We start from the raw sequence: 57,671 nt of genomic DNA, 5'->3' as shown, positions 1-57,671 counted from the left end.
TCAATATTCGCTAATGTGCTAACAGGGGCAGTAAAATCGACAATCACATCAAACTCTTCGATGGCTTTAGACAAGTCATCCACTAACGCGACATCAAAACGACCTTCACCACATAACTCGCCAACATCAACACCGACCAAAGATGACTCTGGACGCTCTGAGCCAGCACCAACACTTGCTTCTGAATTATGATGAGCGGCTTTCACCAAGTTGCGACCCATACGGCCCGCTGCTCCTGCAATTGCAATTCTTACCACTGCGAATATCTCCATTGTTTTGGTTACCGTTGCCACTTCTCTCTTGCAGCAACGTTCATTCGATTAATCTCTTTAAACTAACAACAATCTCAAACTCAGGCTAGCAATTACGAAAACTCTTTTACCACTCGCTCTAAAATTGGCACATTTGCTTCAGGGAAGGCGTATTGATTCAATGATTCAAGACTTACCCATTCACCTTGCTGACCTTCTTTGCCATAAGGTTGCTGTTCAAAGTCGGTCACAAGGATGAAGTCAAACTTAAGTGACTTGTCCGTGTAATCAAACTCAAGGTGCTCAAACAAAGACTGCTCAGTCACTTTAATGCCGATCTCTTCATCCAACTCACGAGTCATTGCTTGTTCAATGGTTTCGCCCGCTTCTACCTTGCCACCAGGGAACTCCCAAAAACCGCCCTTGTGTTTGTCGTCTGGGCGCTTAGTGATAAATACTTGTGACTTATCTTGGTTAAAGATAATGCCCGCTACAATATGGATTCTTTTCATGTGTTGGTGTTCCTTAATAAGACGCTTAACTCACATAGTCCCTGAATGCGTCATCCTCAAGAAGGAGGAACGACTGAGTTGGGGATCTAAAACAACGTGAGTCTAACTAAACGAGATTCCCTATTACGCTAGTTCCTCGCTATAGGGAATGACGACTTCCTTGTATAACAAAGTAAGCCATGAAATTTACATACAAAAAGAGCCGCCTAAGCGACTCTTTATATTCTATTTATCAGTTTTATGAAGCTAAGTTGTAGTACTTGAGAGCAAGGCGGTGGCACAGAGCTTACGACTGTAAGTGAGTACCACCAACGCAGCTATCATGCGCTACAACAACGATTCACTAAACTTACGCGATTTTACCGTGACACTGCTTGTACTTCTTGCCACTTCCACATGGACATGGCTCGTTACGACCCACTTTACGCTCATCACGTACTACCGTTTGTGGAGATGCTGGTTCAGCTTCATCGTCACCTAACTGGTTTTCAGCAGTTGCATGTTGTGCTTGTGCACGACGCGCCGCTTCTTCAGCTTGAGCTTGACGTTGAGCTTCCATCTTTTCTACTTCTTCTTGTTGCTGAACGCGAACTTTAGAAAGGATGGTAATAACATCTGATTTCAGAACTTCTAGTAGACCTTCAAACAGTTCAAACGACTCGCGCTTGTACTCTTGTTTCGGGTTCTTCTGAGCGTAACCACGCAGGTGGATACCTTGACGAAGGTGATCCATCGCAGCCAAGTGTTCTTTCCAAAGGCCATCTAGCGTTTGCAGCATTACAGATTTCTCGAAGTTACGTAGTACTTGAGCACCAACCACTTCTTCTTTCTGTTTGTACGAATCAACCGCCATACCTAGGATACGTTCACGCAGTGCTTCTTCGTAAAGCTTGTCGTCTTCGTCTAACCAACCTTGAATATCGAACTCTAGATCGAAGTCGTTCTTCAGGCGATCTTGCAGACCTGCGATATCCCACATATCTTCAAGCGATTGAGGAGCAATGTACTCATCGATAACCGAAGTAAACACGTCTTCACGGTTGTGTTCAATCATTTCGCTGATGTCGTCAGAACTCATTAGTTCGTCACGAAGCTCATAAACCACTTTACGTTGGTCATTGGCTACATCATCGTACTCAAGAAGCTGCTTACGAATATCGAAGTTACGACCTTCAACTTTACGTTGTGCTTTTTCAATTGAGCGAGAAAGCATCTTAGATTCGATCGCTTCGCCTTCGTCCATACCACTTTGGATAAGACCTGCCATACGATCCGATGTGAAGATACGTAGCAGTGAGTCTTCCATTGAAAGATAGAAACGAGAAGAACCTGCATCACCTTGACGACCAGAACGACCACGTAGCTGGTTATCGATACGGCGAGATTCATGACGCTCAGTACCAATGATGTGCAGACCACCTGACTCAAGTACTTTATCGTGGATTACTCTCCAGTCAGCTTTGATCTTATCGATCTGCTCTTGAGTTGGGTTATCCAGCTTTTCAACTTGTGCCTGCCAGCTGCCACCTAACACGATATCGGTACCACGACCGGCCATGTTAGTTGCGATAGTTACCGCGCTTGGCGTACCTGCTTGTGCAACGATCTCAGCTTCCATTTCGTGGAACTTGGCGTTTAGAACGTTGTGCTTAATTTTTGCTTTTTTCAGTGCGTTAGACAGTAGCTCAGACTTCTCGATAGAAACTGTACCAACCAGTGATGGCTGACCTGCAGCTACACGGTCTTTAATGTCTTCAATGATCGCATTGAACTTGTCTTCTTCAGTACGATAAACCACATCTGGCATATCGTTACGAACCATAGGCTTGTTGGTTGGGATAACCACAGTTTCTAGGCCGTAGATAGACTGGAATTCGAAAGCTTCTGTGTCGGCTGTACCTGTCATACCTGACAGTTTTTCGTATAGACGGAAGAAGTTTTGGAAAGTAATCGATGCTAGCGTCTGGTTTTCATTCTGAATCTTCACACCTTCTTTCGCTTCAACAGCTTGGTGTAAACCTTCAGACCAACGACGACCTGGCATTGTACGACCGGTATGTTCATCAACGATAACCACTTCGCCATCTTCAGTAACGATGTAGTCTACGTTCTTCTCAAACAATACGTGTGCACGAAGCGCTGCATTAACATGGTGCAATAGGCTGATGTTTGTTGGAGAGTAAAGCGTGTCGCCCTCTTCCATCAGACCGTTTTTCACCATCAGTTCTTCTACAAATTCTTGACCGTTTTCAGTCAGGTGAACCTGCTTCGATTTCTCGTCCATGGTGTAGTGACCTTCACCACGGTACTCTTCAGAATCTTCTTTATCTTGGCGCTCAAGGTTAGGAATTAACGTGTTAATACGCGTGTAAAGATCTGAGCTATCTTCAGCAGGGCCAGAGATAATAAGTGGAGTACGAGCTTCATCAATTAAGATTGAGTCAACTTCATCGACAACAGCGAAGAAGCGTTCGCGTTGGACACGATCTTCAGCACGGAAAGCCATGTTGTCACGTAGGTAATCGAAACCAAACTCGTTGTTTGTTCCGTATAGGATGTCAGCTTGGTACGCTTCTTTTTTCTCTGGCGGAGCCATGTTTGGCACGTTCACGCCAACCGTCATACCAAGGAATTCAAATAATGGGCGGTTTGTTTCCGCATCACGCTTCGCTAGGTAGTCGTTCACCGTTACTACGTGAACACCTTTGCTAGGTAGGGCGTTAAGATAAGCTGGTAAGGTTGCTGTAAGAGTCTTACCTTCACCAGTACGCATTTCTGCAATTTGGCCAGCATTTAGAACCATGCCACCAATCATTTGCACGTCAAAGTGACGCATGCCGTAAACACGCTTAGACGCTTCACGTACCGTAGCAAATGCTTCCGGTAGAAGTTGGTCTAGCGATTCACCTTTATCTAAGCGCTCACGAAACTCAACCGTTTTTGCTTTTAGCTCTTCGTCTGAAAGTGCTTCAAACGTTGGTTCGTAGTTATTAATTTCTTTTACAATTTTTCTAAGGCGGCGCAGTGTTCTGTCATTGCGACTGCCAATTACCTTTGTCAGCAGCTTAGTAATCATGTGCTTGGAATCTCTTCGTTCTCAGATCGTCCGCGATCTATTTTAAATGCCGTCAGTCTCTACTAGCTATGAACTAGTCTTCAGTTACTAACCAAGGATACTGAGATAAATCTAGTATCTTTGATATTGTACTTGAGAGTAGAGTTTTCAAGGCTTGAGTTAAAATTAATGCCCTTTAGTGTAAGTAATTTTCACACCAACGACCATTTATAACCCCATTTGTTTGATGTGCTTGGAACTTTTCTTTCTAATTGCTGACGGATTAGCCAGACTGTAGCCCATTGGTAGTCAACTTTCGGATGTTGACGACACTGTATCTGGAAAATAGATACAAAAAAACCAGGTCAATGACCTGGTTTTCGAAATCTTATATTGTTGTAAACAACAATTACGCTAGAACCATTCCTGGTTCAGCAAATGCAACAGGAGAGCCTACTTCTTCTTCGAATGTTGCCCATTCCCAAGCTTCTGCGTCAGCAAGTACTGCACGTAGTAGTTGGTTGTTTAGGCCGTGACCTGATTTGTATGCACGGAACTCACCAATAATAGCGTGTCCACACATGTAAAGGTCACCAATCGCATCCAGTACTTTGTGAGTTACGAACTCATTGTCAAAACGCAGACCTTCTTCATTAAGAATTCGGTATTCGTCTAGAACGATAGCGTTATCGAAGCTACCGCCAAGTACTAGGTTTTGAGATTGTAGGTACTCAATATCGCGCATGAAGCCGAAAGTACGAGCGCGAGAGATTTCTTTCACAAAGCCTTGTGAAGAGAAATCAAACAACAAACGTTGCTCATCTGATTCAATTGCTGGGTGGTTAAAGTCGATCTCAAAGTCCATACGGAAGCCGTTAAATGGAACAAACTCTGCCCACTTATCGCCATCTTCAAAACGGATAGGCTTTTTGATACGAATAAAACGCTTCGCTGCATTCAGTGTTTCCACACCCGCTTGCTGTAGCAAGTATACGAATGGGCTTGCGCTACCATCCATAATTGGGATCTCTGGTGCATCTACTTCAACAATAATGTTGTCGATGCCCATGCCCGCTAGAGCTGCGTTAAGGTGTTCCACTGTAGAGATACGTACGCCTTCGTCATTAACAAGAGCAGTACATAACATAGTGTCACGAACTGATGCTGGATCAGCTGGGAAATCTACAGGTGGATTTACATCTGTACGACGATAAACAATGCCTGTATTTGCAGCTGCCGGGCGAAGAGTAAGTGTGACTTTACGACCAGAGTGGAGACCCACACCAGTTGTTTTCACAATTTCTTTCAGAGTACGTTGTCTGATCATCTGCTTGCCTCGTTATCAGTGCTACAAATCACGGTCAGTATTTACCGACCGCGAATTTTACCATTAATTCGACTATAGTCAAATTTTGGGTGTTTGTTAATCAGCCTGACGTCGTAAGAATGCTGGAATATCTAAATATCCACTCTCTTTCTCAGCTTTAGGTGCAGCACTTTGGCTAGCGCCTGTACCTGAAGAAACAGGTGACGTTGTTGGCTGTGGCTTAACTTGAGGTTTAACCTCAGTTTTTTCTTGCAATGGCTGTGCCACTTTCTCTTCCACTTTTGGTGCAGTTTGAGCCGCTATCTGTGGTTGAGGAGTTGGTGCAACCTTAGCTTTACCACCAGCAACTAAAGTAATGTCTGGTTTTTTCTCTGTACCGATACCTGTTGCAACAACAGTTACGCGGATTTCATCCGTCATATCAGGGTCTAGAGAAGTACCAATCACAACTGTTGCGTTATCAGATGCGAATGCCTTAACTGTGTTACCTACTGTTTCGAATTCATCTAGACGCATATCTAGGCCTGCTGTGATGTTCACAAGAACGCCACGTGCACCAGCTAGGTCGATGTCTTCTAGTAGTGGGCTAGAAATTGCCGTTTCAGCAGCTTCTTCAGCACGGTCTTCACCTTTTGCGATACCGCTACCCATCATTGCATGACCCATCTCAGACATTACGGTGCGAACATCCGCGAAATCGACGTTAATCATACCAGGGCGAGTAATTAGCTCAGCGATACCTTGTACAGCGTTTTTAAGTACATCATTTGCACTTGCGAAAGCTTCAAGCAGTGTTACGCCACGGCCAAGTACTTTAAGTAGCTTTTCATTTGGAATCGTAATTAAAGAATCCACATGCTTAGAAAGCTCTTCGATACCTTGCTCAGCAAACGCTAAACGCTTTTTGCCTTCAAAGCTGAATGGCTTAGTTACAACAGCAACCGTTAGCACACCCAACTCTTTCGCAACTTCAGCAATAACTGGAGCAGCACCTGTACCAGTACCACCGCCCATACCAGCTGCGATAAATACCATATCGGCGCCAGTTAGAACTTCTTTAATTCTTTCTCGATCTTCGAGAGCTGCATCACGGCCTACTTGTGGGTTTGCACCAGCGCCCAAACCTTTAGTGATATCACCACCAATTTGGATCACGCTGCTCACGCTTGTTTTACGAAGTGCTTGAGCATCAGTGTTAACACTGATGAATTCTACGCCTTCGATTGATTCACGTACCATGTGCTCAACAGCGTTACCGCCACCGCCACCAACTCCAACGACTTTAATTACTGCATCGTCAGACATTTCCATCATCGGTTCAAACATGTGTTATCTCCGTTTTTTCCTGCAACTCAGGTTAAAACTCTTTTTGTATCCAATTACGCAATTTGCCAAACAAACCAGACATAGAAGGTGCTGAACGCTTAGGTTCGCTGTAATCACCTTCATCACTGATCTGACAATCTCTTGCGTAATGAAGTAAACCAACCGCCGTAGAATGATACGGCTCTTTAACATAGTCAGTTAAGCCACTAACTTCTAATGGCTTACCAACTCGAACTTGATTGCGGAAAACACGTTCCGCACACTCTACCAATCCGTCAATTTGTGCCGCTCCACCAGTGAGAACGACGCCAGCTGCAAGGTGGTGTTTAATACCTTCATCTCGTAGCTGTAATTGAACCGTATCAATAGTTTGGTTAACGAGACCCATAAGTTCAGTGTAACGTGGTTCAATCACTTCCGACAAAGTTTGTCGTTGCAAACTTCTCGATGGGCGACCACCAACACTTGGGACGTTAACAGAGTCATCCTTGCTTACGAGTTCACTCAGAGCGCAACCATGGTTTACTTTTATCTCTTCAGCATCGCTCACTGGCGTGCCGAAAGCGAAGGCAATATCACTGGTTACTGCATTTCCTGCGTAGGAAAAGACTTCTGTGTGTCGCAGTGCGCCGCCAGTCCAAATGGAAATATCCATCGTACCCGCGCCGATATCCACCACACATACTCCAAGCTCTCTCTCGTCTTCAGTAATTACCGCATTACTTGAGGCAAGTCCTGAAAACACGATGTGTTCTACTGTGAGACCACATCGTTCAACAGCTTTAATAATGTTTCTCGCCATGTCGCTATGGCAAGAAATTAGGTGAACGCTGACTTCCATTCGAACACCAGATAAACCAAGTGGGTTCTTAATCCCTTCTTGATAATCAATGGTAAATTCTTGTGGGATCACGTGCAGAATTCTCTGCTCATCACCTATTTTAATTGATTTCGCGGTATGGATCGCTCGATCCATATCGTCTTGAGACACCTCTTCATCAGAGATTGTGCCCATGCCTTTTTCAATTCGGCTTGCGATATGTTTGCCCGATAGCGAGATAAACACGTTGCTGATTTGGCATTCCGCCATCAGCTCTGCTTGATCAATAGCTCGCTGAACCGACTTAACTACCGACTCTAGGTCGTTTACACCACCTTTATCCATACCTCTGGATGGGCTTTGCCCAGAACCAATGATATTGATTTGACCATCAGGCAATATTTCACCAACCAGAGCTGATATGGTCGCAGTGCCTATATCAAGACCAACGATTATGTTGTCATCTGCGGTCTTAGTCATCTGTGCTCTCTTCTAACTCTTGCTCTGGAAACCAGCCTACAGCGGCTCCCGTATCATACCTGAGGTCGATGTAGCTCACTTGATTCGCCTTACTACCTAACTCGTTGTAAAGCGAAATGAAGCGTTCAACACGCTCATCTAAAGAATCTTTACCTAGTTCTAAACGGATACCGTTATCTAGGATTATTTGCCAAGCGCGACGCTCATTGAGAACGAGCGAGGTAACGGTTAACCCTAGACTGTTAATCAAAGGAGTTATGTGTCGCCACTTTTCTATCACTTCTTGGCTGGTGCCGTCTGGGCCGTAAAGCTTAACTCTATCGCCCTTTAATAGGCCGATATCACCATTGAACACCTGACCATCGTCATTCAGCAGCATGTTGCCGTTCCAGATTGCTGCCGCATGGTACTCAGTCAAAAATACTTTTATTGTGTCTGGCCACTGCTTACGAATAGAGACAACAGATACCCAAGGTAACGCTTCTAAACTGTCTTGCAACACGCCGATGTCTTGCGACATAAATGTTCCAATGTGTTCAAGCTCGCCAAAGGCATGTTGAACATCACCAGCGGTTACGTAAGTTAAGTCGCCTTGAAGTACTATTTTGGAGAGAGGCAATCGCTGATCGTCCCACATCCAAGTCAGTGTGGTATAGAAAAGAAACCCAATGAATAGCAATACCATGACAAAAAAAGACCCGCCTAAGGCGTGTTTCTTGAGCGACGGTAAACTGAATAGGTGGCGGTTTTCGCTAAAAGTACTTTCTACCAAAGCCCGCATTCCCTGTCGTTGGTTCGCAATTCTATTCCCTATCTTCGTAATAGAGGTAAAAGCACTTACTTTAACCTATGAATTATACTGAGCAAAATCAAACTATCAAACGTTGATAATAAGATTTTTGGTCAATTTTAGGTCAATCGCAAGAAGTGAGCGATCGACCACAGTATGTAGACGCTATTCTGTTACGCGTTATGCATTTTATTAATGTCTAATTGTAGCGATTCAAGTTGCTTAGCTACACGACCAACATCACCTGCACCCTGTGTTAAAACAAGGTCGCCGCCTTGAATTACGTTCGCTAGAGCCGATGGCAGTGTGTTGATATCAGCAACAAAGATTGGATCAATCTTACCACGCCCACGAATAGTTCGACTTAGTGAACGTCCGTCAGCCCCTGCAATCGGTTTCTCACCTGCTGAATACACATCTAATAAGATTAAGACATCAACTTGTTCAAGAACGTTCGCAAAATCATCATATAAATCACGTGTTCGGCTGTAGCGGTGTGGTTGGAAGATCATCACGAGACGTTTGTCAGTCCAGCCACTGCGAGCAGCTTGAATCGTCACATCCACTTCCGTTGGGTGATGACCGTAATCATCGACCAACATCGCCACGCCTTTACCCGTTTCGTACTCACCAAGGTGATCGAAACGGCGACCAGTACCTTCGGTTCCCGCCATCGCTTTTAGAATCGCTTCATCGCTGATGTCATCTTCAGTCGCAACCGCAATCGCCGCTGATGCATTCAGTGCGTTGTGGCGACCTGGGATGTTCAACGTGATATCTAGGTTCGCTTTGCCTTCACGTACAACCGTAAACTTGCCTTGTTGGCCTTCTTGTACGTAGTTTTCAATACGGATATCTGCGTCTTCAGAGAAGCCGTAAGTAATCACTTGGCGGCTTACCTGAGGGATCAGCTCACGTACAACAGGATCATCTACACACATCACAGCCTGACCGTAGAATGGTAGGTTGTGCAGGAAATCGATAAACGTCTGCTTTAGCGTTTCAAAGTCGCCACCGTAAGTATCCATATGATCCGCTTCAATGTTAGTTACGATACTAACCATTGGTTGCAGATGTAAGAATGACGCATCACTTTCGTCAGCTTCAGCAATAAGGATACGGCTTGAACCTAGACGAGCATTAGTACCCGCACTTTTCACCAAACCACCGTTAACGAAGGTCGGATCTAAGCCTGCTTCAGAATAAATCTGTGTAACCAAAGCCGTTGTTGTTGTTTTACCGTGCGTACCTGCCACAGCAATGCCATGACGAAAACGCATCAGCTCAGCCAGCATTTCCGCACGACGAACGATAGGTGTGCGCGCTTCACGAGCTGCAATAATCTCTGGGTTTTCTTCGTTGATAGCGGTTGATACCACCACCACACTTGCATCGGCAACGTTACTTGCTTGGTGACCAATGTAAACGGTCGCGCCCTTGCTAACTAAACGATCAGTCACTGGGTTTTGAGCAATATCAGAACCTGTGATTTGGTAGCCTTCATTTAGCAGGACTTCAGCAATCCCGCTCATGCCTGCACCACCAATACCAATGAAGTGGATAGATTTAACACGGCGCATCTCTGGCACCATTGCACGGATTTGCGCTAAGTCTTGGGTATGTTCAATCGTCATCAATTCAATCTCATTATTTTGCTAAAGCTTTAATCGCTTCAGCGACGGTCACATCAGCATCAAGCTTGGCTGCTTGACGAGCTTTTGCTGCCATCATTTTTAATTCATTTCTATCAAGCCCGGCGATCGTATTCGCTAGCTTATCAGCCGTCAGTTGAGGCTGTTCAATCATTAACGCTGCGCCACACTCAACTAAGTGATCGGCGTTCAGCGCTTGTTGTCTGTCTTTGTGCATAAACGGAACGAAGATAGAACCCACACCCGCCGCAGAGACTTCTGATACGGTTAATGCACCTGAGCGACACACTAATAGATCTGCCCACTCATAAGCTTGCGCCACATCATCAATAAATTCAGTCACTTGAACATTATCTACAGAATGTGATTTGTATTGCTCAATAACTTGTTGTTGGTTGTTCTTGCCCGCTTGGTGCATCACTGTGAAGCCTTCGCCAAGCTGCGCCATCGTCACTGGCAAGGTATCATTTAGGATCTTAGCGCCTTGGCTACCGCCCATCACCAAGATGCGAATATCGCCATCACGCTCCGCCATGCGTTGCTCTGGTTCAGCTAAGGCAACCACATCTTCACGTACAGGATTACCTACCACTTCCGCAGTAGGAAACGCACCAGGGAAAGCTTGGAATACCTTTTTAGCAATTTTAGACAGCCATTGGTTAGTTAAACCTGCCACTGCATTTTGCTCATGCAGTACCACTGGAATACCAGACAACCATGCCGCGATACCGCCGGGACCACTTACGTAGCCGCCCATGCCAAGCACCACATCTGGCTGCCATGCTTTGATGTGCTGCCTTGCTTGAAGTATGGCATTGATAATCTGGAACGGCGCTTTAATTAGCTTGCTAATGCCTTGACCGCGCAGGCCTTTCACTTTGATGAAGTCGATCTCAATGCCATGCTTTGGCACTAAATCCGCTTCCATTCTGTCTGCGGTTCCTAACCAGCGAATTTCCCAACCTTGCTGCTGAAGCTTTTTAGCCACCGCTAGCCCTGGGAAAACATGACCGCCAGTACCACCAGCCATCACTAAAAGTTTTTTGTTTTGTTTCATCACGTTAGATTCTTATTCTACTAATTCGTTTTGATTGTCGGCTTGTTCTTTTTGTTGTATCCGGCATTCGTGATCGATACGCAGCAGCATAGAAACCGCCACCGACATCACGATAAGACTTGAACCACCATAACTGATTAACGGCAAGGTTAGACCTTTAGTTGGAACAATACCTGAAGCAGCGCCTACGTTAACAAGCGTTTGAAAAGCAAACCAAATACCAATACCGAAAGCCAAATAGCCACTGAACACTTGGTCGTTATCGAAGGCTTTTTTGCCAATAAGAATGGCTTTAAACACCAAACTAAAGATCAGCATCAGCACTAAGGTAACACCGACGAAGCCAAGTTCCTCGGCCAATACAGCAAATACAAAGTCGGTGTGTGCTTCCGGTAGATATTCGAGTTTTTGAATTGAGTTGCCAAGCCCTTGCCCCATCCAATCACCACGACCGAAGGCCATCAATGATTGGGTTAACTGGTAGCCACTGCCGAACGGGTCATTCCAAGGTTCCCAGAAAGAGGTCACACGTCGAACACGATAGGGTTCTATGACAATCAAGCCGACAACAGCGGCAATGCCCGCCACCATCAAGGCAATAAACTGTGAAAGTTTGGCACCGGCGATAAATAACATGCCGAACAGGGTAACCAGCATTACGACTACGGTACCTAAATCGGGTTGACCGAGCAGCAACACAGCAAAGGCGCCAAATACCATGATAGGTTTACCGAAACCACCGAAGAAGGTTTTCCTTACTTCGTCTTGTTTTCGAACCAAGTAGCCCGCCATAAAGATAAACAGTGATAGCTTGGCGACTTCGGCTGGCTGTAGGTTAAATAAGCCGAGAGGGATCCAACGCGATGCACCGTTAACTGACTTACCGACCGCTAATACTACGATCAGCAAGAAGAAGGACAAGCCCAGTAAGTACATACTGTACTGAAACCAGCGTTGCATCGGGATCTGTAATATGACGCTGGACACACCTAACGCCAACACAAGGAAGATGGCATGACGGAACATAAAGTGAAACGGCTGATCGGTTAAACGAGCACTGATTGGGAACGAAGCCGACGTTACCATTACCAAGCCCGTCAACATCAGTCCAAGAGCAATCCATACCAACTGACGATCGTAGAGCGCCTCTGGTGTGGCACGGTTAAGCCATTGCCAAATAGATTGATTGATCTCTTTCACTCTTTGCACTGAATGCTAGTCCTTCAACACGTTAGGCATACTCATGAGCAAGGTCAGTGAACGCATCACCTCTCGCCATGAAATTATTAAATTGATCGAAGCTTGCGCACGCAGGAGACAGCATCACCATATCTCCAGCCACCAGTTGTGGTGAGATAGATTCGATTATCTGCTGCATGGTCTCGAACTTTTGTGCTGATGGATGCAACGGCATAAATTGATCTGCATCTTCACCGAAGCAACACAACTGAACACGATCTAGTTGCGCCAATACAGGTTTAAGCTCGCTAAAGTCAGCACCTTTACCAACGCCACCAACCAAGAGATACAAAGTACCTTGGTACTCTAAACCGGACAGAGCCGCTAATGTGCTCGCTACGTTGGTTGCTTTTGAGTCGTTAACCCATTTGATTTCGCGCTTGTCAGCCACCACTTGGCAGCGATGAGTCAAACCATTGTAAGCTTTCAAAGCTTCAAGGCTATTGCTGTAATCGATACCAACTTGCTTCAATAACGCTAAAGAGACTAACGCATTCGCCACATTATGACGTCCAACCAATGTTAAGTCTTGAGTAGCAAGCACAGGTTTACCGTTATCGACTAACCACTCCGTACCATCAATCGTCGCAACACCAAACTCTTGATCATCGAGTCCAAATGTCACCAATGGCATTGTCAGGTCTGGGTAAGTTTCTTTGTCTTCACGGTTTACAATCGCACACTGCGCGTTATTGAAGATTCTTAACTTAGCCTCGCGGTAGTCAGCCATGCCTTGATAGCGATCCATGTGATCTTCAGACAGGTTCAAAAAGGCTGCCGCTGCAAGGTTCAGATTCGATGTGGTCTCTAACTGGAAGCTTGATAGCTCGAGCACATATAAATCTGCATCAAGCTCAAGAAGGTCTAAAGCCGGAATACCAATATTGCCACCGACACCAACGTTAAGGCCTGCCGCTTTAGCAAGCACACCAGTCAAATCCGTCACGGTACTCTTGCCATTTGAGCCAGTGATCGCCACGGCGGGTTTATTCACCGCCCAGCCAAACAGTTCAATATCGCCAACAACTGGAGTACCCGCTTGGATAACATCTTGAATTTCAGGCGTCGCTAAGGCGATACCTGGGTTAGCAATCACCAAATCAGCTTCCGCTAACCATTGGCTATTCCAGCTTCCAGAATGCAGTTCTACCGATTCAGGCAAAGACTCTCTGCCCGGCGGTAGTTCTCGCGTATCAATGACCTTCACATGAGTGTGAGGTTGATATTTTACGAGATGTTTAACGACAGAGAGCCCGGTAATACCGAGCCCCACAACCACTACATTTTGAATATTTTGCCAACGTTCCATTTAAACAAGATGCTCTTAATAGTTTTAAAGAGCCTCTATGACAGAGGCTCGCATAGGGTTAACGAACTTTCAGTGTCGCTAGGCCAACCAGTACTAATACCATTGAGATGATCCAGAAGCGCACGATTACGCGCGGCTCAGGCCAGCCTTTAAGTTCATAGTGATGATGAATCGGTGCCATACGGAAAATACGTTGACCACGCAATTTGTAAGAACCCACCTGCAGGATTACTGACAAGGTCTCCATTACAAACACACCGCCCATAATAACCAGTACCAACTCTTGACGAACAAGTACCGCAATCACACCTAACGCACCACCCAGTGCTAGAGAGCCAACATCGCCCATGAATACTTGTGCTGGGTAAGTGTTGAACCATAGGAAGCCAAGGCCAGCACCCACGATAGCAGTACATACCACAACCAATTCAGAGGTATATGGAATGTATGGAATGTGTAGATATGCCGCGAAGTTAACGTTACCTGTCGCCCAAGCGATAACAGCAAAACCAGCAGCAACCATAACCGTTGGCATAATCGCCAAGCCATCTAGGCCGTCTGTTAGGTTTACCGCGTTACTGGTACCCACAATAACAAAGTAAGTTAGAACAATGTACAGTAAACCAAGTTGTGGCATCACATCTTTGAAGAAAGGAACCACCAATTGTGTTGCTGCAGTATCTTGCCCATGAGCATACAGAGCAAATGCCACTACCAAAGCAATCGCCGACTGCCAGAAGTACTTCCAACGAGCAATCAAACCATCAGTGTTCTTGCGAACAACTTTACGATAATCATCAACAAAGCCAACCGCGCCATATCCACCAAGCACTACAAGTACTGCCCAAACGTAAGGGTTTGATAAGTCAGCCCAAAGCAAGACTGTAATAATGATCGCAGCAAGGATCATCACACCACCCATGGTTGGTGTACCACGCTTACTAAAGTGAGACTCAGGGCCGTCGTTACGAACAACTTGACCAATTTGCAGCATTTGCAGACGCTCAATTAAACGAGGTCCCATCCACAGCGACAGACATAAAGCAGTCAAAATGCTCGCGATTGCACGAAACGATAGGTATTCGAACAAACGGAAAAAAGAAAAGTGTGGCTGTAGTAGCTCTGCAAGCCAAATTATCATGAAAAGTTCTCCTTTAAAGCAGCGGCTATTTTACTCATTCCTGCACTATTGGCGCCTTTTACCAACATGGTATGTGGCGCGTTTTCTGGCAAGCTCAAGTGCTGCTCTATGTGCGCGATCATCGCTTGATGCGTAGTAAAGTGGGTACCATTACAGACCTCACTAATCACCTTGGTATCATCACCGTAAGTGAGTACATGCTCAAAAGCGAATGGGGCAGCATATTCACCGACTTGACGGTGAAGTGCAAGGCTTTCATCGCCTAATTCAGCCATATTGCCTAAAATCAACCAACGTTGACCTTTGAAGCTCGACAGCAATTTCGCTGCAGCCTTCATTGCCGGTACGCTGGCGTTGTAACTGTCATCTATCAGCTTGATATTCTGACTTAACTGTTGAACCTCAACTCGGCCTTTAACGGAGATAAGATTCGCTAAACCGCTTTTAATTTCTGCAAGCGTGGCACCGAATTGAATGCTCAGTGCTGCTGCCGCTAATGCGTTTGCCACATTGTGCTGGCCGATAATGCCAAGTTCAACGGGCACAGAACCTTTTGGTGTCTGCATATCAAAGCACGCTTCACCTTGCTCGTTGATACGAATATTTTTGGCAAAGTAATCCGCTGTATCATCACTTTCTGAAAAGCTCAGAACCGCTTTATCTGCGAGAACTTCACTCCAAAATTCGCCACCGTTACTCTCTAAACTAACAATAGCAGTGTCACCAGCTGCAAGCCCCTGAAAAATTTCACCTTTTGCTTGCTTCACACCATCAATTGAGCCAAATCCTTCTAGGTGCGCCGCTGCCACATTATTTACCAAAGCAACCTGTGGTTTCACTAGCTGAGTGGTGTAAGCAATTTCACCGATGTGATTGGCGCCTAATTCGATCACCGCGTAATCATCACTTGGCTCACTGCGTAACAAGGTTAGCGGAACACCAATATCATTATTGAAGTTACCCGCTGTAAACAGCACCTTGCCACGTTGTTGTAAAATACTTGCGACCATCTCTTTAACGGTCGTCTTACCGCAGCTGCCTGTAATCGCCATAGTTGGGACGTTACATTGCTCGTGAATCCAAGCACTTAGCTGACCTAAAGCAAGTTTAGTGTCTTCAACAACAACTTGAGTAATATTTAGGTCAAGTTTTCGTTCGACTAACAACGCGCTCGCATTAGCCTCTACCGCTTGATGACAAAAGTCATGCGCATCAAAACGTTCGCCAACAAGAGCAACAAACAGTGCCCCCTCTTCAACGGTGCGAGTGTCAGTAGAAACCGCATTAATAACACTATTGCTCGACTTGCCAGCCTCAATCAACTGACCGCTCACCGCTGAGCAAATCTGCTCAAGTGATACATCAATCATTATGAAATACCTAAAAGTTGCAGCGCAGACTCGCGATCTGAGTAATGGATCGTTTCGTCTTTCAATACTTGGTAATCCTCATGGCCTTTACCAGCCAAAAGAATAATGTCATTACTACCAGCCTGTTCTAGAGCAAACTTAACCGCTTGATAGCGATCGTGCTCGACGAATGCAGATTCAGGTTCGCTTAAGCCAGCAAGCATGTCTTTAACAATCAAAGCAGGATCTTCGCTGCGAGGGTTGTCATCTGAAATAATAATTTTGTCGGCGAACTGCTCAGCCGTTACCGCCATCATTGGGCGCTTACCTGTGTCGCGGTCGCCACCACAGCCGAAGATAGCCCAAAGCTTTCCAGAGCAGTGAACTCGCAGTGCTGCCAATGCTTTTTCTAGAGCATCTGGTGTGTGCGCGTAATCGACAACGACTTTTGCTTTGTTTGGTACTTGGAACAGTTCCATACGACCAATCACAGGTTGAAGCTGAGGCGCAGTGTCGACCAAGATTTGCTTGTCGATGCCTAGTGAAAGCAGAGTCGCGAAAGCAACCAACACATTTGATGCGTTGAACTGACCAATTAAAGGAACCGAAAGCTGACCTTGCCCCCAGCTACCATCAAAATTGAGTTTGATGCCTGTCTCCGCATAAGCGACATCAGAGGCCCACACCGACTGTTGGTAACCAGACAACGGAAGCAATGAAACCGCTATCGCATTGGACAAGTCTGACATCCAAGCTTTACCCACTTCGTCATCCACATTAATGACTGCATGCTTGCATTTGTGTTGAGTAAACAGGCTTTTCTTAGCCAGTGCGTACTCTTCCATCGTGCCGTGATAATCCAAGTGGTCACGACTCAGGTTTGTGAATACACCAACCTCAAAATCCAATGCTTTTACTCGGCCTTGAACCAAACCATGAGACGAGATTTCCATCGCGGTATAAACGGCTTTTTCTTCAGCCAACTCACTCAGCGTGCGCTGTATTTCAATCGCGCTGCCTGTGGTGTTAGCCGCTGTTTTTAGATTATCTAAGAAGCCATTACCTGTAGTGCCCATTACCGCAGAGCGTTGACCAACGAGATCAAGCCATTGAGCAATCAATTGAGTGATGGTGGTTTTGCCATTGGTGCCAGTAACACCAATCAGTTTGGTCGCTTGAGAAGAGTAAACTCGACCAGCCAGTTCAGAGAGAATTGAATTTAGCTCTGCTACATAAACAACAGGAACTGCATTTAACCACTCAACCAAGCCATGAGCTTTGTCATCACCAGCCTGTGCGATGATGGCTTTCGCACCTTGAGCGATCGCTTTTTCGATAAAGCGACGACCATCAACGGCATGCCCAACAATGGCAACAAAAATATCACCGTCCTTGATTGCACGGCTATCCAACTCCAATTGCTCAACAGCAATCGCATCTAGCTCAGAAGAACTGAAGTCTCCCCAAGGAGAAAGTAAAGATGACAGCGTGAGGCTATTACTCATATTGAATCCTGATTGGCTCTATTCTTGAAATTTGTTTTCATCAGCAGGGACATTGAGTATTTGCAGTGCACCCTTCATGATTTCAGAAAAAACGGGGGCAGCGACTGAACCGCCATAGTAAAGATCACCTTGAGGCTCATTGACCACAACAACCAGCGCCACTCTTGGGTCACTGACTGGAGCAAAGCCTGCGGTGATCGCAATGTATTCATCACTGTACCCGCCCGCTTCAGCCTTACGAGATGTACCCGTTTTGGCTGCAACTCGGTAACCTGGTACCGCAGCTCTTGTTGCCGTACCGCCTTTTTGAGTCACCCCTTCTAGCATATTCAAAACCAGCTCAGCGTTCTCGCGCTTGATGATTTGCTTAGAAAAATCTTGGTCGTTACTTTTAATAATATGAATCGGTTCATACATGCCTTTGTTGGCTAGCGTTGCATAAGCATGCGCCAACTGCATCGGCGTAACCGACAAGCCATAACCGAACGCTAAGGTCGCAATTTCAAACTTTGACCAGCGGCGGCGATTAGGGAAAATACCGCTCGTTTCACCAACTAAATTGAGCCCAGACATCTCGCCGAGGCCAACCGAACTATACATTCCAAGCAAGGCTTCAAGTGGCATATTAAGTGCCAATTTCGCTACGCCGATGTTACTCGACTTCTTGAGGATCAGCGCTAAGTCAGCCTTACCGACTTTAGAAGAATCTCGTACGCGACTACCACCGATCTGCATAATGCCATTACCTGTATCAATAACGATATCTGGGTCCGCAGTGCCGGTCTCTAGCGCTGCCAAAACCACAAAAGGTTTCACGGTAGAACCCGGTTCCATTGCATCGGTCAGAACCCGGTTACGCATCTTAAAGCTTTGTAAATCAGCACGATTGTTCGGATTATAAGAAGGGGCATTAACCATGGCTAACACGGCACCCGTTTTCACATCGAGTAGTACAGCAGAGCCTGAAGTTGCTTTGTGATCCGCCACAGCTTGCTTGATCGCACGATAAGCAATCGCCTGAAGTCGTTGATCAATCGTTAACTCAAGAGGCTTGCCTTCTTCACGCTCTTCTAGAGCAATGTTTTCAACAACACGACCATAACGATCTTTACGGATGGTTCGCTTACCCGCCTCGCCCGTTAGCCATTTATCATAGCTACGCTCAACGCCTTCTAGGCCGTGACCATCTATTCCGGTCACACCAATAAGGTGCGCACTAACTTCGCCAGCTGGGTAGTAACGTCGAGATTCAGCTTTAAGACCAACGCCCACCAGCTTTAGCTCACGAATGTACTTAGCCATCGCAGGGCTAACTTGTCTTTGCAGATAAATAAATCGGCGGGATTTGTTGCTAGAGATCTTGTCGATCATCGATTGACGTTCTAGGCCAAGTACATCGGCTAACGCATACCAACGATCAATCTGAGCCATGCCATTTTTATCGAAAATGGTCTTAGGATCGGCCCATACCGCTTCTACCGGAACACTCACAGCAAGCGGTTCGCCATTGCGGTCAGAGATAATACCGCGAGCGGAAGGAATAGCTTTAACACGTACCGAGCGAAGGTCGCCCTGACGAATTAAATTATCTGGTTCAATGATTTGGATGTAAGCCACACGACCTACGAGTGCAGCAAAGGCAAGAAACACGAAAGCAATAACAACGTTAAAACGCCATTTAATCAGAATGGGATCCGAATCCTTTTCGCTCTTCACACGCTCTTTCGTTGATTTATTAACGGTTTTCGCGGGTGCTTTTTCCTTTTTACCGGTCATTTCAGTGTGATCACAACTTCTTTGTCAGAGTCTGGACGTTTCATGTCTAGCTCTCGTTTTGCCGATGCTTGAACGCGACTGTGTTCAGCCAGAGCCGTCTCTTCAAGCATTAAATTTCGCCACTCATCATCAAGCTGTTCTCGCTCCACTAATGCCATGTCTTTTTGCGTGATCGCCTGACGTGACATATGTGTCGTGAGAACGACCCCCATTGCACTCGCAAAGATACAGATAAGAAGCACCAATGGGACCTTGCCCACGGAGATCAAATCAAAAAATATTATCTTGGCTAAGTTTGGTTTGGAGGTCTTCATTGACTATAGCTTTTCTGCGATTCGTAATACTGAGCTACGTGAACGAGTATTCTCATCCACTTCGCCTTTCGATGGTTTGATCGCTTTACCTACTGGCTTAAGATCAGCACTGCCTAGCGCTTTGATCTGCTCTTCAGTCAAAGGTAAGCCGTGTGGAACTTGAGGGCCTTGGCTCTCTTTACGGATAAAGCGTTTCACCATGCGATCTTCAAGTGAGTGGAAGCTGATAACAGACAAACGGCCTTCAGGAGCAAGAATGCTTGCCGCGCCTTTTAGTGCCGTATCGATCTCTTCAAGTTCACTGTTGATGTAAATGCGAAATGCTTGGAAAGCACGTGTCGCTGGGTGCTTTTTCTCTTTGAAGCTCTTTGGAGCCACATCAGAGATAAGCTTAGCCAACTGGCCAGTACGCGTTAACGGTTCGTTCTCTTCGTTTTCTTGATAAGCAATGATGCCTTTCGCGATACGACGAGCGTGTTTGTCTTCACCGAACTCGCGGATAACCCAAGTGATGTCATCAAGATCCGCTTCAACTAACCACTGAGAAACAGGAATACCCGTTGTAGGATCCATACGCATGTCCAACGGGCCATCTTTCATGAAGCTAAAGCCACGTTCTGCATCATCTAACTGTGGTGAAGAAACACCTAAATCCAGTAAAACACCATCCACTTGACCGACTAAGTCATAACGCTCTGCATATTCAGCCATACCTGAGAAAGGGCCGTGAATAATCGTAAAGCGAGGGTCATCAATCTTTTGTGCTTCTGCAATCGCTTGTGGATCGCGGTCGATACTAAAGAGTCGTCCATTCTCGCCCAGTTTAGACAGGATTGTACGGCTGTGACCACCACGGCCAAAAGTACCATCGATGTAGGTACCGTCAGGTTTGATCGCAAGTCCGTCAATAGATTCGTTAAGCAATACTGAAATATGTTTGAATGCTTCTGTCATAGTCTTCTCAGTGAGTGGATTGAGCCAATAGTTCGGCAATAATTTGTTCTGTTAACGTTTTAGTGTACTGATTTCGCGCTGTATCTCCACCATATTGTGTATAGGCTTTGGGAATTTTTGACCCAAGCTCATATCAGGATGAAGGATTCTAAGGAAATCTAAATAATTTACGTCAATATAAAGCAAAAAACCCATCACTACCGTTAAGTAATGATGGGTTCTTTAGATAGGTGGAGTTGACACATACGCCGGGTTCTGTTCCGCTTGCGCGGCGGTAACCATTCGTCTAGGCCTGCAATCGCTCACAGGCTCAAGCAATCTACCCGCCCCCATACGCGAGCAACGCAATGTGAGGGCCTATTTGATCTTGCTCCGGGTGGAGTTTACCTTGCTACGAACTGTTGCCAGTCGCACGGTGCGCTCTTACCGCACCCTTTCAGCCTTACCTGTGCCCCTTCCGAAGAAATGAGGCCATCGGCGGTCTTCTCTCTGCTGCACTTGTCGTGGGCTCGCGCCCCCCAGACGTTATCTGGCACCCTGCTCTATGGAGCCCGGACGTTCCTCCCCTCTGCCAGTCTCCCGAAGGACTTCAACGTCAGTTTCCCGAAGGACCTCAACGTCAGTCTCCCGAAGGACATCAGCAAAGCAGCGATTACCCGTTCAACTCCGAGGACGGATTGTATAGAGATTAGAGTGCAGTGTCTAGCGAGATCACAAATATGCTGTAAACCGCTAAGTAAACGCATGAATTTCACACAATCTAGGCAAAAAAAGAGGAATGAAGGGTTTGCCCTCATTCCTCACAAGCTTTGAAATAGCGCTCTAGTAACTTATCTACTGAGTGACTACTTCGCTATTTAACGACCTGTTAGTTATTTAGCGTTAACCATCTAGGTGCTCAAGGCCCCACTTATATAACGCGTTCTTTTTCAGGTTGTAGATTTCAGCTGTCATTACCGCCGCTTTTTTAAGAGGTAACTCTTTGGTTAGAATACCCAGCGTGCGAGTCGCTTCGTCTGGCAGTTCAGTGCTCGCTTCTTCACGGTGACCATGAATCAATAACACCATCTCACCGCGCTTACGGTTCGAATCTTCTTCAATCCACTCAATAAGCTCACCCAATGGCAATCCTTGAATGGTTTCGAATGTTTTAGTCAACTCACGCGCCAACACAACTTCGCGGTCTGGACCTAAGATCTCAAGCATGTCTTGTAGAGAATCTGAAATACGGTGCGGTGATTCGTAGAAGATACACGTGCGTTCTGCTTTTGCGATCTCTAAGAACTTATCTTTACGACCTTTGCTCTTTGGCGGTAAAAAGCCTTCAAAGCTGAAACGATCAGACGGTAAACCAGACGCACTCAACGCCGTAATCACAGCACAAGCACCAGGAAGTGGCACAACTCTCACACCCGCTTGACGACATTGTGATACAAGATGGTAACCTGGGTCACTGATTAAAGGTGTACCCGCATCAGAGACTAATGCGATAGACTGACCTTCTAATAACCTTTCGACTAGAACTTGCGCTTTAGTTTGTTCATTATGATCATGTAAAGCGAACGTTCTGGTTGATATATTGAAGTGAGCAAGCAGCTTACCCGTGTGGCGTGTGTCTTCGGCTGCAATAACATCGACACTTGATAAAATTTCAATTGCTCTTTGAGTGATATCTCCCAAATTTCCGATTGGGGTTGGCACAATGTAGAGAGTTGGGCTCTCTGTGAGCAAGGTTTTGTTATCTGTCATTTGTTTACCATCACTTCAACGATTAATATAGATACAAATTTATACGGAATTTAAAGAACTCATGGCAACGATGAACCATAAGAGACTCAGTGTACCACGCTTACTAACTCCAATTGCATTAGCAATTACATTGGCGGCTTGTTCTTCAGGCCCTCAAGCACCAACAAGCGTTGATATTACACTAGATCCAGCGCAATCAACTGAAAGTTACATGATGCAGGCGGATAGTAGCAAAGGAAGTCTACAAAACGACTGGTTAATCATGGCGCTTAAATCTTCTGTGCAAGCTGGAAAAACCGATCAAGCAACATTGCTTATCAAACGCCTAGCAAAACAAGAGCTAACTGAAGTTCAACAAGCGGAATGGCAATTGGCTCGCGCTCAGCTGTTAATCAATAACTCACAGCCGGAGCAAGCTTATAGCCAACTGAACTTCCAGCCTTGGTGGAAACTGCCTAACGAACAGTGGAAAGATTATCACGAGCTACGCGCGAACATCTCAGAGATTAAGAGTGAGTATTTCGAGGCAAGCCGCGAGTTAGTGCTCTATTCAGAGTACCTAGAGGCTGACGAAGAGCTTCAACAGCAAACTGCCGACCGTATTTGGCAAAACCTGAATAGCTACTCTCAATACGAGATTCTAGAACTGAAAACATCTCCGACAGAAGATGTGCTTTCAGGCTGGTTACAACTGGCTATCTACATGAAGACGCTGAACTCGAATCTTCCAAACCTGCAGGAAACCCTGTCGGATTGGTTAGCCGAGAATCCTCAGCACCCAGCTGCTACTTATACACCTCAAGCGATCACCGACATCTTGGCACTAGAGATCAGCAAGCCAACCAGCACAGCACTGCTGCTACCGCTAACAGGTAAGTACGGTAAGCAAGCACAGCTCGTTCGTGATGGTTTTATCTTTGCAATGATGAATGATAAAGAGCGCGAAGAAGATGCAACGCTGACGGTTATGGATACCAACGTGCAAAGCGCCGCTGAGATTAAAGCGACACTGGAAGAGAACAACGTTGATTTCATCGTTGGTCCGCTGATTAAGAGCAACATCACTAAGCTTCAGCAAGCACAGAAAAACCACGAGAACTCGATTCCAGCTTTAGCTCTGAACATTCCAACGCAACTAGAACCTGATACCAATATTTGCTATCTCGCTCTATCGCCTGAACAAGAAGTCGCTCAAGCAGCGAAGCATCTTTTTGCTCAAGGCTACAAGTACCCGCTTATCCTTGCTCCAAAAGGACGTTTAGGTGATCGCGTTGAACAAGCGTTTAAAGAAGAGTGGAAAAAATACAGCAGCAACGATGTAGCAATCAGCTTCTTCTCAGACAAGCGTCAACTACAGCGTAATGTGAATCAGGTGTTCGGTTTACAAGAGAGCCAACAACGCATCGCTCAAATGGATGGTCTGCTTAACCTTGACCTAGAAACTGAGCCACGCAGCCGTCGTGACATCGACTCTGTCTACATTGTGGCGAAGAACTCAGAGCTCACGCTGATCAAGCCTTTCATTGAAGTGGCGATTAACCCAGATGCTGACCAACCAGCACTGTTTTCAAACTCACGCAGCAACAGCGGTGACAAGCAGTATGAAGACCTGACAGGTGTGTTCTACAGCGATATCCCACTATTGGTTGAGAACAAGAACGAACTTAACAAAGAGCTAAACGACCTATGGCCCTCATACTCAAATGGCCAAAAGCGTCTGCAAGCACTTGGGATGGATGCTTACTACCTAATGGATGCTCTTCCACAGATGAAGGCTGTTCAGGGTTATAGCATTCCAGGTGAGACAGGTGTGCTCACTATCGACAACAACTGTGTTGTTCAACGTGAAATCAGCTGGGCAGAGCATGGGGCTTTTTAGCCGAACGTTCTTAGCGAAACCAACTATCACCCACAAACAGGTGGGTGATAAATACGAGGCCGTGGCAAAATCTTATCTGATTAACCACGGTTTATCGTTAATTCAAGAAAACTTCATAGCAAAATGTGGCGAGATTGATCTTATAATGCGCCATAACAACACGATTGTGTTTGCCGAGGTAAAATACCGCAAGCAAACCCGCTACGGACATGCCGCAGAAATGGTGACAGCCAAGAAGTCACAGAAGCTACTCAAAACAGCTAATGTTTGGCTGATGCAGCAAGGCCTGTCGGTGCACTCTACAGATTTCAGATTTGATATCGTTGCCATTGAAGGGCCGAATGACAATATCAATTGGATTCAAAACGCGATTACCCAAGGATAAACATGCTAGACAGCATTAAAGAAAGTTTTACAGAAAGTATTCAAATCCAAATTGCGGCTGCAGAAGCACTGCCAGACGCAATCACGCATGCCGCTCAAGCCATGGTTGCGACCTTGCTTAATGGAAACAAAATTCTTTGTTGTGGTAATGGTGGTTCGGCGTCGAATGCTCAGCAATTTGTATCGTGCCTACTTAATCGCTTTGAAACCGAGCGCCCTAGCCTTCCTGCAATGGCGCTAATGGCAGACAACACTACGCTAACGGCAGTCGCTAACGATTATCACTATGAAGAGATCTTCTCCAAGCAGGTACGCGCGTTTGGTCAAACTGGCGATATCTTGTTAGCTATCTCTACCAGCGGTAACAGCAAGAACATCATCAAGGCAATGGAAGCGGCAGTAACTCGTGACATGACCATCATCGCCTTTACGGGTAAAGATGGTGGTGAAATGGCAGGTTTACTTGGTGAACACGATGTAGAGATTCGTATCCCTTCACACCGTACCGCGCGCATTCATGAAGTACACATGGTGACACTGCACTGCCTATGTGACCTAATCGATCAAGTACTCTTCCCAGCTCACGAAGAGTGATATACGGAGCATCACAATGAAATCATTAACCTCTATGAGGCTGTTTAAGCTGATTAGTGTTTCGCTACTTACACTGTCCCTATCTGGTTGTGCTGGCATTTTCATTGCTGGTGCAGCAACTACTGCAAACCTAGTCACGGACACTCGAACCACCAAAGAAATTTGGAACGACAACAATATCGAATTTGAAGTCGCGGCTATCACCAACAAACAACCTTACCGTGGTAGCGTGCGTGTCACTGCAAGTTCTTACCGCGGCTCTGTGGTGTTAATGGGCCAAGCAACAACAGATGCTGAACGTCGTGCTTTTGAGAGCCAAGCTAAAGATGTGGCTGGTGTAGAGAGTATCCACAATCAGGTTCGTGTTAAACAACCATTGTCGATCAGTGCCATCAGTAACGACAGTTGGATTACTACTAAGGTGAAATCTGCACTATTAGCTAATGCTGAGTTAAATGGTATTAAAGTGAAGGTAATTACTGAGGATTCAGAGGTCTTCCTGCTTGGACTGGTTTCTCGCGAGCATGCGGATATCGCAACCGAAGTGGCTCGCAATGTCTCTGGTGTGAAACAGGTGATCCGAGCATTTGAATATGGCGAAGAAGAGACAGCCGTTAATTAGCGTTTTATCTGAAGCTTTGTAGAAAGCAGCATATTGCACAAAAAGAAAAAGCAGCGACGAGTCACTGCTTTTTTTATTCGGGTTCGTTATTTAACTAACGTTATTTGATAACACGAAGGCTTGGGCGACCTTTTGCTGGACGAGGTGGCTCAGGGTCTGAGTCAGGCTCTTCAGCATCTACATCTGCCGTTGCTACGCTCAAAGATGGGCCTTTTTCTGGTTCTTCAAAAGGAGTTTCTTCAATCCCTTCTTCAAACGCTTCCATGTAAGCCTCTTCAGGTTCAAACATGGTGCCAGCACCGTTCTCACGAGCGTAAATCGCTTGTACTGCGTAAAGTGGCACGATCACAGAGTGTGGGCGACCACTAAAGCGTGCACTAAACGTCACTGCTTCGTTACCCAGTTCAAGTTGTCCAACAGCACGAGGCGCAATGTTCAGAATGATCTGACCATCTTGAACAAACTCTTCTGGTACTCGCACACCCGGTAATGTTGCTTCAACAACAAGGTGGGGAGTCAATTCGTTATCAACCAGCCAATCGTAAAATGCACGAAGCATGTATGGACGGCGTGGTGTCATATTTGAAATATCCATAACGCTTAGCGAACGAGTCGCATCTCGCGCTCAGCTTCAGTTAGAGAAGCTAGGAATGAATCACGTTCAAATACGCGGTTCATGTAAACTTTAAGTTCTTTAGAACCAGGGCCAATCAGTTCAATACCAAGCTCAGGTAAACGCCATAGTAGCGGAGCTAGGTAGCAATCAATTAGGCTAAACTCTTCGCTCATAAAGTATTCATACTCAGCGAAGATTGGAGCAAGAGTCAGTAGGTCGTTGCGTAGTTTAACGCGAGCAGCTTCAGATTCTTCAGCGTTGCCTTTAACGATCTTCTCTGCAACTGAATACCAGTTACGCTCAATGCGGTACATCATTAGACGGCTGTTACCACGAGCAACCGGGTATACAGGCATCAATGGTGGATGAGGAAAACGCTCATCTAGGTATTCCATGATGATCTTTGAGTCATATAGAGCAAGCTCACGATCAACAAGAGTTGGTACTGATTTGTACGGGTTCAGTTCAACAAGCTCTGCTGGTAGATTTTTCTCATCAACCAACTCAACTTCAACACTTACGCCTTTTTCAGCAAGAACGATGCGCACCTGATGGCTATACATATCAGAAGCACTTGAGAAAAGAGTCATTACAGAACGTTTATTGGCAGCTACAGCCATGGAGCCCTCCAGTACACTTTAAATAAAAACAATGGAGGCCTAAAGCCTCCATTGAACATTAACATAATTTGGGAATTAGCACGGTATTATAGCACAATTAGTGCACATCACGCCAATACTCTTTCTTAAGCAAAATCACGATGATAGTGAAGATGACTAAGAACGCCATTACCCACCAACCCATAGCGTGACGCTCAAGTTGAACTGGGTCGCCTGAGTAAACCAAAAAGTTAACAAGGTCACGAACCGCTTCGTCGTATTCACCAGAACTTAGTTCACCAGAACCGTCAGTTTCAGTACCAACAACTACTGTTACCTCTTCGCCATCTACCATATGAGTATCGTAGACTGGTGTCGGGATACCTTGCAGCTCTTCAAGAACGTGCGGCATACCAACGCTTGGGAAAACAATGTTGTTCACACCAAATGGACGTGATGGATCTTCATAGAAAGTACGAAGGTACGTGTATAGCCAATCGGCACCACGAACACGAGCAACCAAAGTTAGGTCAGGTGGCGGAGCACCAAACCAACTTGCCGCTTGCTCTGAAGGCATCGCGTTAACCATCAAGCTACCGATTTTCGCTTCAGGGTCGAAAATCAGATTTTCCTTCATTAGATCAACTGGGATCTCTAAATCATTCGCAACACGTTCATAGCGCTGGTACTGCGTTGAGTGACAAGCAAAACAGTAGTTCATGAACATCTTAGCGCCATTTTGCAATGAAGCTTTATCTGTTAAGTCGTTGTTTGCTTTGTCTAATGGTACGTTTGCACCCGCTGCCATCGCCAATGACGGCAACATAGCAAATAAAATTACAATCCACTTTTTCATTTGAATGTCACCCTTTCTGGTAATGGTTTCGTCGCTTCATTTTTACTGTAGAACCACAGTAGAACGAAGAACATGAAGTAACCTAAGCTAAAGATTTGAGCTAGTAGCGTGTATGTTGGCGTTGCTGGAAGCGCACCAAGTACACCAAGCGCAATAAAGCTTATTGTGAATTGGATGATGTTAATCAAATGCAGTTTGCTACGGTAACGGTAAGAGCGCACTTTACAACGGTCGAACCATGGCAGTAGGAATAGCACAACAATAGATGCACCCATTGCTACTACACCTAGCAGCTTATCAGGAACAGCACGAAGTACAGCGTAGAACGGCGTGAAGTACCAAACTGGAGCAATGTGCTCTGGTGTTTTCAGTGGGTTTGCAGCTTCAAAGTTAGGCGGCTCAAGGAAGTATCCACCCATCTCTGGGTTAAAGAACAGCACATAACAGAACAAGAATAGGAAACCAGCAACGCCTACCATATCTTTCACAGTCCCGTATGGGTGGAAAGGAATAGAGTCGATGATGTCGTATTTCTTAGTGTAATCCTTGTGGAATGGGAACTGAGTTTTGTAGTCGTCGCCCATGGTGCCTTTCGGAAGCTTAGTCTCGATGCCGTCAGGGTTGTTCGAACCCACTTCGTGCAGAGCCAGTACGTGAAGTACGATAAGCAGCAGAAGAACAATTGGTAGTGCGATAACGTGCAGTGCGAAGAAACGGTTCAGCGTTGCACCAGAGATGATGTAGTCACCACGGATCCAAAGCGTTAGGTCATCACCTATAACAGGGATCGCACCAAACAGAGAAATGATTACCTGAGCACCCCAGTAAGACATTTGACCCCATGGTAGTAAGTACCCCATGAAAGCCTCAGCCATAAGCACTAAGAAGATCAACATACCGAAGATCCAAAGTAGCTCACGAGGTTTTTGGTAAGAACCGTAGATTAGACCACGGAACATGTGCAGGTAGATAACAACGAAGAATGCCGAAGCACCCGTCGAGTGCATGTAACGTAGTAGCCAGCCGTATTCCACATCACGCATGATGTATTCAACAGAAGCAAATGCACCGTCGCCAGACGGTACGTAATTCATTGTTAGCCAAATACCTGTAAGGATTTGGTTAACCAACACCAACATTGCCAAAGAACCGAAAAGGTACCAAAAGTTAAAGTTCTTAGGCATTGGGTATTCAGATAAGTGCTTTTTGTAAGCATTCATCGCGGGTATACGTTTTTCTACCCAGTCTAGTAGTCCTTGCATTATGCATCTCCCTCGTCAATACCGATAAGGATCTTGGTGTCGCTTAAATACATATGCTTTGGCACAACAAGGTTCAACGGTGCAGGTACGCCTTGGAATACTCGACCAGCCATATCAAATTTCGAACCATGACACGGACAGAAGAAACCAGACTTAACACCCTGAACTTGTTCTGCAAAAGAATCTGGCAGGTAAGTTGGAGAACAACCTAAGTGCGTACAGAAACCAACAGCAACGAAGAATTCCGGCTTAATTGAACGGAATTCGTTCTGTGCGTATTCAGGTTGTTGTTCAGCTTCAGATTGAGGATCACGAAGTTGACCACCAATAGACTTTAGGTTTTCTAATACCGATTCAGCACGGCGTACAACCCATACAGGTTTACCTTGCCACTCGACACGAACCATTTGTCCCGGTTCCAACTTACTGACTTCCACTTCCACCGGCGCGCCCGCAGCTTTCGCCTTGGCACTCGGATTCCATGATTTAATAAAAGGCACGGCTACAGCAGCTGCTCCTAAACCACCAACAACGGCTGTTGTTGCGGTTAAGAAACGCCTGCGACCGTTATTTAAAGGCGCGTTGCTCATCCAAACATTCTCCCATTTGCTCCTTATGGATTGAAATCATTCCGATTAAAGAGCATGGCTAACAAAATATGTATTTAGTTCTATTTATTGACGGCAAATGATAAATAAAACCCTACTTTTTGACAAGATAAAGCTACCTTTTTGTAACAATCATGAGGCAAAGCGCACATTGGGTTACAAAAGCTTTCAAAATATAAGAATTTGGAAATAAAACGAGAGAGGGAAAGCGTTTAGCGGGGGTATAAAAACAAAAAGCCCGGCATATAGCCGAGCTTTGAACCACAATTCCAGTAATAAAACTGGGAGCGTGTACTTTTTCGTAAAGAAAAATTAACGCTTAGAGAATTGAGGTTTACGACGTGCTTTACGTAGACCAACTTTCTTACGTTCAACGCAACGAGCGTCACGAGTAACGTAGCCAGCTGCACGTAGAGCAGGACGTAGAGTTTCATCGTACTCCATAAGAGCGCGAGTGATACCGTGGCGGATTGCGCCAGCTTGACCAGAAATACCACCACCAGAAACAGTGATGTAAAGGTCAAGTTTCTCAGTTAGTTCAACTAGCTCAAGAGGTTGCTTAACAACCATACGAGAAGTTGGACGACCGAAGTAAACATCAAGGCTACGCTTGTTGATTACGATCTCACCAGAGCCTGGTTTGATGAAAACACGAGCTGCTGAGCTTTTGCGACGACCAGTGCCGTAGTATTGATTCTCTGCCATTTTCATAATCCCCTTAGATGTCTAGTACTTGTGGCTGTTGAGCAACATGGTTGTGCTCAGTACCAGCGTACACTTTAAGCTTACGGTACATCGCGCGGCCTAGAGGACCACGTGGAAGCATACCTTTAACTGCTAGTTCTAGAACCATTTCTGGCTTCTTAGCAATTAGCTTTTCAAAAGTGATAGTTTTAAGACCACCTGGGAACTCAGAGTGACGGTAGTAAACCTTACCCTTAGCTTTGTTACCAGTTACAGCAACTTTCTCAGCGTTAACAACGATGATGTAATCACCAGTGTCTACGTGAGGAGTGTATTCTGCTTTGTGCTTGCCGCGTAGGCGAGAAGCGATTTCACTTGCTAGACGGCCAAGAGTTTTGCCTTCAGCGTCTACAACATACCAGTCGCGTTTTACAGTTTCTGGTTTAGCAACGAAAGTTTTCATGCTAATAATTACCTATTTAAAAAATTTACACTTAAGGAATACTCGCGTATTCCCACTGTCTAAGAGTTACCATTCATCACCCCTTCGAGTGTTGGAAAACTCTTGGCATAACGTGATTTTACTCATCGCTAGAGGCCCGCAGTAACGGTAGGTCGCAGGATTATAGAGAAGAGCGAAGAAAAAATCACCTCTTTTTGAACAAAATCACGATTTTTTTAATTCTATTTCTTATTCGAGATAATCAGAGCTAACTTAAGTGTTCTTTTGCCAAATATTCATGGCTCTGCATTTCGATCAAACGCGACTGACAACGTTTAAATTCAAACTCTAGCTGCCCATGGGTATACAATTTTTCTAGCTCAACTTCCGCTGAAATAATCAATTTCACATTACGCTCGTAGAACTCATCCACCAACGCGATAAAACGTCTCGCTGCGTCATCTGAAGTCGCGCCCATTTGCAACACATCAGCCAACAGAACGGTATGGTAGACACGAGAAAGCTCAATGTAGTCATTCTGGCTACGAGCCGACTGGCAAAGCTGAGCAAAAGTACCATGCAGTACGCCATCACTCGCTTCAACGACATCCAGTTGACGGTGGTTAACCTCGATCTGCTTAAGCTTCTCTTTATCTTCACCAACAAGCTGAGCGTAATACTTTTCAAGGTTGATATTCGCTTGGCTATCCAACGGGTAATGATAAATTTCAGCCTGCTCTAAGGTACGTAGGCGATAATCAATGCCGCTATCAACATTAAGAATATGGCAGTTATCTTGAATCAGCTTAATTGCAGGCAAGAAACGCGCGCGTTGCAAACCATTGCGATACAGATCTGCCGGCGGAATGTTTGACGTTGCCACCAAGATAACGTTACGAGCGAATAACTCTTGGAACAAAGTTCCTAGGATCATGGCATCCGTGATATCAGAAACAAAGAATTCATCGAAGCAGATAATATCCGCCTCTTCTTTTAATTTATCCGCGACCAAAGGCAATGGATCACTGACATTACCGAGCCCCTTCAACTCATCATGCACTCGATACATAAAGCGGTGAAAGTGAACACGCATTTTTTTAGTGGTCGGTAAGGCATCGTAGAACGTATCCATTAGATAAGTTTTACCGCGCCCTACACCCCCCCAAAAATAGAGACCTTTCGGTGGTTGTGGCAGTTCTGGCTTTTTACCCAATAATTTCTGGAATCGAGTCAGTTGAGGAATGGGCGTATTCATGTAATCTTGGAATTGATGAAAGAGTTCATCTAAAGATTTAACTGCTTGCTCTTGTGCTGGATCTCTTTGAAATCCATGTTCTTTTATATCTTGTTCGTATTTTTTGATGGGATTCATGACGACATTTCCACAATGAAAGCGATATTCAGACAGCAAATAAAAATGGGCTCAGACAGTACGATAGATTAAGTAATGCGGTGAATAATGCAGCACTAAACTGCTAACTAGCGCACACGCATTTCTCTTTATACTGCGGCTTTCTCATAGTACCATGGAGCCGTAGCACGTGTAACTAAGCAGTAACAAACATGTTAAAAAACAATAATAAGGAGCTGTTATGCCTTGGATGTATGCCGTTGCCGGTTTACTAATCGGAGTTATTTTAGGTGTCGCTATTTCTCGTCTTATGACACCTGAATACAAAAAACAAAAGAACGTACAGAAAGAATTGGATAGCGCAAAGTTTGCCCTGGAACAGCAGCGACAAGAGCTGGCTGATCACTTTGCGAAGTCAGCAGAAATGTTGGACACCTTAGGCAAGGACTACACGAAGCTGTACCAACACATGGAAAAAACGAGCTCAGAGCTGATTCCTAACCTGCCAGAGCAAGATAACCCGTTTGTGAAAACAGCCGCAGCTCATTCGGATAAACCACAAGATAAGCCTTCAATTAAGGAAGCGACGCTTGAGGAACAACCGAAAGATTACGCGAATGGCGCAACCGGTTTATTTACAGAACAGAAGAAAGAGATCATTGACGCTCCTGATGTAGTGACAGCAAAAGCATCATAAACATTTAACACTTCTGTGAACTTTACAAAGGTTTTTGAGTCATAACTTTCACTCAGGTCACTTGAAACTTCTCATACTTATACCAAATATGAGAGATGTAAGACCTTAACTAGAGAGGAGTTTATGATGAAAAAACCTTTGCTTGCTTTATCAGTACTGACTTTAAGCTTAAGTTCAATCATCACCCCCATTCAAGCAACGGCCGCACTGCCATTAAGTGTGGGTAACGAACAATTACCAAGCCTCGCGCCCATGCTTGAACAAGTGACCCCCGCTGTGGTAAGTATTGCCGTAGAAGGCAAACAGGTACAACGTCAGCAAATCCCTGAACAATTTCAATTCTTTTTTGGCCCCGAACAAACACGAGAGCGTCCATTCCGAGGTTTGGGATCGGGTGTCATCATTGACGCTGAGAAAGGTCATATCGTCACCAATTATCATGTCATTAATGGCGCCGACGATATCAAAGTAAAACTTCATGATGGTCGAGAATACGATGCCGAGCTTATCGGTGGCGACCAGATGTCGGATATCGCACTGCTTAAACTCGAAAAAGCCAAGAACCTTACCCAGATAAAAGTCGCAGACTCGGACAAGTTAAGAGTCGGTGATTTTAGTGTCGCAATTGGTAACCCGTTTGGACTAGGTCAAACCGTGACATCAGGCATTGTTTCTGCGCTCGGTCGTAGCGGCCTAAACCTAGAGAACTTTGAGAACTTCATTCAAACCGATGCCGCAATCAACAGCGGTAACTCTGGTGGCGCACTAGTGAACCTCAACGGTGAACTGATTGGTATCAACACTGCCATTCTTGGCCCTAACGGAGGTAATGTCGGTATCGGCTTTGCGATCCCATCCAATATGATGAAAAATCTGACAGATCAAATTCTCGACTTCGGTGAAGTAAAACGCGGCATGCTTGGTGTTCAAGGTGGGGAAGTGACCTCTGAATTGGCAGAAGCACTCGGTTATGAATCAAGTAAAGGCGCCTTTGTTAGCCAAATTGTACCTGATAGCGCAGCAGACAAAGCGGGACTTAAAGCCGGAGACATTATTGTCTCTATTAATGGCAAACGCATTGATACCTTCAGTGAACTCAGAGCGAAAGTGGCCACACTAGGTGCGGGCAAGCAAATTGAGCTTGGTGTAGTTCGCGATGGAAAGAGTAAAACCTTTGACGTCACCCTTGGTGAATCAACCAACAGTAAGACACAAGCAGAGAAACTGCATGAAGGCTTAGCTGGTGCAGAGCTTACCAACACAACAGACAGCGACTCAGCAACGGGCGTAAAGGTGTCAAGTGTGGCTCAAGGATCACCTGCCGAAGCTTATCAACTTCTCAAAGACGACATCATTATTGGCGTCAATCGCCAAACCGTTAAGAACCTTGCTGAATTTAGAGAGATTATTGAGAAACAGCCTGGCGTATTGGCGCTAAATATCCAACGCGGTGACAGGATTATCTACCTCGTTATTCGATAGTCATACGTCAGCGTAATAATAGGGAGGCTCAGTAAGTTTGCTTTAAACTTACTCAGTCTCCCTTTTCTTTAGATGAATCAAAATGCTATGCTTCACTAGTAATCAAGTCAGTCATCCATCTACGGAGGCTTCACACCTTACTTGTTGAAGAGGGAAACATGCTGTCCTTTCTATTTCGTTCTATTTCCCTTGGACTCGTTTCAGCGACTCTTATTCTTTTCGCATTTCCGAGCTTAAGGCCCGCTATTGTTGCTGACGTTACTAATCCTAAAGTGGATAACATCGGTTCACTTCAGATTTCATTTAATCAAGCTGTACGCCGCGCGGCGCCAGCTGTGGTCAATATTTATAGCCGTAAATACGCTGAAAGCAATCGTAACAAACTGCTGACTCAAGGTTTGGGTTCAGGAGTCATTGTCAGCGAAAAAGGCTATATCATTACTAACTTCCACGTAGTTGCTCAGGCTGACCAAATCGTAGTGGCACTTCAAGATGGCCGAGTCGCTGCCGCGCAACTTGTCGGCTCAGACAAGCGCACCGATATCGCGATACTGAGAGTCAGCGGTGACAACCTACCCGTAATCCCATTAAACCCAAGCTACAAGGCCAAAGTCGGTGATGTGGTACTAGCGATCGGTAACCCATATAACCTAGGTCAAACGACCACCTTTGGCATCATCTCCGCAACAGGTCGCTCTTCGATCAGTGCTGATGGACATCAAGCCTTTATCCAAACCGATGCAGCGATCAATGAAGGTAACTCTGGTGGTGCATTAGTCAACTCACAAGGTGAGTTAGTCGGCATCAATACGGCTTCTTTCCAACAAGCTACGGATATGGAAACCTACGGGATCTCATTTGCTATCCCTTACCCACTAGCTAATAAAATCATGGAGAAGATCATCGCAGATGGCCGGGTCATTCGTGGTTATATCGGTATCGACGGGCAAGACATCAACTCGGTGACGTCACGCTTGCTTGGCAATAAGAACATCGGTGGGATTGTTGTATTAGGCATAGACCCGAATGGTCCAGCAGCTGATGCAGGCTTTGAGGCACAAGATATCATTGTCAGCATCAACAACACCCAAGTGAAAGGACGACAGAGTGTAATGGACATCGTTACCGACTTACGTCCGGGCACAGTTATCGATGTCGGTATATTACGCCAGGGTGAGAACAAGACTCTTAAGGTCACCATAGCTGAAGATACTCGCTTATAAGTTAAGCTCTACAGATTAGCTGTTCAAAGCACTAAAGTACGAATACAAAAGTATACGGATACAAAAAACCCAGCTTTCAAGCTGGGTTTTCTTTTATCCGAAGATGCTATCAAGCGTCTCTATGATTCACTTGGCTCATCGATATCGATACGAGTCACTCGCTGTAATCCTCTCGGCAGTAACCCACCACGACGACCACGTTCACCACGGAAGTTTTCAAGATCCGATGGTTTCAAACCAAGCTTACGTTTACCCGCGTAGATAGTCAGGGTTGCATTCTCTGGGATGGCCATCAAGTGCGATACAAACTCTTCACGCTCTTTTGCTTTCGCAGAAGGGATGTTGATGATCTTGTTACCCTTACCTTTGCTCAGTTGAGGTAGGTCTTTAATCGGGAACAACAACATACGCCCTTGGTTCGTAATCGCTAGAATCTGGTTACTGTCCAAATCAGCAATCGGGCTTGGCATCATCACTTCAGAAGACTGTGGCAAGTTCACTAACGCTTTACCGCTCTTGTTCTTCGACAGCAGATCACTGCCCTTACAAACAAAACCGTATCCGGCATCGGAACCGACTAACCAAAGCTGCTCATCCTCACCCATCACTACTTGACGGATAGAAGTTCCAGGACTGACATTCAAGCGACCTGTAATCGGCTCACCTTGGCTTCGTGCCGACGGTAATGAGTGAGACTCAAGGGAATAGCTTCGGCCATCACTGCCAAGGAACACCGCTTGTTGGTTACTCTTACCTTTAGCACTCGCTAAGAATTTATCGCCAGACTTGTAGTTCAAGCCCTCTGCGTCAACCTCATGCCCTTTCGCATGACGAATCCAACCTTTCTCAGACAGCACAACCGTGATTGGTTCACTAGGAACAAGGTCACGCTCAGTTAGCGCTTTCGCTTCTGCACGTTCAACCAATGGAGAACGACGATCGTCACCATATTTCTCGGCATCCGCTTGAATTTCTTTCTTGATCAGGGTGTTTAGACGACGCTCAGAACCCAGCAGTTTTTCAAGCTTATCGCGTTCTGCTTCAAGCTCTTCTTGCTCGGCACGAATCTTAAATTCTTCTAACTTAGCTAAGTTACGAAGTTTAATGTCTAAGATAGCGTTCGCTTGTGTCTCGGTAATATTGAAGCGGCTCATCAGCACAGGACACGGTTCGTCTTCTGTACGAATGATTTCAATCACTTCATCAATATTGAGGTAAGCAACCAACAAGCCTTCCAAGATATGTAAGCGAGCTAATACTTTGTCTAGACGGTATTGCAGACGACGGCGAACGGTTGTGCGACGGAACTCAATCCACTCTTTGAGAATTTGTACCAGACCTTTAACTTGAGGACGATTGTCTAAGCCAATCATGTTCAAGTTAACACGGAAGTTCTTCTCAAGATCTGTCGAAGCAAATAGGTGACTCATCAGTTGATCACAATCGATACGATTCGAACGAGGAACCACTACGATACGCGTTGGGTTCTCGTGATCCGACTCATCACGCAGATCGTCAACCATTGGTAGCTTCTTAGCGCGCATCTGGTTAGCGATTTGCTCAAGCAGCTTAGCGCCTGACACTTGATGAGGCAGAGCTGTGATAACAATATCAGAGCCTTCTTTATGCCAAACCGCGCGCATCTTGATGCTGCCGCGACCTGTCTTGTAGATCTTTTCGATATCCGACTTCGGAGAGATGATCTCTGCTTCTGTTGGGTAATCAGGACCTTGCACGCTTTCCATGATGTCCGATAGCTCAGATTTAGGGCTATCGATCAACTTAATAGTTGCGTCGGCAATCTCACGCACGTTGTGTGGTGGAATGTCGGTTGCCATACCTACCGCGATACCCGTAATACCGTTCAGTAGGATATGAGGTAGACGTGCTGGCAGCATTTGTGGCTCTTTCATCGTGCCATCAAAGTTTGGTTGCCATTCAACCGTGCCTTGGCCTAATTCACCCAGCAGAACTTCAGCAAACTTAGACAGTTTCGCTTCGGTATAACGCATTGCAGCGAATGATTTCGGATCATCCGGTGCCCCCCAGTTACCTTGACCATCTACCAATGGGTAGCGGTAAGAGAACGGCTGCGCCATTAGAACCATCGCTTCGTAACAAGCAGAGTCACCGTGCGGGTGATACTTACCTAGTACGTCACCAACGGTGCGTGCTGATTTTTTATATTTCGAAGCGGCAGATAAGCCAAGCTCAGACATCGCATAGATAATACGGCGCTGAACGGGCTTAAGGCCGTCACCAATATAAGGCAATGCACGATCCATGATCACGTACATTGAGTAGTTTAAATAGGCGTCTTCGGTGAACTTGCGCATTGGCAACTGTTCAACGCCATCAAATGTAATTTCGTTAGACATCCATTATACCTCGGCCATATCACCGTTAGTCTGTAGCCATGTACGGCGATCATCAGCGCGTTTTTTACCTAGCAGCATGTCCATCATCTCAAGAGTTGCTTCATTATCATCAATGGTTAATTGAACAAGGCGACGAGTGTTTGGATCCATGGTGGTTTCACGCAACTGAAGTGGGTTCATCTCACCCAGACCTTTGAATCGTTGTACGTTGATTTTGGATTTCTTCTTAGACAAACGCTCAAGCACGCCATCTTTTTCATCGTCATCCAATGCGTAGAACACCTCTTTACCGCAGTCAATACGATACAGCGGTGGCATTGCTACGTAGATATGACCCGCTTCAACTAATGCACTGAAGTGACGAGTGAATAACGCACATAGAAGCGTTGCGATGTGAAGACCATCCGAGTCCGCATCGGCAAGGATACAGATCTTACCGTAACGCAGGCCGGATAAATCGTCGTTGTCAGGGTCAATGCCCAAAGCAACAGATATATCGTGCACTTCTTGTGAAGCAAGAACTTGGTCTGCTGATACTTCCCACGTATTTAGGATCTTACCGCGCAGTGGCATTACTGCTTGGAACTCACGATCGCGAGCTTGCTTGGCAGAACCACCTGCCGAGTCCCCTTCCACGAAGAAGATTTCGGTACGGCTTAAATCTTGAACCGAACAGTCAGTTAGCTTACCCGGTAGTGCTGGGCCTGATGCGATTTTCTTACGCACAACCTTTTTGCTCGCGCGCATACGTCGGTGAGCGTTAACAATACAAGCTTCAGCCAGTTGCTCTGCCAGTTGCGGTTTCTCATTCAACCAAAGGCTGAAGGCATCTTTTACAACACCAGAAACAAACGCTGCGGTTTGACGAGAAGATAAACGCTCTTTTGTTTGACCAGCAAACTGAGGATCTTGCATCTTCACCGACAGAACGTATGAACAACGATCGAAAATGTCGTCACCCGTTAACTTTACGCCACGTGGCAGTAGATTACGGAATTCACAGAACTCACGCATTGCATCAAGCAGACCTTGGCGAAGACCGTTTACGTGTGTACCACCTTGCTTGGTCGGTACTAAGTTCACGTAACTCTCGGTGATCATATCACCGCCTTCTGGTTGCCAGATAATAGCCCAATTAGCCATTTCCGTTTCAGCAACGAATTCACCCACATAAGGCTCTTCTGGCAACAAGGTATAACCTTTCACGCCTTCAGCAAGGTAGTCTTTTAGACCATCTTCATAGAACCATTTATGCTCTTCACCACCAACTTTGTCGACAAAGGTGATTTCTAACCCCGGGCAAAGTACCGCTTTTGCTCGTAGGTTGTTGATAAGGCGAAGTGTCGAAAATTTAGGGCTGTCGAAGTATTTTGTATCAGGCCAGAAATGTACTGATGTACCGCTGTTACGATGGCCACAAGTGCCTGTTACAGTCAGTTCTGTTACTGCATGACCACCTTCAAGTGCGATCTCGTGAACCTGACCTTCTCGGCGAACGGTCACTTCAACACGTTTGGATAGTGCGTTTACAACCGAGATACCTACCCCGTGCAAACCACCAGAGAACTTGTAGTTGTTGTTTGAGAATTTACCGCCAGAGTGGAGCTTGGTTAAGATCAGCTCAACACCTGAGATCCCTTTTTCAGGGTGGATATCAACGGGCATACCACGGCCGTCATCGGTAACTTCTAACGATTGGTCTGCATGAAGCACAACTTTGATCTTCTTAGCGTGTCCCGCTAGTGCTTCATCGACCGAGTTATCAATGACTTCTTGGGCAAGGTGGTTCGGCCTTTCTGTCTCTGTATACATACCTGGGCGGTGTCGCACAGGATCGAGACCTTCAAGTACCTCGAGGTCTTTTGCATTATATTGTTCAGTCATAATACGGAGTTTACTCAAAAAGTTTGCGTCAGTTCGCGGGCTCTAGTTTCACTAAAACAAAATTATTACTATGAACCTTCATAGTAGAGCGAACGAGCGAAGTATTGGGGAATATAGTCTGGAAGCTGAGTAATGATGTCAAGCTAGTTCAAAAACTAAGACATCAAACTATGATATTTCACCATTGATAGATGAAATAACAGGCAAACAAGAGAAAATCACTCTGTTGGTGAAACAGGTTAAAGGTTTAGAAAGGTGACAATTTGCTGTGGGTAGCGCTCAAAATCAACAAAGCTATGATCACCGCCCTCTTCGACTGTTTGTGTTGCACCTTGGTACTTCTCTACCGCTTGTCGGTAATCCAGAACTTCGTCTTCCGTTTGCTGAAGCAGCCAGAAGTCGCTCGGCTTTTCGATAGCCGGCACCTCTAACGCCTTCAATTCATCAATATGCTTTGTTTCCAGTACATATCTTTCATCTGTATATGGGTTTATTTGCTCACCCAAATAATCAGCCAACAACTCATATGGCTTCACCGCAGGGTTAACCACAACCGCTTTAAAACCATAGTGACTATTAAGCCATGTTGAAAGGTAGCCACCCAACGAACTGCCGACTAATGCGATCTGGTACTGATCTTTATATTGCTCCACCAACGTTTGCAAATGAAGTGCCGCTTGCTGAGGAAAACTCGGCAGTTGAGGGGTAATCACCTTGATATCAGCGCGATGCTCCGCGCAATACTCAGTCATCACCGTCGCTTTGTGAGAACGAGATGAACTGTTAAAACCATGAATATAGAGAAGCAGAGATGGTTTTGCAGTTTGCTCGATAGGTTCAGACATCATTAGCAACCTTCATTAATAGCCAGCGGCTTCAAAATCAGGTAAGAACTGCCCGTTAGGCAAGCGACGAACTTGAGTACTCACCGTACCGTCTTGGTGCAGTTCAATCTCTCTCCAACCAGGAGATAAGGTATCTACAGCGAAGTCATCTGAGTTCGGTTTGAACTGAACACAAGTCGACGGAGTTGCCATAACTTGTACACCATGGTGCTCTCGGTTCATGTCTTGATGGACATGACCACACAACACGGCTTTCACATTGGTGTGCTGTTGAACCACATCCCAGAACTGATCAGCATCTTTCAAATTGTGTTGATCGAGCCATGCACTGCCCACTAATAACGGGTGGTGGTGCAACAAAACCAAAGTATTGCGCTCAGGGAATTCCGCCAGTTTTTGTTCTAGTAGATCAAGTTGTTGATCGCTCAGGCGACCATGTGGAACACCGACAACTTGAGAGTCCAACATCACCATCTGCCAGTTATCACCTAGCAAGACATGCTCAACGCATTGAATTTGTGGTGATGGTAAAACGCTGCCCATATTCGGCTTGAAGTCATGGTTGCCCGGAAGCCAGTAACAAGGTTTTTCTAAAGGCTGAATCCCTGACTCAAATTTCTGGTACGACTCAGCACTGTGATCTTGCGAGATATCACCTGTCGCTAAGATCGCTTGATAGTCAAAGCCCTGACTAACAATGCCATCGACTACAGCACGAAAGCTATCTTGAGTGTTGATGCTTAATAAGCTGCCATTGCTCGGCGCAAATAAATGCGTGTCCGTTAGCTGTACAAGCTTAATACTGCTCTCATCAAATTTTGAAGTGTGTGATAATTCCAAAATAACAAATCCAGATACGTTACTGTTTAGACTTTAAAGTGTTCTAAAATAGGCTCAATTAAAAGGCAATTGGGGTTCGGCTGATACCCGTTTTTAAACAAAACGTTAACCATTCCCCAAGAAATTTATTCAATTGAAATTTCTCGTCCTTTTGCAGAAGCTTAGTGTTGGGATAGTCATATTTCGCTTTGACACGCGAAAAATCCCCGCTAGCGCACACTTCTGCAACTCGAGCGTCGTGATATAGCCTGACAGACATTTTTGGCAAAGGAAACACTGGCATCGCGTCACTCTGACATATGTCTATTAATGTGGTGTATTTTGTGACCTCATTCACTGTCAATTGATACACCATATTAACGGCTTGGTAACAGCGCACGTCACCAACCTCATGCCCAACCGGTAACAAAGCGTTAAGTTTGGCATAGTTAGTCTCGTAAACTCGCATCAATTCAGCAAGATCAACATGATACGGTTTTTTGACCGCTATATTTGGCATGACGTTAATCTATCCACTCTGACTGTAATTCTTGGTAGTTCAATTGTAGCCACTGTAGCGCAATGATCGTGGCTCCATTTTCAAACACACCGTCTTTTACTAACTGATAAGCGGCTTCGCGACTCATCACTTGCACACGAATGTCTTCACCTTCGTAATCCAGTCCGTGCACCCCTTTTGCTGTCGTTGCATCAACACAGCCAACAAAAACGTCGAGCTTTTCTGAACAACCACCAGATGAAGGGTAATACGAAGTAATAGGCAACACAGATCCGACTTCGACTCCCGCTTCTTCCATCGCCTCGCGACGGGCAACGTCTTGCGGTGATTCATCGGTATCAATGATCCCGGCAACAATTTCGTATTGCCATGGGTTCTCATGTTCTAATGCGCCAATGCGAATCTGTTCGACGATCACCACTTCATCACGCACAGGATCATAAGGCAGCAAAGCGGCAGCATGACCACGCTCAAACATCTCACGCTGTATTGGTTGGCTCCAGCCACCCTCAAACAGTCTATGTTTAAATGTGTACTTAACCATTTTGAAAAAACCACGAAACAGCGTCTCTTTTGAGACTATTTCCACATCTTGCGGAGTAAACTCATGTCGTTGATTGTCATACTGTTGCATTTGGTACCTCACTAAGTGATCTTTATAGTTTACTCATTGTCCGAGTTAACTACCAAGGATAAGGTTCAACTTTTTATATAAAATTTATAATTAAAGTTAAGTTTAAAAAAATAAATATTGCACAAGTGGACAGTTAACTGTAAAAAAGTGCAAAGTTTCGAGTAAATTACCACCAAACTGGGTTAAACTCTTTTAAAGAAAATTCCATAAAAGGCAGGAATAGGAAAATGAAAAAACTGCTTCCACTATTTATCAGTGCAGCAATTGGCAGCCTGAGTTCGTCAGCTTTTGCTGATACGCTAGCTGAAGTTTACGACCAAGCAAAACAGAACGATCCACAACTTCTTCGTTCAGCAGCGCAGCGCGATGCCGCTTTTGAAGCAGTAACGTCAAGCCGTAGCTCTTTGTTACCTCAAATCAATCTAACAGCTAACTACGACATTAATCGTGGTGAACGTGATTATGACTCATCAGGCAACTCAAATATTGACAGCAATAATTGGGGTGTTGGTGTTGGCTTCAGTCAAGAGCTTTACCAACGTTCTTCTTGGATCACGCTAGATACGGCAGAGAAGACTGCTCGTCAATCTGATTCAGCTTACGCGGCAGAGCAACAAGCTTTGATCCTTCGTGTTGCGACAGCATACTTCGAAGTACTTCGCGCTCAAGATAACCTAGAGTTTGTTCGTGCAGAAAAAGCAGCGGTTGCTCGTCAACTAGAACAAACTAAGCAGCGTTTTGAAGTTGGTCTTTCAGCGATCACCGATGTACACGATGCACAAGCTCAGTACGATGGCGTTTTGGCTGATGAAGTTCTTGCAGAGAACGACCTAACGAATAGCTACGAAGGTCTACGTGAGATTACAGGTCAGGAACACTCTAACCTAAGCATCCTAGATACTGATCGATTCTCAGCAAGCAAATCATCAGAAACAGCTGCAGCGCTAGTTGAACAAGCTCAACAGAAAAACCTAAGCCTATTGGCATCGCGTATTTCTCAAGATATCGCTAAAGATAACATCTCTCTAGCAAGCTCTGGGCACCTTCCTAGCCTAACATTAGACGGTAGCTACGCATTTGCAGGTCAAACTGATACCGCCAATACTCCAACAGGAAACGGCGACTACGATCAAGACAACCTAAACATTGGTTTGAACTTAGTTGTACCTCTATACACGGGTGGTAACACAACTTCTTTGACTAAACAGGCTGAATACAACTACGTTGCAGCAAGTGAAGATCTAGAAGCGACTTACCGTAGCGTTGTGAAAGACGTACGTGCATTCAACAACAACATCAGTGCTTCGATTGGTGCTCTACGCGCTTACGAACAATCTGTAGTGTCTGCTCAGTCTGCTCTAGAAGCAACAGAAGCTGGTTTTGATGTTGGTACTCGTACGATTGTTGACGTACTAGACTCGACTCGTCGTCTATACGATGCGAACAAAAACCTTTCAGATGCTCGTTACAACTACATCCTAAGTGTACTTCAGCTTCGCCAAGCGGTTGGTACGCTAAGCGAACAAGACATTGTTGATGTAAACGCAGGTTTAAAAGTAGCAAGCAAGTAATTCAGAATAGCTTACGTTACAGTTACAAAAATGCCGCTCATTGAGCGGCATTTTTATTGTCTATTCAAAAGCTAACATAGAAGCTAAAAGACCGAAGGTTAGCCTCGGCCGCCTTTGATCGCTTTAATGATTTCAGTAGTAGAACAACCGTCTTCAAAGTTAAGCACTTTGACTTCCCCGCCAGCAGCAATGACTTCCGCTCCACCCGCTATCTCTTCAGGTTTGTAATCGCCACCTTTCACTAAAATGCTTGGCAGCACTTCAGAGATCAAACGTTGAGGCGTATCCTCAGAAAACGGAACAACCCAATCAACTGCACCTAAACCAGCCAGAACCGCCATACGACGATCGGTAGGATTCACAGGACGACCTGGGCCTTTTAAGCGTTTCACTGAATCATCAGTATTCACTGCAACAATCAAACGATCGCCTAATTCAGCAGCGTGGTTCATGTAAGAAACATGCCCCGCATGCAGAATATCAAAGCAGCCATTAGTCATAACCACTTTCTCGCCTTTGGCACGAGCACGCTTCACCGCTTCAACTAGTGCTGCTTCAGAGATAACACCGTAATCTGTATCTTGGCTACCGTGAATCGCTTCCGCTAATTCAATCGTAGACAGTGTTGATGTACCTAGCTTACCGACAACCACACCAGCAGCCGCATTCGCTAATGCACACGCTTCATCCAGTGGTTTACCAGCGGCAACAGAAGCGGCAAGGACAGAGATAACCGTATCGCCAGCACCCGTCACGTCATACACTTCTTTCGCTTGAGTCGGCAAATGGAATGGTGCCTGACCTTTACGCAGTAGCGTCATACCATGCTCACTACGAGTCACTAACAAAGCTTCGAAGTCATACTTCTCAATCAAAGCGATGCCTTTCTCGATAAGGTCTTCTTCTGATTTAACCTTACCAGCCACCAGCTCGAACTCTGCCATGTTTGGCGTAAGCAGAGTCGCACCACGATAACGTTCTAAATCAGCACCTTTCGGATCAATAAATACAGGAACGTTGGCCGCGCGCGCTTTTTGAATAAAGCTCTGCACATGCTCCAACGCACCTTTCGCGTAATCTGACAGGATTACAGAGCGAACATTAGGAAGCGCTTGTTCCATGCGAGACAAAACCAGTTCAGGATCTGTGTTTTCAAATTTGTCTTCAAAATCAAGACGGATCAACTGTTGACCACGGCTCATCACTCGCAGTTTAGTGATCGTTGGATAGTCTTCTAGCTCAACGAAATCACACTTAACCTTAAGTGCGCCCAAGGTATTTTTTAACACCTCGGCAGGTTCATCTTTACCAGTTAAACCAACAACATGAGCATGACCACCAAGAGAGGCAATGTTCATTGCAACGTTGGCGGCACCACCAGGGCGCTCTTCGTTATTTTCTACTTTTACAACGGGTACAGGTGCTTCTGGTGAAATACGGCCAGTTGGACCATACCAGTAACGATCAAGCATGACGTCACCGACAATAAGAACACCTGATTGGCTGTAGTCAGGTAGAATTGGTTTCATTGTTGAACTCCAAAAATCGAATCTGGCTAGAGTCTAGCACACTGATTACAGTGGCTAAACCATATAAAAATCAGTAAAACCTATCTCGATAGGCACTGTGATAGATAAGCAAAAGACAACTTATGCTTCCATCCACTGCTTCCAAGCTTGAACTACATGTTCTCTTTCCATTTCGAACTTATCAATCGCCACATCCGCATCTAGGTTGAGTAGATTGCGATGATGAATTTCATCCCTTAGAGTTGTATAGGCGTTGATCAATGCCATGCCTTGTTGCTCGTCCATGATTCCTTGTGACAATAGGCTTTCAAAGATTCGTACATTGTCACACCAACGAGTCAGCTTAGGCTTCTCATTGCTGTATCGCAGTACTAAATATTGCGCCAAGAACTCAACATCGGTAATACCACCTGCATCTTGTTTAAGCATGAATCTATCAGCTTTTTTACCACCAAGATGACCGCGCATTTTTTCACGCATATCCACAACAGACTTTTTAAGCGTCGCTTCATCACGAGCTAAACACAGCACCTCATGACGTGTTTTATTGAACGCAGACGCTAACAGGTCATCACCATAAATCATACGTGCACGAGTCAGAGCTTGATGCTCCCATGTCCACGCGTCATTATGCTGGTACTCATCAAAGGCATCGGTTGGACTTACCAACAAACCCGAAGCACCCGATGGACGCAAGCGAGTATCGACTTCATATAGGATTCCCGACGCGGTTCTGGTCGAGAAAATATGAATAATACGCTGAGCCAACCTCAGATAAAATTGGCGTCCATCGATCTCTTTCTTACCATCAGTATAGATGTGTACCGGACAGTCGTGCATAAACACAATGTCTAGGTCTGAGTTGTAGCCAAGCTCCCAGCCACCGACTTTGCCGTAACCAACAACCGCAAAACCGCGACCTTCGCGATCTTTAACATGGGTTGGTTCACCGAATTTCGCTGACACCTGTAGCCAAGCTTGGTTAACACCTGCTTCAACAATTGCCTCTGCCAAGTAAGTAAGATGATCGCTGACCTTCATCACAGGTAGTACACCCGCAATATCCGCCGCAGCAATTCTCAAGATGCAGGTCTGTTTGAACTGACGCAGACCTTCCATCTGTTGTTCCATGTCGTCTTCAGGAATGCGAGCAAGATAATCACGCAGTTCCGTCTTATAAGACTCCAAAGGCACTGGATTATAGAGTTGCTGAGGGTCGATAAGTTCATCTAATAGAATGGGGTAGCGACCAAGCTGCTCCGAGATCATTGGGCTTGCTGTACATAAGCGAACTAACTGAGTCAGCGCTGCTGGGTGTTCATCCAATAGCTCAAGGTAAGTGGTACGCGTCATTATTTTTTGCAGTAAATGTAGCACTCGCGACAAACCAAAATCGGCGTCTTTATTCGTATATAAAGCTTGAAATACTTTAGGCATTAATCGATTCAGGACTTCCCGCCCACGAGGGCCTAAAGTCTTCTTCGCCAAGTCCGCTTTAAACTGGATGATGGTTTTCGCCGCCTCTGGTGGGTTGGCGATAGCAATGTCATGTTCCAATACATGCTCAATAACGTCCGGCTTATGCGCCATATCCCACAATTCACTAAAGTGACTCGCGATAGGGTTCGCGTCTTCTTCATCAACCCCTATTAGGTCTTCAAACACGGTGTGTACATTGGCCATGTGAGCGCGAGTTGTGGTAATCAAACTATCCCAATCAGGAAACTGCATCGCGACGGCGAGCTGCAGTTGTTCGAACTCCCCATCAGGCAAGGTTTGAGTTTGTTTATCAGCCATCGCTTGCAGTAGGTTTTCAAGACGACGTAAAAATAGGTAAGCATCACGTAGGTGACCCACCTCTTCTGTTTCTAGTAAATGCAGTGACTCGATAGCCGTTAGGGTTTCCAGCAAACCTCGGCCACGGAGGCTTGGTTCACGCCCACCACGAATCAATTGGAAGACTTGCGCGATAAACTCTACTTCGCGAATACCACCAGAACCCAGCTTGATGTTGTTTGATAAACCACGACGGCGTACTTCGCTGCTGATCATTGACTTCATACGACGCAAAGATTGAATCGCACTGAAATCGATATAACGTCGGAAGACAAACGGGCGCAGCATCTGGCGAAGCTCTTGATATTCAGGGTACATTTCGCTACCCATCACTCGCGCTTTGACCATCGCATAGCGCTCCCAATCTCGCCCCTGCTCTTGGTAGTAATCTTCCAGTGCTGCGTAGCTCATCACCAATGGACCACTCTCACCAAATGGACGCAGGCGCATGTCGACGCGATAACAGAAGCCGTCAAAGGTTTGTTGATCCAGCGCCTTGATAATGCGTTGCCCTAAACGCGTGAAGAACTGCGCATTCGCTATGCTGCGTCTCGCACCTTGGGTTTCACCGTTCTCAGGATAGGTAAAAATCAGGTCGATATCAGAAGAAAAATTAAGCTCACCGCCACCTAGCTTACCCATGCCAATGATCAGCATCGGCTGCACTTCACCCTGTTCATTGCATGGTGTGCCCCACTCTTTACAACAAATATCATACTGCCATTGATAGGTCTCGAAGATCATCGCCTCAGCCAACATCGATAGATGATTTAGGCTTTGCTCTAACTCCCAAGAGCTCATGAAGTCACGCCACGCAATATAGGTCATTTCTCTGTTGCGGAATTGGCGCAACACATGCTGGCCACTCATCTCATCAGCGCAACCCGAAAGTAACTCTGCCAATCGTCCACGATACCCTTCTGCACGTTCTTCGCATGCCAACATCTCCGGTAAGGTCGTAGATAAGATCGTGTCGCGTTGTAAACAATCACCCACAAAACAGCTCAAGCCTAATACACGTTTGAGATCTTCAATAAGTGGCTCAGACCAAGTACTAATGGCTTCACTTTGATGCTCTAGCAATTGCTCAAAAGCAGACTGTGAGTGAGTGACGAGTTGAGAAGGCAATGGCATGTTTCTTCCTTGTATAAGCTGCGCGACGAACGTTCGGGTTATCAGTTCGAGTCTTCAATAGCGAGTTTTAAAACTAAAGCTAAGTTATACCAAAGTTACGCCAATAAAAAACGCCCACATTAGCAATGTGGGCGTTTTATCGGTTAACTTATCGACCTAGGCCTTTCTCTCTAGAAAACAAGCTCTAGCAATCAGGATTTAGAGCTTAAGGCTTATACCTTGAATTGCTTGATCTTACCGTCGAGTTCTTGCGCGTTGCTTTCCATAAGCTGAGAAGTTTCTAGAAGCTCGCCAACAACGACAACAGAGGCTTCAACCAGCTCACGAACATTGGTTAGGTTAACACTCATCTCTTCAGCAACGCTGCTCTGTTGGCCTGCTGCTGTTGCGATTTGGAAGTTCATGTCATTGATTTGGTTTACTTGGCTTACGATACCATCCAACTCCGAACCCGCATTGGTCACCAGATCCACACCTTCAGCCGCTTCCACAACACTCTTTTCCATCAGCTCTACAGCCGAATTCGCACTGGTTTGTAGGTGGCTGATCATGTCTTGAATTTCTACCGTCGCTTGTTGCGTACGTTGTGCAAGGTTACGAACCTCATCAGCAACCACCGCAAAACCACGACCGGCTTCACCAGCACGAGCCGCTTCAATAGCTGCGTTCAGTGCCAATAAGTTAGTTTGTTCTGAAATGCCTTGGATAGTGCCTACAACGCTGCCGATTGAATCAACGCGCTCTTCAACTTGGTTAACAGCTGCCGCTGATGCTGCGATATCTGAAGACAATTCACTCATCTTAGACACAGAACCCTGAACGAACTTCTGCCCCGTCAACGCTTGACCTGATGCCTGCTCTGTTAGAGAAGAAGCACTTTGTGCGTGTTCAGCCACCGTTTGAACCGTAGAGGTCATCTCGCTCATTGCCGTTGCCAGCTGATCGATCTCGTTGAACTCTTCTTGAGCCGACTCTTTGGTTTCTGACATGCTAATTGTCATCACTTCTGTCAAAGCAAACAGTTCATCTGAGGATGCAACCTGAGCTTTAACCATGTCGTGCAGTTGCACTCGTGTTTTCTCAAGCTCGCGTGCCACGTCGCCGTATTCGTCTTTACAATCCATGTGAATTGGCACTGACAGATTCTTGTCTGCCATGGTTTTGATTGCATCATTTAGGTATTGAGTTTGGCGCAGCATCACTCGCGCCGCTGCTAATAGAAGAACCACAAACACAATGATCATCAAGGCTGTTTGCCAAACCACTTGAACTAGGTAGCTCTCGTAATGCTGCTGTGCAACTTGCGCATTGTTCGTTACTGCAAGCAATGAATCGTAAAACGTGCTCGCGTCCCATAGCTGCTTCGAAATGATCAAGATAGTGCTGAATATCATCAGCATGACCATTTTTGGAACGAGACGAACGTCAGAGATTACCCTTTCCCACGGCTTGAATGACAGTTTAGTCATTGTCAGTTCTCCATTAACTCTTATATATTGATGGCTTCTATATCCGCGAGATGGCTATTGGAGTCACAGTTCGCGATTTATTTTGAGCCTCGTATGAATGTTAAATAGTATCAAAGACACAACCAAGCCGATGAGCTTATTATCACTGATTCTCTCTTTCTTAGCGTTATTTGTGATCTCTGGCTTATTGTTTGCACCGATTGATAAAGAATCGAAACAAGTTCTTATCGGCCTCGATTTTATAATCTGTAGTGTTTTTCTTTTTCAGCTCACGATTGATCTATTCAGATCACAAAACAAGAAAGAATATCTCAAAGTACACTGGATCGACTTCTTAGCAAGCATCCCGATGGTCGAGCCGCTTCGTTTCGCTCGCATTTTTCAGATCTTGCGTGTGATTCTCGTTCTTCGATCGGGAAAACGGGTTTTCAGAGAGCTACTTCGCAATCGAAAAGAAACCACTCTCGCTTCGATCATTCTGCTTTTGGTCATTCTCTTAACCATAGGTGCAGGAACAATACTTCTGTTAGAGCACAAAGATCCCAATGCCAACATCACCACTGGCCAAGATGCTTTATGGTGGGCTTTCGTTACCATCAGTACTGTAGGATACGGTGACCATTACCCTGTGACGAGCTCAGGCAAATTAGTGGCCTCTCTGGTGATCATTTGTGGTGTGGGTGTGTTCGGTATGATTTCAGGCTTGATCACTTCTTTGATCACCTCTCCAACTCACCATGAAAATAAACGAGCAGAAAACAAAGAGAAGCACCTTGAAAAGATCATAGAGCAACAACAAAAAATTCTCGAACGACTCGAAAAGCTTGAGCAACAAACAAAAAAATAGGGCCGAAGCCCTATTTTCAAATTCATATTGATATTGATACCGATGTTCAGTTTAGTCTTGCCAGTATGGCTCAACTTCTACACTGATTTGTCGTGTCTGCTCCATGGCATGCAGAATAGACACTTCTTGACGAGCCAACCAGCGCTCTAGCTGAACCTTCTCATCGCCTTCTAACTTCTCAGTTAATGGCTCTAATGTTTTAAGTGCCAGCAAGTCATCAATACCTTGAACCATATCGGCCCATGGCAGACGGAAGCTATTACGCTCGTCGTCGTCATACAAGCTTGCGAAACCCACACCTGAGTATAGATTGCGCATCAAACGGTATTGCTGATCAATATAGGCTTGGCTGGTCATCACACGTTCAGGTGGGAAAGCTTCCATCAAGTCCGCCCATGTGCGATCAAGCTGCTTCACCGAAAACCATTCGATACCACGAGCCATTTGCTCACGCGCTTTTTCATCTAAGAAAGGCTGCCAACCACGAGACAGAATCCAACGGCTCAAATCAAGCAGAAGGCCGGTGTAGCGAGCAGAGCTCAAGAGAGTCAGTAACTCATCACGATCTGGCAATTGCTCTTGCATCTCTTTTAGCTCTGCCACTAAGAACTTACGAGCATCAAGCTTACGCAAAACGTGGCCTTTATCTTCAAGCAAATCCTCAAAGTGGTCATAGCTTTTTAGCCAATCCAACTCTTGTTCTAACCATTTCAGCTCTTGGCGCAAAATGGCACTGGCACGTCTTGGAACAATACCTCCATAGATAGTGAAGGTTTGGCGAATAAAACTCAGAGAGTGACTGATCTCATGCAGTGCTTCAATCGATTGACGCTCAGTGAAAATCTGCTCGTGATAATGCCAATGAGCGAGAGCATGCTCTAAAGATTGAATGAAACACGATTCAACGGTGTCACTTTTGTCAGTATCAACTAAAGTCAAAGGAGTAACTTCATCTCCTTGATAACCTTGAGCAAGACGGTAACCCTTAGCAGCTTTGCTGAGATTACCCAGGCGCATGCCACCTTGCTCGCAGAATTGACGAGACAGTGTAAATAGAGCATCGGTTTGACCGGATTTAAGCTCCAATTCGACTTCGCAAATCGGCTCTTGCTGGTCACCTGATTCAACAAAGCCTTGGTCAAAAGCCACTTCAACTTGGCTACCATCAGGCATACCAATCAACCACTGCTCACGCGTGAAGTTAGTAGAGAACACAGGTGTCAGCTCAGCTTGCAACGTTTCGATGTCTTTACCTGCTGGCCAGATATCTTCTGGGTGCAGGGCGAGCTTAGGTTCGTTGCTGTCATGTTCAGCGTTGTATTCCGGCCTTTGATGCAAGCCAGCAACCACACGACCAGCAGTCTTTACGGTTTGTACAAATACGTCATCAAAGCGTCGAATGCGCAAGCCTGTATCGTGCTTACGTAGCCAGTTGTCAGGGGTGTCAAAGTAGATGTTACCTAGCTCGCGACAACTGTGCTGAAGTACTTTAGTTTCAGCAATTTTATTGCGTAAAGTCTCTGAAAATTCAGGAGAAACAAAAAACTTCAGTTCTATCTCGGTTTCCATAGTTATACCTTTCTGTGAAGATAGGGACAGGATATTGCCAATTTGAAAAGTCGGCAAGTCAGAAATATCGCCCTTATGATGATCTAAAACAGTTTTAATGAGACATTGATTAGGTTAACATGCGCGACTTTGTAGCCATCGCTTAACATTTCACCATGAATGTGGTGTATGTTGTTTTAAGGTTATTATTTATTAGGTTGGATGACCATGCCAGTAAATACAATTATGGGGTTATTTGCAAAGTCCCCAATTAAACCTTTGCAGCGTCACGTAGTATGCGTGAACGAATGTTGTTCTCACCTAGTTAATTTCTTTGAAGTTTCTTCAAAAGGTGACTGGGAGAAAGCAGCCGAAATTCGAGCTCAAATTTCTCACCTTGAGAAAGAAGCTGACGTACTAAAACGTGAAATTCGCCTTAAACTTCCTCGTGGTTTGTTTATGCCAGTTGATCGCACCGATATGTTGGAGCTATTAACGCAGCAAGACAAACTAGCAAACCTAGCGAAAGACATTGCTGGCCGTGTATATGGTCGTCAACTTGTCATTCCTGCTCCTCTACAAGAAAATTTCATCGCTTACGTTAAACGTTGTCTAGATGCAGCGAACCAAGCACAAAGCGTAATCAATGAACTAGACGAATTACTTGAGACTGGCTTTAAGGGCCGCGAAGTAACACTCGTTGCTGAAATGATTCATCAATTAGATGTAATTGAAGATGACACGGATGCGATGCAGATCGAATTACGCCAACAATTGATGGCGATCGAAGACGGTCTGAATCCAGTTGATATCATGTTCTTATACAAAATTCTTGAATGGGTTGGTGGTATTGCAGATCAAGCACAGCGTGTAGGCGCTCGTCTTGAAGTAATGCTTTCTCGATCTTAAATCATACGTTAACCATATAACGAAGAGCACTTTTTGAACAAACCACTTATGCGCTGAGTATTTCTCTCGCTGAGCGGTTTTTTGCGTCTAAATTTGCTCCGCTTGTTATCAAACAACTAGGTATTACGATGGATATCCTTGCTAACTACGGCACTGTCCTGATTATTGTTGCAGCAGCTTTCGGTTTCTTGATGGCTATTGGTATTGGTGCAAATGACGTTGCGAACGCAATGGGCACCTCAGTAGGCTCTAAAGCTCTAACCGTTAAACAAGCGATCATTATCGCAATGATCTTTGAATTCGCGGGCGCATATCTTGCCGGTGGCGAAGTTACCGATACGATCCGTAAAGGTGTTATCGAAACATCTCTATTCGCTCATCAACCAGATGTACTTGTGTTCGGTATGATGTCTGCACTTCTAGCTGCAGGTACATGGCTACTTCTAGCTTCGTACATGGGCTGGCCTGTTTCTACTACTCACTCAATCATAGGTGCAATCATCGGTTTTGCTTGTATCTCTGTAGGTACAGAAGCGGTTGACTGGGGCAGCGTTCAAGGCATTGTGGGCAGTTGGATTATCACACCTGTTATTTCCGGCTTCTTTGCTTACGTAATATTTGTGAGTGCGCAGCGACTGATCTTTGATACGGAAAACCCGCTATTCAATGCGAAGCGTTTTGTACCGGTATACATGTTCATTACGACAATGGTCATTGCACTTGTAACGATCAAGAAAGGTCTTAAGCACGTAGGTCTTCACCTAAGCAACACTGAAGCATGGGTTTGGGCTGCTGGCGTTTCTGCGCTTGTTATGATCGGCGGTTACCTATACATCCAGAAGAAATTCGCTAACCGCGAAGAAGACCACGGCTTTGCTGGCGTTGAAGGCATCTTCTCGGTACTAATGGTTATCACAGCTTGTGCGATGGCTTTCGCACACGGTTCAAACGACGTTGCAAACGCGATTGGTCCACTATCAGCTGTTGTATCAACGGTTGAGCACATGGGCGAAATCACAGGTAAGAGTACTATCGCATGGTGGATTCTTCCTCTAGGTGGCTTAGGTATCGTTGTTGGTCTTGCAACAATGGGTCATAAAGTAATGGCAACCGTTGGTACTGGTATTACAGAATTAACACCAAGCCGTGGCTTTGCTGCACAACTTGCAACTGCATGTACGGTTGTACTCGCTTCAGGTACTGGCCTTCCAATCTCTACTACACAAACACTGGTTGGTGCGGTATTGGGTGTTGGTTTTGCTCGTGGTATCGCAGCACTGAACTTAGGCGTTGTACGTAATATCGTAGCTTCTTGGATTGTGACACTGCCTGCTGGTGCTCTACTTGCTGTTGTGTTCTTCTACGGAATTCAAGCTGCGTTTACTATGTAATCGCGACTGCGTTAGTGATGACTAGCGTCAGAATAGTGTGAGCTTCAGTAACGATATGTAAATGCCATGTCATTATTGACTCAAACGCACAGAAAGGGAGGCTTTGCCTCCCTTCTTTGTTGCACCGCATAAAGAAACTAAATATTATTTGCTAATTGAGGCTGACTCATCCGCCTACCCAATTTGAATCGTTAAGGGATTTACTGTGAAAAAACTGATTAGCTTAGTTTTGTTCGCAATGCTTGCGGCTCCAGCTGCCTTTGCACAAGACCGTTATATTGCTGACAAACTATTTACTTATATGCATTCTGGCCCAAACAATACCTTCCGTATCATCGGTAGTGTTGACGCTGGTGAGAAGATTACATACCTACAAACTAACAAGAGTACGGGTTACACCCAGATTCAAGACAACCGCGGCCGTAAAGGTTGGGTTGAAAGTAAGTTTGTAAGCACTCAAGAAAGCATGGCACTGCGCATGCCTAAACTAGAGAAAGAACTGACTGAAGTAAAAGGCAAGCTAGCAAACGCTCGTCAAAGTGCTGACAGTGAAAAAGCTGGCCTAGCGAGCTCTCTAGATTCTCGTAACAAGCAAATTGCTGAACTTGAACAGAACTACAGCGAAATTAGCCAACAGCTAACAAGCTCTCAAACAGAAAACCGTGAACTACGTGCTAAGCTAGACACGCAGAAAGATGACCTACTGCTGAAGTACTTCATGTACGGTGGTGGTGTTGCTGGTATCGGTCTACTTCTAGGCCTTGTTCTACCACACATCATGCCTCGTCGCAGAAAGTCACCAAACGGCTGGGCGTAAGCGAACCGCTTTACTTGCCTTTCACTAAGGTAAATCCAGTAGCGAATATCAAAAAGGAGCACCGAGGTGCTCCTTTTTATTTGTCTTGAATTTCTACTCAGCTACCATGCCAATTGCAACGTCACTAACCTTTCCATTCATACAGCGCAGGGATTTCTATCTTCTGCTGATTGAACTCAATAACCACCGATTGCGGTTTAATCTCGAGTAACTGAATGTCTTGGTCGATCCAATCTCCTTGCGCCACTTCGTGACCATTCACTTTTACCCAACGCTTGGTTTCGCTGCTTGAGTACATGTGAGTCTGTAGATCTAATTTAGGCAGCACTCCAGACAAGCTATTGGTATGTGTTTCTAACTCGATGACCTGCGACCCCATTTGTCCGGCAGGCCTAGAATCCATCGGTTCAGGTGCATCATTTTGTTGCTCCCCCATGATGGATTCAAGCTTCAATGCCAAATCGGGTGGTAGCTCGGTCAGATCCAGCCCTTGCAGCAAATCACTATCGGCTTGTAGGTCAGCACTCTCATCATTCGCACTTGATTGAACCGTTGGTTGGGTTGGTACCGGTTCTGCATTCGCTGTTGTTTGCGGTGTGCTATCGGTATTGGCCATCGCGACGGTTGTTCCACCCGCAACATTGTTGCTTTCCAGCTCAATCTGCGCATACACCTCTTGGCGTGGTAATGCTTTTAACGCTTTGCTTGTCGGAGCAACACGCACAGCAAACAAGGCATCATCTTCTGGAGGCTCGACAGCTGTTGCTTCACTCTTTGTTCCAGCAGCAACGGTTTTCGGTTCAAGCTCTAGTTGAGGCTTTGGCTTTAACTCTGCCATCACGGCATTAACGGGTTGGTTTGCTAAGTGTGCCTGTTGCTGGCTATACGATTGATAGACCAGAACCCCACCCACCAGCAAGGAAGGAACCAACATTAGGAGTAACCCCATCGCTAGCGATGAACCTCGTTTGTTATTCATCCCTTTAGCTGGACTAGGCACATGATGATTCTGGTAGCCTTTGAAGCTTGGTTTGCCAAAAGAATGCTGATTCAGAGACGACTGTTTTCCAGAAGAGTGTTTAAGCTCATGCATAATACGTGACATTAGCTTGCCCCTCCTTCCAGTGACATCAATTTAGGAGAATCAAGCTGCGCCAATCTTTGCAGTCTTGCTAGCGTGCGCTTACCAGCGATGCCATCGACAGACATCCCTTGCCAAATCTGAAAGGCTTCAACTTTCATTTTCAACTCGTTATCAAACACATCACTGCCAGACACCACTTCACCTAAGACTTCAGAAAGCAGCAAATCAAGCATAGCAATCGCCTCACCTTGATACCCCTCTTTAAGGGTCTCTCTTAACGGCTGTTTCCAAATCGCGACATAGTCGCCTTGCCATACTTGTTCTAATGATTGCTTTGGCATCGTTAGTAGCTTTTCGTTAACGAGCAGCTCGACTGAATCCTCAGACACACCATAGAGCACAGCAAATACCGGCTCTTGGTCTATTTCGAGATTGAGCACTACTGGCACGCCGAGTTCTAACAGAGACGCTAAATCCGAATGATGCTGTTCACATACAAACACACTCTGTGGCTCACTTAAGCACAAGCCATCACGCAAAGAGGATTGATA

Annotated in this window: 50 protein-coding genes and 1 other RNA gene (2 of these 51 cut by a window edge); 12 read left to right on the top strand and 39 right to left on the bottom strand. The window is 45.5% G+C overall.

Going from position 1 to position 57,671, the window contains the following annotated elements; all coding sequences use genetic code 11:
- The 19 genes from dapB to rsmI all read right to left on the bottom strand — a co-directional run.
- Positions 1-272, bottom strand: partial view of a 4-hydroxy-tetrahydrodipicolinate reductase gene (gene dapB / locus L1D22_RS12885; RefSeq protein WP_026084086.1) — the start only. It extends 553 nt beyond the left edge of the window; 272 of the gene's 825 nt are visible here — the first part of the coding sequence; its start codon is at positions 270-272; the stop codon falls past the left edge of the window.
- A gap of 92 nt (positions 273-364) precedes the next feature.
- Entirely contained in the window at positions 365-763 is a 399-nt protein-coding gene (mutT, locus tag L1D22_RS12880) for an 8-oxo-dGTP diphosphatase MutT (RefSeq protein WP_176680906.1), read from the bottom strand.
- A 349-nt stretch (positions 764-1,112) separates the two neighbouring features.
- Positions 1,113-3,839 (bottom strand): preprotein translocase subunit SecA, encoded by a 2,727-nt coding sequence (secA, locus tag L1D22_RS12875; protein WP_239830091.1) that lies wholly within the window; start codon positions 3,837-3,839, stop codon positions 1,113-1,115.
- A gap of 388 nt (positions 3,840-4,227) precedes the next feature.
- Positions 4,228-5,145 carry a UDP-3-O-acyl-N-acetylglucosamine deacetylase gene (gene lpxC, locus L1D22_RS12870; protein ID WP_010434751.1) on the bottom strand — a complete coding sequence of 306 codons (918 nt, stop codon included), beginning with the start codon at positions 5,143-5,145 and terminating at the stop codon, positions 4,228-4,230.
- A 96-nt stretch (positions 5,146-5,241) separates the two neighbouring features.
- Positions 5,242-6,471, bottom strand: coding sequence for a cell division protein FtsZ (ftsZ, locus tag L1D22_RS12865; RefSeq protein ID WP_239830090.1), 1,230 nt, complete (start codon positions 6,469-6,471; stop codon positions 5,242-5,244).
- Positions 6,472-6,502: 31 nt separating this feature from the next.
- Positions 6,503-7,771 carry a cell division protein FtsA gene (ftsA, locus tag L1D22_RS12860; protein WP_017056050.1) on the bottom strand — a complete coding sequence of 423 codons (1,269 nt, stop codon included), beginning with the start codon at positions 7,769-7,771 and terminating at the stop codon, positions 6,503-6,505.
- Positions 7,764-8,543: a cell division protein FtsQ/DivIB gene (locus L1D22_RS12855; protein ID WP_239830089.1), complete on the bottom strand. Its 780-nt coding sequence runs from the start codon at positions 8,541-8,543 to the stop codon at positions 7,764-7,766. Before L1D22_RS12855 ends, ftsA begins: the two co-directional genes overlap by 8 nt.
- A gap of 191 nt (positions 8,544-8,734) precedes the next feature.
- Positions 8,735-10,195, bottom strand: coding sequence for a UDP-N-acetylmuramate--L-alanine ligase (murC, locus tag L1D22_RS12850; protein ID WP_239830088.1), 1,461 nt, complete (start codon positions 10,193-10,195; stop codon positions 8,735-8,737).
- A 13-nt stretch (positions 10,196-10,208) separates the two neighbouring features.
- On the bottom strand, positions 10,209-11,270 hold the full coding sequence (gene murG / locus L1D22_RS12845; protein ID WP_239830107.1) for an undecaprenyldiphospho-muramoylpentapeptide beta-N-acetylglucosaminyltransferase: 1,062 nt from the start codon (positions 11,268-11,270) through the stop codon (positions 10,209-10,211).
- Positions 11,271-11,282: 12 nt separating this feature from the next.
- Complete coding sequence (ftsW, locus tag L1D22_RS12840) at positions 11,283-12,479, bottom strand: cell division protein FtsW (RefSeq protein WP_017629347.1); 1,197 nt, start codon at positions 12,477-12,479, stop codon at positions 11,283-11,285.
- Between the two features lie 22 nt (positions 12,480-12,501).
- Complete coding sequence (gene murD / locus L1D22_RS12835) at positions 12,502-13,818, bottom strand: UDP-N-acetylmuramoyl-L-alanine--D-glutamate ligase (RefSeq protein WP_239830087.1); 1,317 nt, start codon at positions 13,816-13,818, stop codon at positions 12,502-12,504.
- A 58-nt stretch (positions 13,819-13,876) separates the two neighbouring features.
- Positions 13,877-14,959, bottom strand: coding sequence for a phospho-N-acetylmuramoyl-pentapeptide-transferase (gene mraY, locus L1D22_RS12830; protein ID WP_017059284.1), 1,083 nt, complete (start codon positions 14,957-14,959; stop codon positions 13,877-13,879).
- Entirely contained in the window at positions 14,956-16,329 is a 1,374-nt protein-coding gene (gene murF, locus L1D22_RS12825) for a UDP-N-acetylmuramoyl-tripeptide--D-alanyl-D-alanine ligase (protein ID WP_239830086.1), read from the bottom strand. Before murF ends, mraY begins: the two co-directional genes overlap by 4 nt.
- Entirely contained in the window at positions 16,329-17,813 is a 1,485-nt protein-coding gene (murE, locus tag L1D22_RS12820) for a UDP-N-acetylmuramoyl-L-alanyl-D-glutamate--2,6-diaminopimelate ligase (RefSeq protein ID WP_239830085.1), read from the bottom strand. The genes murF and murE overlap by 1 nt, the downstream gene beginning before the upstream one ends.
- Positions 17,814-17,831: 18 nt before the next feature.
- Positions 17,832-19,589, bottom strand: a complete 1,758-nt coding sequence (locus L1D22_RS12815) for a penicillin-binding transpeptidase domain-containing protein (RefSeq protein WP_239830084.1) — start codon at positions 19,587-19,589, stop codon at positions 17,832-17,834.
- Complete coding sequence (gene ftsL / locus L1D22_RS12810; protein ID WP_048662657.1) at positions 19,586-19,903, bottom strand: cell division protein FtsL; 318 nt, start codon at positions 19,901-19,903, stop codon at positions 19,586-19,588. Before ftsL ends, L1D22_RS12815 begins: the two co-directional genes overlap by 4 nt.
- Positions 19,904-19,906: 3 nt before the next feature.
- Entirely contained in the window at positions 19,907-20,857 is a 951-nt protein-coding gene (gene rsmH / locus L1D22_RS12805) for a 16S rRNA (cytosine(1402)-N(4))-methyltransferase RsmH (RefSeq protein WP_017059280.1), read from the bottom strand.
- Positions 20,858-21,085: 228 nt separating this feature from the next.
- An RNA gene (gene rnpB / locus L1D22_RS12800) (RNase P RNA component class A) lies at positions 21,086-21,525 on the bottom strand.
- A gap of 214 nt (positions 21,526-21,739) precedes the next feature.
- The gene (gene rsmI, locus L1D22_RS12795; protein ID WP_239830083.1) at positions 21,740-22,606 is read right to left on the bottom strand and encodes a 16S rRNA (cytidine(1402)-2'-O)-methyltransferase; all 867 of its coding nucleotides are present in this window, start codon (positions 22,604-22,606) and stop codon (positions 21,740-21,742) included.
- Positions 22,607-22,667: 61 nt separating this feature from the next.
- Between rsmI and L1D22_RS12790 the strand changes: the two genes are divergently transcribed.
- Genes L1D22_RS12790 through L1D22_RS12775 form a run of 4 tightly spaced genes read left to right on the top strand, consistent with a single transcriptional unit; the run spans position 22,668 to position 26,085 of the window.
- Positions 22,668-24,485 carry a penicillin-binding protein activator gene (locus L1D22_RS12790; RefSeq protein ID WP_239830082.1) on the top strand — a complete coding sequence of 606 codons (1,818 nt, stop codon included), beginning with the start codon at positions 22,668-22,670 and terminating at the stop codon, positions 24,483-24,485.
- Positions 24,472-24,870 (top strand): YraN family protein, encoded by a 399-nt coding sequence (locus tag L1D22_RS12785; RefSeq protein WP_123301480.1) that lies wholly within the window; start codon positions 24,472-24,474, stop codon positions 24,868-24,870. The genes L1D22_RS12790 and L1D22_RS12785 overlap by 14 nt, the downstream gene beginning before the upstream one ends.
- A gap of 2 nt (positions 24,871-24,872) precedes the next feature.
- On the top strand, positions 24,873-25,463 hold the full coding sequence (locus tag L1D22_RS12780; protein ID WP_010434705.1) for a phosphoheptose isomerase: 591 nt from the start codon (positions 24,873-24,875) through the stop codon (positions 25,461-25,463).
- 16 nt (positions 25,464-25,479) lie between these two features.
- Positions 25,480-26,085 (top strand): BON domain-containing protein, encoded by a 606-nt coding sequence (locus tag L1D22_RS12775; protein WP_239830081.1) that lies wholly within the window; start codon positions 25,480-25,482, stop codon positions 26,083-26,085.
- A 100-nt stretch (positions 26,086-26,185) separates the two neighbouring features.
- On the opposite strand, the gene sspB is transcribed toward L1D22_RS12775, so the two are convergent.
- The 8 genes from sspB to zapE all read right to left on the bottom strand — a co-directional run bounded on the left by sspB (position 26,186) and on the right by zapE (position 32,524).
- Positions 26,186-26,680 carry a ClpXP protease specificity-enhancing factor gene (gene sspB / locus L1D22_RS12770; protein ID WP_164913282.1) on the bottom strand — a complete coding sequence of 165 codons (495 nt, stop codon included), beginning with the start codon at positions 26,678-26,680 and terminating at the stop codon, positions 26,186-26,188.
- Positions 26,681-26,685: 5 nt separating this feature from the next.
- Complete coding sequence (gene sspA, locus L1D22_RS12765; protein ID WP_017629359.1) at positions 26,686-27,321, bottom strand: stringent starvation protein SspA; 636 nt, start codon at positions 27,319-27,321, stop codon at positions 26,686-26,688.
- Between the two features lie 97 nt (positions 27,322-27,418).
- Positions 27,419-28,156 (bottom strand): cytochrome c1, encoded by a 738-nt coding sequence (locus tag L1D22_RS12760; RefSeq protein ID WP_239830080.1) that lies wholly within the window; start codon positions 28,154-28,156, stop codon positions 27,419-27,421.
- The gene (locus L1D22_RS12755; RefSeq protein ID WP_017629361.1) at positions 28,153-29,418 is read right to left on the bottom strand and encodes a cytochrome bc complex cytochrome b subunit; all 1,266 of its coding nucleotides are present in this window, start codon (positions 29,416-29,418) and stop codon (positions 28,153-28,155) included. Before L1D22_RS12755 ends, L1D22_RS12760 begins: the two co-directional genes overlap by 4 nt.
- The gene (petA, locus tag L1D22_RS12750) at positions 29,418-30,008 is read right to left on the bottom strand and encodes a ubiquinol-cytochrome c reductase iron-sulfur subunit (RefSeq protein ID WP_004740757.1); all 591 of its coding nucleotides are present in this window, start codon (positions 30,006-30,008) and stop codon (positions 29,418-29,420) included. The genes L1D22_RS12755 and petA overlap by 1 nt, the downstream gene beginning before the upstream one ends.
- Before the next feature lie 330 nt (positions 30,009-30,338).
- Complete coding sequence (gene rpsI, locus L1D22_RS12745; RefSeq protein WP_004740758.1) at positions 30,339-30,731, bottom strand: 30S ribosomal protein S9; 393 nt, start codon at positions 30,729-30,731, stop codon at positions 30,339-30,341.
- Positions 30,732-30,744: 13 nt separating this feature from the next.
- Positions 30,745-31,173, bottom strand: a complete 429-nt coding sequence (gene rplM, locus L1D22_RS12740; protein WP_010434689.1) for a 50S ribosomal protein L13 — start codon at positions 31,171-31,173, stop codon at positions 30,745-30,747.
- A 247-nt stretch (positions 31,174-31,420) separates the two neighbouring features.
- Complete coding sequence (gene zapE, locus L1D22_RS12735; RefSeq protein ID WP_239830079.1) at positions 31,421-32,524, bottom strand: cell division protein ZapE; 1,104 nt, start codon at positions 32,522-32,524, stop codon at positions 31,421-31,423.
- 220 nt (positions 32,525-32,744) lie between these two features.
- Here zapE and zapG point away from each other — a divergent pair, with 220 nt between their 5' ends.
- From zapG to degS, 3 genes are all read left to right on the top strand, one after another.
- Positions 32,745-33,200 (top strand): Z-ring associated protein ZapG, encoded by a 456-nt coding sequence (gene zapG, locus L1D22_RS12730; protein WP_132762219.1) that lies wholly within the window; start codon positions 32,745-32,747, stop codon positions 33,198-33,200.
- Between the two features lie 126 nt (positions 33,201-33,326).
- Entirely contained in the window at positions 33,327-34,682 is a 1,356-nt protein-coding gene (locus L1D22_RS12725) for a Do family serine endopeptidase (protein WP_239830106.1), read from the top strand.
- Positions 34,683-34,840: 158 nt separating this feature from the next.
- A complete protein-coding gene (gene degS / locus L1D22_RS12720) occupies positions 34,841-35,905 on the top strand; it encodes an outer membrane-stress sensor serine endopeptidase DegS (RefSeq protein ID WP_239830078.1) in 1,065 nt (354 codons plus the stop codon).
- 119 nt (positions 35,906-36,024) lie between these two features.
- Here degS and parC read toward each other — a convergent pair whose 3' ends face one another.
- From parC to nudF, 6 genes are all read right to left on the bottom strand, one after another.
- On the bottom strand, positions 36,025-38,283 hold the full coding sequence (parC, locus tag L1D22_RS12715) for a DNA topoisomerase IV subunit A (protein WP_239830077.1): 2,259 nt from the start codon (positions 38,281-38,283) through the stop codon (positions 36,025-36,027).
- A gap of 3 nt (positions 38,284-38,286) precedes the next feature.
- Positions 38,287-40,167 (bottom strand): DNA topoisomerase IV subunit B, encoded by a 1,881-nt coding sequence (parE, locus tag L1D22_RS12710; protein WP_239830076.1) that lies wholly within the window; start codon positions 40,165-40,167, stop codon positions 38,287-38,289.
- A gap of 239 nt (positions 40,168-40,406) precedes the next feature.
- The gene (gene yqiA / locus L1D22_RS12705) at positions 40,407-41,012 is read right to left on the bottom strand and encodes an esterase YqiA (protein ID WP_239830075.1); all 606 of its coding nucleotides are present in this window, start codon (positions 41,010-41,012) and stop codon (positions 40,407-40,409) included.
- Between the two features lie 15 nt (positions 41,013-41,027).
- Positions 41,028-41,852, bottom strand: coding sequence for a 3',5'-cyclic-AMP phosphodiesterase (cpdA, locus tag L1D22_RS12700; RefSeq protein ID WP_239830074.1), 825 nt, complete (start codon positions 41,850-41,852; stop codon positions 41,028-41,030).
- Positions 41,853-41,910: 58 nt separating this feature from the next.
- Positions 41,911-42,351 (bottom strand): DUF1249 family protein, encoded by a 441-nt coding sequence (locus tag L1D22_RS12695; RefSeq protein WP_008222561.1) that lies wholly within the window; start codon positions 42,349-42,351, stop codon positions 41,911-41,913.
- Positions 42,352-42,355: 4 nt separating this feature from the next.
- Positions 42,356-42,985: an ADP-ribose diphosphatase gene (nudF, locus tag L1D22_RS12690; RefSeq protein WP_239830073.1), complete on the bottom strand. Its 630-nt coding sequence runs from the start codon at positions 42,983-42,985 to the stop codon at positions 42,356-42,358.
- Positions 42,986-43,212: 227 nt separating this feature from the next.
- Between nudF and tolC the strand changes: the two genes are divergently transcribed.
- Positions 43,213-44,556, top strand: coding sequence for an outer membrane channel protein TolC (gene tolC / locus L1D22_RS12685; RefSeq protein ID WP_239830072.1), 1,344 nt, complete (start codon positions 43,213-43,215; stop codon positions 44,554-44,556).
- Positions 44,557-44,654: 98 nt separating this feature from the next.
- Here the strand turns inward: tolC and hldE are convergent, their stop codons facing one another.
- The 3 genes from hldE to L1D22_RS12670 all read right to left on the bottom strand — a co-directional run bounded on the left by hldE (position 44,655) and on the right by L1D22_RS12670 (position 50,524).
- Positions 44,655-46,085: a bifunctional D-glycero-beta-D-manno-heptose-7-phosphate kinase/D-glycero-beta-D-manno-heptose 1-phosphate adenylyltransferase HldE gene (gene hldE / locus L1D22_RS12680; RefSeq protein ID WP_176680887.1), complete on the bottom strand. Its 1,431-nt coding sequence runs from the start codon at positions 46,083-46,085 to the stop codon at positions 44,655-44,657.
- Between the two features lie 120 nt (positions 46,086-46,205).
- Entirely contained in the window at positions 46,206-49,055 is a 2,850-nt protein-coding gene (glnE, locus tag L1D22_RS12675) for a bifunctional [glutamate--ammonia ligase]-adenylyl-L-tyrosine phosphorylase/[glutamate--ammonia-ligase] adenylyltransferase (protein ID WP_239830071.1), read from the bottom strand.
- Positions 49,056-49,267: 212 nt separating this feature from the next.
- A complete protein-coding gene (locus tag L1D22_RS12670; protein WP_239830070.1) occupies positions 49,268-50,524 on the bottom strand; it encodes a methyl-accepting chemotaxis protein in 1,257 nt (418 codons plus the stop codon).
- Between the two features lie 97 nt (positions 50,525-50,621).
- On the opposite strand from L1D22_RS12670, the gene L1D22_RS12665 reads away from it, so the two are divergent.
- Entirely contained in the window at positions 50,622-51,371 is a 750-nt protein-coding gene (locus L1D22_RS12665; protein WP_239830069.1) for a potassium channel family protein, read from the top strand.
- Between the two features lie 51 nt (positions 51,372-51,422).
- Here L1D22_RS12665 and L1D22_RS12660 read toward each other — a convergent pair whose 3' ends face one another.
- Entirely contained in the window at positions 51,423-52,940 is a 1,518-nt protein-coding gene (locus tag L1D22_RS12660) for an inorganic triphosphatase (protein ID WP_239830068.1), read from the bottom strand.
- Between the two features lie 207 nt (positions 52,941-53,147).
- Here L1D22_RS12660 and L1D22_RS12655 point away from each other — a divergent pair, with 207 nt between their 5' ends.
- The 3 genes from L1D22_RS12655 (at position 53,148) to L1D22_RS12645 (ending at position 56,036) form a co-directional block, all read left to right on the top strand.
- Positions 53,148-53,828: a TIGR00153 family protein gene (locus L1D22_RS12655; protein WP_239830067.1), complete on the top strand. Its 681-nt coding sequence runs from the start codon at positions 53,148-53,150 to the stop codon at positions 53,826-53,828.
- A 128-nt stretch (positions 53,829-53,956) separates the two neighbouring features.
- Positions 53,957-55,219, top strand: coding sequence for an inorganic phosphate transporter (locus L1D22_RS12650; protein ID WP_239830066.1), 1,263 nt, complete (start codon positions 53,957-53,959; stop codon positions 55,217-55,219).
- A 205-nt stretch (positions 55,220-55,424) separates the two neighbouring features.
- Positions 55,425-56,036, top strand: a complete 612-nt coding sequence (locus L1D22_RS12645) for a TIGR04211 family SH3 domain-containing protein (RefSeq protein WP_017629377.1) — start codon at positions 55,425-55,427, stop codon at positions 56,034-56,036.
- Positions 56,037-56,160: 124 nt separating this feature from the next.
- Here L1D22_RS12645 and L1D22_RS12640 read toward each other — a convergent pair whose 3' ends face one another.
- Positions 56,161-57,141 (bottom strand): general secretion pathway protein GspB, encoded by a 981-nt coding sequence (locus tag L1D22_RS12640; RefSeq protein ID WP_239830065.1) that lies wholly within the window; start codon positions 57,139-57,141, stop codon positions 56,161-56,163.
- A protein-coding gene (locus tag L1D22_RS12635; RefSeq protein ID WP_239830064.1) for an AAA family ATPase crosses the window boundary here: on the bottom strand, positions 57,141-57,671 show its end. The gene runs 1,140 nt beyond the window's last position; only the last 531 of its 1,671 coding nucleotides appear in the window; its start codon lies beyond the right edge, outside the window; its stop codon occupies positions 57,141-57,143. The genes L1D22_RS12640 and L1D22_RS12635 overlap by 1 nt, the downstream gene beginning before the upstream one ends.

This window comes from Vibrio sp. Isolate34 (genome assembly GCF_022397915.1).
Classification (GTDB): Bacteria; Pseudomonadota; Gammaproteobacteria; order Enterobacterales; family Vibrionaceae; genus Vibrio.
This window is presented reverse-complemented; position numbering and strand designations above follow the sequence as displayed.

Coding starts and splice junctions, on each gene's coding strand:
- murD (WP_239830087.1), bottom strand. CDS start 13,818: ATGGAACGTTGGCAAAATATTCAAAATGTAGTGGTTGTGGGGCTCGGT.
- L1D22_RS12755 (WP_017629361.1), bottom strand. CDS start 29,418: ATGCAAGGACTACTAGACTGGGTAGAAAAACGTATACCCGCGATGAAT.
- L1D22_RS12665 (WP_239830069.1), top strand. CDS start 50,622: ATGTTAAATAGTATCAAAGACACAACCAAGCCGATGAGCTTATTATCA.
- ftsL (WP_048662657.1), bottom strand. CDS start 19,903: ATGAAGACCTCCAAACCAAACTTAGCCAAGATAATATTTTTTGATTTG.
- lpxC (WP_010434751.1), bottom strand. CDS start 5,145: ATGATCAGACAACGTACTCTGAAAGAAATTGTGAAAACAACTGGTGTG.
- mutT (WP_176680906.1), bottom strand. CDS start 763: ATGAAAAGAATCCATATTGTAGCGGGCATTATCTTTAACCAAGATAAG.
- mraY (WP_017059284.1), bottom strand. CDS start 14,959: ATGATAATTTGGCTTGCAGAGCTACTACAGCCACACTTTTCTTTTTTC.
- L1D22_RS12725 (WP_239830106.1), top strand. CDS start 33,327: ATGAAAAAACCTTTGCTTGCTTTATCAGTACTGACTTTAAGCTTAAGT.
- nudF (WP_239830073.1), bottom strand. CDS start 42,985: ATGCAACAGTATGACAATCAACGACATGAGTTTACTCCGCAAGATGTG.
- ftsA (WP_017056050.1), bottom strand. CDS start 7,771: ATGACTAAGACCGCAGATGACAACATAATCGTTGGTCTTGATATAGGC.
- tolC (WP_239830072.1), top strand. CDS start 43,213: ATGAAAAAACTGCTTCCACTATTTATCAGTGCAGCAATTGGCAGCCTG.
- L1D22_RS12650 (WP_239830066.1), top strand. CDS start 53,957: ATGGATATCCTTGCTAACTACGGCACTGTCCTGATTATTGTTGCAGCA.
- L1D22_RS12760 (WP_239830080.1), bottom strand. CDS start 28,156: ATGAAAAAGTGGATTGTAATTTTATTTGCTATGTTGCCGTCATTGGCG.
- ftsZ (WP_239830090.1), bottom strand. CDS start 6,471: ATGTTTGAACCGATGATGGAAATGTCTGACGATGCAGTAATTAAAGTC.
- murC (WP_239830088.1), bottom strand. CDS start 10,195: ATGACGATTGAACATACCCAAGACTTAGCGCAAATCCGTGCAATGGTG.
- L1D22_RS12775 (WP_239830081.1), top strand. CDS start 25,480: ATGAAATCATTAACCTCTATGAGGCTGTTTAAGCTGATTAGTGTTTCG.
- petA (WP_004740757.1), bottom strand. CDS start 30,008: ATGAGCAACGCGCCTTTAAATAACGGTCGCAGGCGTTTCTTAACCGCA.
- degS (WP_239830078.1), top strand. CDS start 34,841: ATGCTGTCCTTTCTATTTCGTTCTATTTCCCTTGGACTCGTTTCAGCG.
- L1D22_RS12780 (WP_010434705.1), top strand. CDS start 24,873: ATGCTAGACAGCATTAAAGAAAGTTTTACAGAAAGTATTCAAATCCAA.
- rsmH (WP_017059280.1), bottom strand. CDS start 20,857: ATGACAGAAGCATTCAAACATATTTCAGTATTGCTTAACGAATCTATT.
- L1D22_RS12815 (WP_239830084.1), bottom strand. CDS start 19,589: ATGACCGGTAAAAAGGAAAAAGCACCCGCGAAAACCGTTAATAAATCA.
- L1D22_RS12670 (WP_239830070.1), bottom strand. CDS start 50,524: ATGACTAAACTGTCATTCAAGCCGTGGGAAAGGGTAATCTCTGACGTT.
- sspB (WP_164913282.1), bottom strand. CDS start 26,680: ATGGATATTTCAAATATGACACCACGCCGTCCATACATGCTTCGTGCA.
- parE (WP_239830076.1), bottom strand. CDS start 40,167: ATGACTGAACAATATAATGCAAAAGACCTCGAGGTACTTGAAGGTCTC.
- secA (WP_239830091.1), bottom strand. CDS start 3,839: ATGATTACTAAGCTGCTGACAAAGGTAATTGGCAGTCGCAATGACAGA.
- L1D22_RS12790 (WP_239830082.1), top strand. CDS start 22,668: ATGGCAACGATGAACCATAAGAGACTCAGTGTACCACGCTTACTAACT.
- yqiA (WP_239830075.1), bottom strand. CDS start 41,012: ATGTCTGAACCTATCGAGCAAACTGCAAAACCATCTCTGCTTCTCTAT.
- murE (WP_239830085.1), bottom strand. CDS start 17,813: ATGAGTAATAGCCTCACGCTGTCATCTTTACTTTCTCCTTGGGGAGAC.
- L1D22_RS12785 (WP_123301480.1), top strand. CDS start 24,472: ATGGGGCTTTTTAGCCGAACGTTCTTAGCGAAACCAACTATCACCCAC.
- parC (WP_239830077.1), bottom strand. CDS start 38,283: ATGTCTAACGAAATTACATTTGATGGCGTTGAACAGTTGCCAATGCGC.
- zapE (WP_239830079.1), bottom strand. CDS start 32,524: ATGAATCCCATCAAAAAATACGAACAAGATATAAAAGAACATGGATTT.
- glnE (WP_239830071.1), bottom strand. CDS start 49,055: ATGCCATTGCCTTCTCAACTCGTCACTCACTCACAGTCTGCTTTTGAG.
- rplM (WP_010434689.1), bottom strand. CDS start 31,173: ATGAAAACTTTCGTTGCTAAACCAGAAACTGTAAAACGCGACTGGTAT.
- rpsI (WP_004740758.1), bottom strand. CDS start 30,731: ATGGCAGAGAATCAATACTACGGCACTGGTCGTCGCAAAAGCTCAGCA.
- murG (WP_239830107.1), bottom strand. CDS start 11,270: ATGAAACAAAACAAAAAACTTTTAGTGATGGCTGGTGGTACTGGCGGT.
- zapG (WP_132762219.1), top strand. CDS start 32,745: ATGCCTTGGATGTATGCCGTTGCCGGTTTACTAATCGGAGTTATTTTA.
- L1D22_RS12695 (WP_008222561.1), bottom strand. CDS start 42,351: ATGCCAAATATAGCGGTCAAAAAACCGTATCATGTTGATCTTGCTGAA.
- murF (WP_239830086.1), bottom strand. CDS start 16,329: ATGATTGATGTATCACTTGAGCAGATTTGCTCAGCGGTGAGCGGTCAG.
- sspA (WP_017629359.1), bottom strand. CDS start 27,321: ATGGCTGTAGCTGCCAATAAACGTTCTGTAATGACTCTTTTCTCAAGT.
- L1D22_RS12655 (WP_239830067.1), top strand. CDS start 53,148: ATGCCAGTAAATACAATTATGGGGTTATTTGCAAAGTCCCCAATTAAA.
- L1D22_RS12640 (WP_239830065.1), bottom strand. CDS start 57,141: ATGTCACGTATTATGCATGAGCTTAAACACTCTTCTGGAAAACAGTCG.
- rsmI (WP_239830083.1), bottom strand. CDS start 22,606: ATGACAGATAACAAAACCTTGCTCACAGAGAGCCCAACTCTCTACATT.
- L1D22_RS12660 (WP_239830068.1), bottom strand. CDS start 52,940: ATGGAAACCGAGATAGAACTGAAGTTTTTTGTTTCTCCTGAATTTTCA.
- hldE (WP_176680887.1), bottom strand. CDS start 46,085: ATGAAACCAATTCTACCTGACTACAGCCAATCAGGTGTTCTTATTGTC.